This window comes from Flavobacterium sp. (assembly GCF_965657075.1).
Taxonomy (GTDB): domain Bacteria; phylum Bacteroidota; class Bacteroidia; order Flavobacteriales; family Flavobacteriaceae; genus Flavobacterium.
In genome coordinates this window covers 1-57,671 of sequence record NZ_CBFHMV010000008.1, presented here as the reverse complement: position 1 = coordinate 57,671, position 57,671 = coordinate 1, and the positions used below count along the sequence as shown (strand labels likewise).

The 57,671-nt window shown below is 31.1% G+C and carries 44 protein-coding genes, 1 tRNA gene and 1 pseudogene (1 of these 46 running past the window's edge); 27 read left to right on the top strand and 19 right to left on the bottom strand.

What is annotated here, in order from left to right:
* Positions 1–531: the beginning of an aminopeptidase P family protein gene (locus ACTF56_RS06915; protein WP_438966181.1), read on the bottom strand. The gene continues 762 nt to the left of window position 1, outside the view; only the first 531 of its 1,293 coding nucleotides appear in the window; it begins with the start codon at positions 529–531; its stop codon lies off the left edge, out of view.
* Between the two features lie 240 nt (positions 532–771).
* Here ACTF56_RS06915 and ACTF56_RS06910 point away from each other — a divergent pair, with 240 nt between their 5' ends.
* The 6 genes from ACTF56_RS06910 to ACTF56_RS06885 all read left to right on the top strand — a co-directional run bounded on the left by ACTF56_RS06910 (position 772) and on the right by ACTF56_RS06885 (position 9,100).
* Positions 772–3,564, top strand: coding sequence for a VPS10 domain-containing protein (locus ACTF56_RS06910; RefSeq protein ID WP_438966180.1), 2,793 nt, complete (start codon positions 772–774; stop codon positions 3,562–3,564).
* A gap of 4 nt (positions 3,565–3,568) precedes the next feature.
* Entirely contained in the window at positions 3,569–4,420 is an 852-nt protein-coding gene (locus ACTF56_RS06905; protein ID WP_438966179.1) for a ChaN family lipoprotein, read from the top strand.
* Positions 4,421–4,558: 138 nt separating this feature from the next.
* Positions 4,559–5,461: a succinate dehydrogenase cytochrome b subunit gene (locus tag ACTF56_RS06900; RefSeq protein ID WP_438966178.1), complete on the top strand. Its 903-nt coding sequence runs from the start codon at positions 4,559–4,561 to the stop codon at positions 5,459–5,461.
* A gap of 17 nt (positions 5,462–5,478) precedes the next feature.
* On the top strand, positions 5,479–7,488 hold the full coding sequence (locus ACTF56_RS06895; protein WP_438966177.1) for a fumarate reductase/succinate dehydrogenase flavoprotein subunit: 2,010 nt from the start codon (positions 5,479–5,481) through the stop codon (positions 7,486–7,488).
* A 6-nt stretch (positions 7,489–7,494) separates the two neighbouring features.
* Entirely contained in the window at positions 7,495–8,253 is a 759-nt protein-coding gene (locus ACTF56_RS06890; protein WP_438966176.1) for a succinate dehydrogenase/fumarate reductase iron-sulfur subunit, read from the top strand.
* 79 nt (positions 8,254–8,332) lie between these two features.
* Entirely contained in the window at positions 8,333–9,100 is a 768-nt protein-coding gene (locus ACTF56_RS06885; RefSeq protein WP_438966175.1) for an amidohydrolase, read from the top strand.
* 40 nt (positions 9,101–9,140) lie between these two features.
* On the opposite strand, the gene ACTF56_RS06880 is transcribed toward ACTF56_RS06885, so the two are convergent.
* Both ACTF56_RS06880 and ACTF56_RS06875 read right to left on the bottom strand, forming a co-directional pair.
* Positions 9,141–10,757: an Ig-like domain-containing protein gene (locus tag ACTF56_RS06880; RefSeq protein ID WP_438966174.1), complete on the bottom strand. Its 1,617-nt coding sequence runs from the start codon at positions 10,755–10,757 to the stop codon at positions 9,141–9,143.
* A gap of 68 nt (positions 10,758–10,825) precedes the next feature.
* The gene (locus ACTF56_RS06875; RefSeq protein WP_438966173.1) at positions 10,826–11,506 is read right to left on the bottom strand and encodes a ComF family protein; all 681 of its coding nucleotides are present in this window, start codon (positions 11,504–11,506) and stop codon (positions 10,826–10,828) included.
* A 65-nt stretch (positions 11,507–11,571) separates the two neighbouring features.
* Between ACTF56_RS06875 and ACTF56_RS06870 the strand changes: the two genes are divergently transcribed.
* Positions 11,572–13,113, top strand: coding sequence for a glycine--tRNA ligase (locus tag ACTF56_RS06870; protein ID WP_438966172.1), 1,542 nt, complete (start codon positions 11,572–11,574; stop codon positions 13,111–13,113).
* A gap of 397 nt (positions 13,114–13,510) precedes the next feature.
* On the top strand, positions 13,511–14,545 hold the full coding sequence (locus ACTF56_RS06865) for a LytR/AlgR family response regulator transcription factor (RefSeq protein WP_438966171.1): 1,035 nt from the start codon (positions 13,511–13,513) through the stop codon (positions 14,543–14,545).
* Between the two features lie 252 nt (positions 14,546–14,797).
* Here ACTF56_RS06865 and ACTF56_RS06860 read toward each other — a convergent pair whose 3' ends face one another.
* From ACTF56_RS06860 to lepA, 4 genes are all read right to left on the bottom strand, one after another.
* A complete protein-coding gene (locus ACTF56_RS06860) occupies positions 14,798–15,337 on the bottom strand; it encodes a hypothetical protein (protein ID WP_438966170.1) in 540 nt (179 codons plus the stop codon).
* Between the two features lie 47 nt (positions 15,338–15,384).
* Positions 15,385–16,431, bottom strand: a complete 1,047-nt coding sequence (gene thiL / locus ACTF56_RS06855) for a thiamine-phosphate kinase (protein WP_438966169.1) — start codon at positions 16,429–16,431, stop codon at positions 15,385–15,387.
* 196 nt (positions 16,432–16,627) lie between these two features.
* Complete coding sequence (locus ACTF56_RS06850; RefSeq protein WP_438966168.1) at positions 16,628–17,989, bottom strand: TlpA family protein disulfide reductase; 1,362 nt, start codon at positions 17,987–17,989, stop codon at positions 16,628–16,630.
* A 119-nt stretch (positions 17,990–18,108) separates the two neighbouring features.
* Entirely contained in the window at positions 18,109–19,905 is a 1,797-nt protein-coding gene (gene lepA, locus ACTF56_RS06845; RefSeq protein ID WP_438966167.1) for a translation elongation factor 4, read from the bottom strand.
* Between the two features lie 251 nt (positions 19,906–20,156).
* On the opposite strand from lepA, the gene dusB reads away from it, so the two are divergent.
* On the top strand, positions 20,157–21,149 hold the full coding sequence (gene dusB, locus ACTF56_RS06840) for a tRNA dihydrouridine synthase DusB (protein WP_438966166.1): 993 nt from the start codon (positions 20,157–20,159) through the stop codon (positions 21,147–21,149).
* Position 21,150: 1 nt separating this feature from the next.
* On the opposite strand, the gene ACTF56_RS06835 is transcribed toward dusB, so the two are convergent.
* Complete coding sequence (locus ACTF56_RS06835; protein ID WP_438966165.1) at positions 21,151–22,356, bottom strand: FtsX-like permease family protein; 1,206 nt, start codon at positions 22,354–22,356, stop codon at positions 21,151–21,153.
* Position 22,357: 1 nt separating this feature from the next.
* Positions 22,358–22,750, bottom strand: coding sequence for a 30S ribosome-binding factor RbfA (gene rbfA / locus ACTF56_RS06830; RefSeq protein ID WP_438966164.1), 393 nt, complete (start codon positions 22,748–22,750; stop codon positions 22,358–22,360).
* A 111-nt stretch (positions 22,751–22,861) separates the two neighbouring features.
* On the opposite strand from rbfA, the gene mce reads away from it, so the two are divergent.
* Together mce and ACTF56_RS06820 are read left to right on the top strand one after the other, a co-directional pair.
* A complete protein-coding gene (gene mce / locus ACTF56_RS06825) occupies positions 22,862–23,269 on the top strand; it encodes a methylmalonyl-CoA epimerase (protein WP_438966163.1) in 408 nt (135 codons plus the stop codon).
* Between the two features lie 52 nt (positions 23,270–23,321).
* A tRNA-Ile gene (locus ACTF56_RS06820) sits at positions 23,322–23,395 on the top strand.
* A 434-nt stretch (positions 23,396–23,829) separates the two neighbouring features.
* On the opposite strand, the gene ACTF56_RS06815 is transcribed toward ACTF56_RS06820, so the two are convergent.
* On the bottom strand, positions 23,830–24,417 hold the full coding sequence (locus ACTF56_RS06815) for a riboflavin synthase (RefSeq protein ID WP_438966162.1): 588 nt from the start codon (positions 24,415–24,417) through the stop codon (positions 23,830–23,832).
* Positions 24,418–24,474: 57 nt separating this feature from the next.
* On the opposite strand from ACTF56_RS06815, the gene pdxA reads away from it, so the two are divergent.
* The 6 genes from pdxA (at position 24,475) to accC (ending at position 29,468) form a co-directional block, all read left to right on the top strand.
* Positions 24,475–25,518, top strand: coding sequence for a 4-hydroxythreonine-4-phosphate dehydrogenase PdxA (gene pdxA / locus ACTF56_RS06810; protein ID WP_438966161.1), 1,044 nt, complete (start codon positions 24,475–24,477; stop codon positions 25,516–25,518).
* A gap of 88 nt (positions 25,519–25,606) precedes the next feature.
* Positions 25,607–26,143 carry a YceD family protein gene (locus tag ACTF56_RS06805; protein WP_438966160.1) on the top strand — a complete coding sequence of 179 codons (537 nt, stop codon included), beginning with the start codon at positions 25,607–25,609 and terminating at the stop codon, positions 26,141–26,143.
* Between the two features lie 9 nt (positions 26,144–26,152).
* Entirely contained in the window at positions 26,153–26,347 is a 195-nt protein-coding gene (gene rpmF, locus ACTF56_RS06800) for a 50S ribosomal protein L32 (protein WP_026716620.1), read from the top strand.
* A gap of 156 nt (positions 26,348–26,503) precedes the next feature.
* Positions 26,504–27,505 (top strand): beta-ketoacyl-ACP synthase III, encoded by a 1,002-nt coding sequence (locus ACTF56_RS06795; RefSeq protein WP_438966159.1) that lies wholly within the window; start codon positions 26,504–26,506, stop codon positions 27,503–27,505.
* A gap of 27 nt (positions 27,506–27,532) precedes the next feature.
* Entirely contained in the window at positions 27,533–28,015 is a 483-nt protein-coding gene (accB, locus tag ACTF56_RS06790; RefSeq protein WP_438966158.1) for an acetyl-CoA carboxylase biotin carboxyl carrier protein, read from the top strand.
* A 103-nt stretch (positions 28,016–28,118) separates the two neighbouring features.
* Positions 28,119–29,468, top strand: a complete 1,350-nt coding sequence (gene accC / locus ACTF56_RS06785; protein ID WP_438966157.1) for an acetyl-CoA carboxylase biotin carboxylase subunit — start codon at positions 28,119–28,121, stop codon at positions 29,466–29,468.
* Between the two features lie 84 nt (positions 29,469–29,552).
* Here accC and ACTF56_RS06780 read toward each other — a convergent pair.
* Positions 29,553–31,427, bottom strand: a pseudogene (locus ACTF56_RS06780) (S9 family peptidase).
* Positions 31,428–31,511: 84 nt separating this feature from the next.
* Here ACTF56_RS06780 and ACTF56_RS06775 point away from each other — a divergent pair.
* The 5 genes from ACTF56_RS06775 (at position 31,512) to ACTF56_RS06755 (ending at position 36,309) form a co-directional block, all read left to right on the top strand.
* The gene (locus ACTF56_RS06775; RefSeq protein WP_438966156.1) at positions 31,512–32,774 is read left to right on the top strand and encodes a dicarboxylate/amino acid:cation symporter; all 1,263 of its coding nucleotides are present in this window, start codon (positions 31,512–31,514) and stop codon (positions 32,772–32,774) included.
* Between the two features lie 93 nt (positions 32,775–32,867).
* Positions 32,868–33,560 (top strand): DedA family protein, encoded by a 693-nt coding sequence (locus tag ACTF56_RS06770; RefSeq protein ID WP_438966155.1) that lies wholly within the window; start codon positions 32,868–32,870, stop codon positions 33,558–33,560.
* Positions 33,560–34,672, top strand: a complete 1,113-nt coding sequence (locus ACTF56_RS06765; RefSeq protein ID WP_438966154.1) for an NAD(P)/FAD-dependent oxidoreductase — start codon at positions 33,560–33,562, stop codon at positions 34,670–34,672. Before ACTF56_RS06770 ends, ACTF56_RS06765 begins: the two co-directional genes overlap by 1 nt.
* A gap of 3 nt (positions 34,673–34,675) precedes the next feature.
* Entirely contained in the window at positions 34,676–35,407 is a 732-nt protein-coding gene (mtgA, locus tag ACTF56_RS06760; RefSeq protein ID WP_438966153.1) for a monofunctional biosynthetic peptidoglycan transglycosylase, read from the top strand.
* A gap of 104 nt (positions 35,408–35,511) precedes the next feature.
* Positions 35,512–36,309, top strand: a complete 798-nt coding sequence (locus tag ACTF56_RS06755) for a T9SS type A sorting domain-containing protein (protein WP_438966152.1) — start codon at positions 35,512–35,514, stop codon at positions 36,307–36,309.
* 73 nt (positions 36,310–36,382) lie between these two features.
* Here the strand turns inward: ACTF56_RS06755 and ACTF56_RS06750 are convergent, their stop codons facing one another.
* From ACTF56_RS06750 to ACTF56_RS06720, 7 genes are all read right to left on the bottom strand, one after another.
* Positions 36,383–38,503: a prolyl oligopeptidase family serine peptidase gene (locus ACTF56_RS06750; RefSeq protein WP_438966151.1), complete on the bottom strand. Its 2,121-nt coding sequence runs from the start codon at positions 38,501–38,503 to the stop codon at positions 36,383–36,385.
* 53 nt (positions 38,504–38,556) lie between these two features.
* Positions 38,557–40,761, bottom strand: coding sequence for a TonB-dependent receptor (locus ACTF56_RS06745; RefSeq protein WP_438966150.1), 2,205 nt, complete (start codon positions 40,759–40,761; stop codon positions 38,557–38,559).
* Between the two features lie 106 nt (positions 40,762–40,867).
* Positions 40,868–41,167: a hypothetical protein gene (locus ACTF56_RS06740; RefSeq protein WP_438966149.1), complete on the bottom strand. Its 300-nt coding sequence runs from the start codon at positions 41,165–41,167 to the stop codon at positions 40,868–40,870.
* A gap of 155 nt (positions 41,168–41,322) precedes the next feature.
* Positions 41,323–42,312 (bottom strand): aspartate-semialdehyde dehydrogenase, encoded by a 990-nt coding sequence (locus ACTF56_RS06735; protein WP_438966148.1) that lies wholly within the window; start codon positions 42,310–42,312, stop codon positions 41,323–41,325.
* A 183-nt stretch (positions 42,313–42,495) separates the two neighbouring features.
* Complete coding sequence (gene mscL / locus ACTF56_RS06730) at positions 42,496–42,903, bottom strand: large conductance mechanosensitive channel protein MscL (RefSeq protein ID WP_438966147.1); 408 nt, start codon at positions 42,901–42,903, stop codon at positions 42,496–42,498.
* A 70-nt stretch (positions 42,904–42,973) separates the two neighbouring features.
* Complete coding sequence (locus ACTF56_RS06725) at positions 42,974–45,415, bottom strand: bifunctional UDP-N-acetylmuramoyl-tripeptide:D-alanyl-D-alanine ligase/alanine racemase (protein WP_438966146.1); 2,442 nt, start codon at positions 45,413–45,415, stop codon at positions 42,974–42,976.
* A 1-nt stretch (position 45,416) separates the two neighbouring features.
* Positions 45,417–46,010 carry a thymidine kinase gene (locus ACTF56_RS06720; protein WP_438966145.1) on the bottom strand — a complete coding sequence of 198 codons (594 nt, stop codon included), beginning with the start codon at positions 46,008–46,010 and terminating at the stop codon, positions 45,417–45,419.
* Between the two features lie 103 nt (positions 46,011–46,113).
* Here ACTF56_RS06720 and ACTF56_RS06715 point away from each other — a divergent pair, with 103 nt between their 5' ends.
* The 4 genes from ACTF56_RS06715 (at position 46,114) to ACTF56_RS06700 (ending at position 51,319) form a co-directional block, all read left to right on the top strand.
* Complete coding sequence (locus ACTF56_RS06715) at positions 46,114–47,139, top strand: hypothetical protein (RefSeq protein ID WP_438966144.1); 1,026 nt, start codon at positions 46,114–46,116, stop codon at positions 47,137–47,139.
* A gap of 47 nt (positions 47,140–47,186) precedes the next feature.
* Entirely contained in the window at positions 47,187–47,858 is a 672-nt protein-coding gene (gene rsmI, locus ACTF56_RS06710; RefSeq protein WP_438966143.1) for a 16S rRNA (cytidine(1402)-2'-O)-methyltransferase, read from the top strand.
* Positions 47,859–48,310: 452 nt separating this feature from the next.
* Positions 48,311–50,017 carry a single-stranded-DNA-specific exonuclease RecJ gene (recJ, locus tag ACTF56_RS06705; RefSeq protein ID WP_438966142.1) on the top strand — a complete coding sequence of 569 codons (1,707 nt, stop codon included), beginning with the start codon at positions 48,311–48,313 and terminating at the stop codon, positions 50,015–50,017.
* Between the two features lie 33 nt (positions 50,018–50,050).
* On the top strand, positions 50,051–51,319 hold the full coding sequence (locus ACTF56_RS06700; RefSeq protein ID WP_438966141.1) for an MFS transporter: 1,269 nt from the start codon (positions 50,051–50,053) through the stop codon (positions 51,317–51,319).
* On the opposite strand, the gene ACTF56_RS06695 is transcribed toward ACTF56_RS06700, so the two are convergent.
* Positions 51,316–52,062, bottom strand: a complete 747-nt coding sequence (locus ACTF56_RS06695) for a UDP-2,3-diacylglucosamine diphosphatase (protein ID WP_438966140.1) — start codon at positions 52,060–52,062, stop codon at positions 51,316–51,318. The two genes, ACTF56_RS06700 and ACTF56_RS06695, sit on opposite strands and share 4 nt — an antisense overlap.
* A gap of 248 nt (positions 52,063–52,310) precedes the next feature.
* Here ACTF56_RS06695 and ACTF56_RS06690 point away from each other — a divergent pair.
* A partial coding sequence (locus ACTF56_RS06690; RefSeq protein WP_438966139.1) for a choice-of-anchor L domain-containing protein occupies positions 52,311–57,671 on the top strand: 5,361 nt, incomplete at its 3' end.

Below are 57,671 nucleotides of genomic sequence, written 5' to 3'. Positions count from 1 at the left end.
AGAACGAATGCGTTGCAATATAGGATTTGATTTTTCTACTTTATGAGCTGGATAATTTTCTTTCCATTTTTTAATGAATCTTGCTTCACGAGTTTCAGTTTCAATTGTAGCTCTGTAATGTTCATTGGTGTTGATGTACATTGTGTCAGCATAAGTCATTAATTCTTTTAATGTCTTATTAAAATCTTGCAACCAAATCACATTTTTAACTCCAGAAACTTCAAATGCACGCTCTTTAGTCAGTTTTTCACCTTCCCAAACAGCAATATGATCATTCGTTTCTTTTAAAAATAAAATTTCACGTTGATTTTCATAAGGAGCATCAGGAAAAAGCACCAAAATACTTTCTTCTTGATCTACACCACTTAAATAAAAAATATCTCTATGTTGGGCAAAAGGTAAAGTCGAATCAGCAGAAACTGGATAAATGTCGTTTGAATTGAAAACGGCAATTCCGTAAGGTCTCATTTGACTAGTGAACTTTTTACGGTTTTTTATGAATAAATCGCGGTCTATTTGGTGGTATTTCATTTTTTATGGATTATTAGAATGTTAGATTATTGGATTCTTAGATTTTGAAAACAATAATTACAAAATTAATGATTAATTTATTTAATGATGTTGCCAAATCGTGTTTTTTTAAATTAAACAGTTTTAAGAAGGAACACAGATTTAAGAAATTTTAAAAATTATTGAAATTTCTGCAATTTCTTAAATCTGTGCTCCCAAAATCACAAAATAATCCTTACTTTTAGGTCAAAATTTCAAAAAATGAAGAAAATACTATTCCTTTTATTACTTGTTCAAAGTTTTTCTTTTGCACAAACCAACTTATTTGAAGAAGTTAAATTCCAAAGTATTGGTCCAACCATCATGAGTGGAAGAATCGTTGATTTGGCTGTAAATCCAGAAAATCCAACAGAGTTTTACGCTGCTTATGCTTCTGGTGGACTTTGGTATACAAACAATAATGGAACAAGTTTTTCTCCAGTTATGGATTCAGCTTCAACTTTAAATTGTGGATCAGTTACTGTAGATTGGAAATCTGGAACTATTTGGGTGGGAACTGGTGAAGTCAATGCTTCTCGTTCTTCTTATTCAGGAATCGGAATTTTAAAATCTACTGATAGAGGTAAAACATGGGAAAATTTAGGATTGCCAGAGAGTCATCACATCAGTAGAGTTTTAGTTAACCCAAAAAACATAAACGAAATCACGGTTGGAGTAGTAGGTCATTTATATACAAAAAACCAAGAAAGAGGTATTTATAAAACCCTTGATGGTGGAAATACATGGAAAAAAACACTATTCATAAATGATGAAACAGGAATAATTGATGTTGTGGTTAGTCCAACAAATTTCAATATTCAATATGCTGCTGCTTGGCAAAAAGACAGAAAAGCTTGGGACTTTAAAGGAAACGGAGCAGCTTCCGGAATTTATAAAAGTACAGATGCAGGTAATAGTTGGAGCTTGGTTTCAACAGAACTGAGTGGTTTTCCAAATAATGAAGGTGTTGGCCGTATTGGTCTGGCGATTTTTAATGAAAATGTAATTTATGCTGTTTTAGACAATCAAAATAAAAGGCCTTCTTCTGAAAAAAGCAAAAGCAGTTTGCCTATAATGATGAGTTCTCCTGGTGAAGATTTTTCTAATATTTCAAATAAAGAATTGAATAATGCTCTGAAATCTGCTGGATTAAGAGAAAAATATAGAGCAGAAAACATCAAAAACTTTATTGAATCTTCTGAATTAGAACCCAAAGAAGCTTTCAAAGTTATTCAAGATGCCAATGCAGCACTTTTTGAAACTGAAGTCATAGGTTGTGAAGTTTACAAATCAACTGATGGTGGAAAATCATGGATAAAAATGAATCAGAAATTTATTGATGATTTTTATTATACTTATGGTTATTATTTTGCAAATATTAGTGTTGATGCAACTGATGAAAACCGAATTTACATTGGTGCAGTTCCTTTGTTGTTTTCAAATGATGGCGGAAAAACTTTTGAAGTTATCAGTAAAGAAAATGTTCACGCAGATCATCACGTGACTTGGATTAATCCAAAAAATCCAAATCATATAATCAACGGAAATGATGGTGGCGTAAATATTTCATACGATAATGGGGCACATTGGATCAAATGCAACAATCAAGCCGTTGGACAATTTTATGCAGTTCAGGTGGATAATGATAAAAATTACAATGTTTATGGTGGTTTACAAGATAACGGAGTTTGGTTTGGACCCAATTATTATGAACATGATGTTTCGTGGCAACAAGAAGGAAAGTATCCATACCAAAGTATTATGGGTGGCGATGGTATGCAAATTCAGGTAGATAACCGCAATTCAAACATAGTTTATACTGGTTTTCAATTTGGAAATTATTACAGAATTGATAAAAAAACAGAAAATTCAGAATCCATAACTCCAAAATCAGGAAAAGATGAAAAACCATTAAGATTTAATTGGCAAACACCTATTTTATTGTCTTCACATAATCAAGATATTGTTTATTTTGGTTCGCAATATTTACATCGTTCCATGAATCAAGGGAAAGATTGGGAAAAGATTTCGGAAGATGTAACTAAAGGTTTTAAAGAAGGAAATGTGGCTTATGGAACCATTACAACAATTTCAGAAAGTCCTTTTCAGTTTGGCTTGTTATATGTTGGTTCAGACGATGGTTTGATGCACGTTTCAAAAGATGGTGGAGCAAGTTGGACAAAAATTGAAATTCAGGAAAATTCTTCAAAAATGGATGATTTATGGGTTTCACGAGTTGTAGCTTCACAACATAAAAAAGAAAGAGTTTATGTAACTTTAAATGGTTATAGAAATGATGATTTTACCAGCTATGTTTATGTTTCAGATGATTATGGAGCAACTTGGATTAACATTTCAAAAGGATTAACGAATGCTGTAAACGTAATTGTTGAAGATTCAGAGAAAGAAAACATTTTATACGTTGGAACAGATAATGCTTTGTTTATTTCAATGGACAAAGGAAATTCATGGCAAGATTTTTCAGCGGATTTACCAAATGTTGCTGTTCATGATTTGAAAATTCAAGCTAAAGCCAAAGATTTAATTGTGGGAACTCATGGTCGTTCGATTTATAAAGTCAAGTTAGAAAAAGTTCAAGCTTTAACGCAAGAAATCTTAGCTAAAAATTTACATTTGTTTTTTGTAGAAGACATCACAAAGTCGAAACGATGGGGAAGTTCTTGGAGTAATTGGGCGAAAAAAATGGAACCAAAAAAAGAAGTTTGGTTTTATGCAAGTACTTCAAATGAGATGACAATTTCCATCACTAATGAAATGAATCAGGAAATTTTAAACAAAAAAATGATCTCCAACAAAGGATTAAATAAATTTGAATTAGATTACATTCTTTCAGGCGAATCTGTTCAAAAATGGATGAAGAAAAATAAAAAAATGCAATTCCAGAAATCCAATAACGATGTTTATTATTATCCAATTGGGAAATACAAACTTACTCTAACCTCTTCTGAAGATAAAGTTGCGCAAGATTTTGAAGTCTTAGAACCTAAAAAATAACGAAATGAAAAAATACATAATACTTTTTACCATTTTTCTTGGAATTTTAACACAGGCCCAAGACAAACAGTCGTATCAACTTTTTGATAAAAACGGTAAAAAAACAACCTATAAAAAGCTAGTTGCTTCCTCTTTAAAGAATGATGTTGTTTTATTTGGAGAATATCATAATAATTCGGTGGTGCATTGGTTACAGCTAGAATTGACAAAAGATTTAGCTGAAAAAACAGATTTAGTTTTAGGTGCAGAAATGTTGGAAGCCGATAATCAAACACAACTAAATCAATATTTAAAAGATGAAATCACACAAAAAGGATTAGATACTTTAGCAAGGTTGTGGAATAATTACAAAACCGATTACAAACCTTTAGTAGATTTTGCCAAAGAAAAAAAATTCGATTTTATCGCAACAAACGTTCCTAGAAGATATGCAAGTATGGTTTTTAGAAAAGATTTGGTGGCTTTAGATTCGCTTTCAACTGAAGAAAAGTCTTGGATTGCTCCATTACCCATTGAATTCGACGTCAATTTGCCTGGTTATCAAGCTATGATGGGAATGCAAGGTGGTCATGCTGGAGACAAAATGCCAAAAGCACAAGCCATTAAAGATGCAACTATGGCTTATTTCATTCATAAAAATTTAAAAGAAAGCAGCGTTTTTGTGCACTATAATGGTACTTACCACTCTGATAATTTTGAAGGGATCAACTGGTATTTAAAGTTATATAATCCTGAAATAAAAATTGTAACTATTGCTACAGTCGAACAAAAAGAGATTGCAACTTTAGAAAAAGAACATTTAAATAAAGCCGATTTTATTTTAGTTATAGATGAAGATGTAACGAAAACTTATTGAGATATTCATTGACAAATCTTGAACGTTAGTTAAACTCATTTTAAATTATTATAAATTAATTCGAAAAGGTTGTAGTTAATCTATTTTAGCCTTATTTTTGTTTGATTTTTTAAATAAAACTATACAATCAAATAAATTATGGCAAAATCTGCACTTTTAAAGTCATCTATCGTAAAAAAATATTGGATGGCTCTTACGGGTTTATTTTTATGCTTGTTTTTGGCAGGTCACTTAGCAGGAAATCTTCAATTAATTTTTGGTACCAACCAGCAATTTAATGAGTATGCTTTATTCATGACAACCAATCCAGCAGTAAAATTACTTTCCTATTTAACTTACATTTCAATAATTTTCCACGCTATCGATGGTTTTTTATTGACTGTTCAAAACAAAAAAGCTAGGCCAGTAGCTTACGCAAAAAGTAATCCTTCAGCAAACAGTGGCTTTGCATCAAGAAACATGGCGGTTTTAGGAACGATTATTATGTTTTTTATTGTTACTCACATGGTTAATTTTTGGGCAAAAATGCACTTTGATAAAAATATGCCAATTATGACCAAATCGTTCACTACTCCTACTGGTGAAGAAAAAAAATTATATGTTGGTACTGCAAGTGGGCAATATTATGACGTGGATCAAGTAGAAATTCAAGCGGAGAAAAAAGATTCATTAGCCCCAAATATGATGATGCCAAAACAATTTGTAATTAAAAATCGAACAGAATTATATTACAAACAAGTGGATATAAAAGCGGCTGATTTATACAAAGATTTACATAAACTTACTTTTGACTTTTTTAGAAGTAAAGACAAATTATTTGGAGTTATACCAAACGAAGGTTTGTTTTTTACAATAGCTTATGTATTAGCTATGCTGGCTTTAGGTTTTCACTTATGGCATGGTTTTGCAAGTGCTTTTCAATCTTTAGGACTAAACAATCCAAAATTCAATACAGGAATAAAATTCTTTGGAAAAGCATTTGCGGTTATTGTTCCGTTATTATTCGCTATAATTCCACTATACATTCATTTTTCTAAATAAATCAACATCACTATATTATGAAGTTAGATTCTAAAATACCACAAGGTCCTTTATCAGACAAATGGACCAATTATAAAGACCATTTAAAATTAGTTGCACCAAATAATAGACCAAAAATTGATATTATTGTTGTTGGAACTGGTTTAGCAGGAGCTTCGGCAGCTGCTTCCCTTGGAGAAATGGGTTATAATGTAAAAGCATTCTGTTTTCAAGATTCTCCAAGACGTGCACACTCTATTGCAGCTCAAGGAGGAATCAATGCCGCTAAAAATTATCAAAATGACGGTGATAGTATTTACCGTTTATTTTATGATACAATTAAAGGTGGAGATTATCGCTCACGTGAAGCAAACGTACATCGTTTAGCAGAAGTTTCAGGAAATATCATCGACCAATGTGTAGCTCAAGGTGTTCCTTTTGCACGTGAATATGGTGGAATGTTAGATAATCGTTCGTTTGGAGGTGTTCAAGTACAACGTACTTTTTATGCTGCTGGTCAAACCGGACAACAATTATTATTAGGAGCATATTCTGCATTATCAAGACAAATTGGATTAGGACGTGTTAAAATGTTCAGCCGTCATGAAATGTTAGACTTAGTAAAAGTAGATGGAAAGGCTAGAGGTATTATTGCCCGTAACTTAGTTACAGGTGAATTAGAAAGACATTCGGCTCATGCAGTGGTTATTGCTTCTGGAGGATATGGAAATGTTTATTTTCTTTCTACAAATGCAATGGGAAGTAACGTAACTGCTTCATGGAAAGTGCACAAACAAGGTGCTGCTTTTGCTAATCCTTGTTTTGTCCAAATTCACCCAACTTGTATTCCAGTTCATGGTACAAATCAAGCAAAATTAACTTTGATGTCCGAATCATTGCGTAATTCGGGTCGTATTTGGGTTCCTAAAAAGAAAGAAGATGCTGAAGCAATTAGAGCTGGAAAATTAAAACCAACACAAATTGCGGAAGAAGATAGAGATTATTACTTAGAAAGAAGATACCCTGCTTTTGGAAACTTAGTGCCTCGTGATGTGGCATCAAGAGCTGCAAAAGAAGTATGTGATGATGGTCATGGAATTGAAGCTAATGATACCAATGAAGGAGTTTATTTAGATTTCTCTTCGGAAGTAAAAACTAAAGGTAAAGAGGTAGCTTACGCTCAAGGAAATCATAATCCTACCGAAGAAGAAGTTACTACTTTAGGAAAAAAATGGTTGGAACAGAAATACGGAAACTTATTCGAAATGTATGAAAAAATTACAGACGAAAATCCTTATGAAACTCCAATGAAAATTTATCCAGCAGTTCACTACACAATGGGTGGTGTTTGGGTTGATTATAATTTGCAATCAACAATTCCAGGTTGTTTCGTAGCTGGGGAAGCAAATTTCTCAGACCATGGAGCAAACAGACTAGGTGCTTCTGCCTTAATGCAAGGTTTAGCTGATGGATATTTTGTATTACCTTATACAGTTTCAAATTATTTAGCTGATGAAATTAGAACTGGAAAAATCTCAACCGATTCTCCTGAATTTACTCAAGCTGAAAATAATGTAAAAGAAACAATAGAAAAGTTCATTAACAATAACGGAACCAAATCTGTAGACCATTTCCATAAACGTTTAGGTCATGTAATGTGGAATAAAGTTGGAATGGCTCGTAACGAAAAAGGACTAAAAGAAGCTATTGAAGAAATAGGTCAAATTCGCGATGAATTCTACAAAGATGTTTATGTTCCAGGAAGTGCTGATGAATTGAATCCTGAATTAGAAAAAGCATTAAGAGTATCTGATTTACTAGAATTAGGTCAATTAATGGCAATGGATGCTTTACAAAGAAATGAATCTTGTGGAGGTCACTTTAGAGAAGAATATCAAGATGCTGAAGGAGAAACTCTTCGTGATGATGAAAACTTCTCTTTTGTAAGTGCATGGGAATATAAAGGTCAAGATACTACGCAAGCAGTACTTCATAAAGAAGAATTAAAATACGAGTTCATTAAAATTGCAGCTAGAAATTATAAATAAAATACTATGAGTGCAGCTAAAAATATAAATATTACTCTTAAAATTTGGAGACAAAAAAACTCTGAAGCAAAAGGGAATATCGAAACATATAAATTAGATAATGTTTCAACAGCTAGTTCGTTTTTGGAAATGTTAGACCAATTGAACGAACAAATTATCAACGAAAAAGGAAGTCCAGTGGCTTTCGATCACGATTGTCGTGAAGGAATTTGTGGAATGTGTTCGCTTTATATTAATGGTAGAGCCCATGGACCAGAAACAGGAACAACTACTTGTCAGTTACACATGAGAAAATTCAATGATGGTGATACTATCTTCATTGAGCCATGGAGAAGTAAAGCTTTCCCAGTGGTAAAAGATTTAGTGGTTGACAGAAGTGCTTTTGATAGAATTCAACAAGCTGGAGGATTCGTATCTGTAAACACATCTGGAAACACTATTGACGCTAATACTATACCAGTTCCTAAAGATGATGCTGACAAAGCCTTTATGGCAGCAGCTTGTATTGGTTGTGGAGCTTGTGTAGCAAGTTGTAAAAATGGATCAGCTATGTTGTTTGTTGGAGCAAAAGTTTCTCAATATGCTTTGTTACCACAAGGTAAAGTTGAAGCAGCGCAACGTGTTCAAAATATGGTACGTCAAATGGATGAAGAAGGTTTCGGAAATTGTACCAATACTGGAGCGTGTGAAATTGAATGTCCAAAGGGAATTTCATTAGAAAACATTGCTCGTATGAACAGAGAATATTTAAAATCTAGTTTCTAAAAAAAGATTTTACTAATTATAAAAACGCGTTCATTCATTTGGATGCGTTTTTTTGTATTTTTAAATCAAATTAACAAAAATGAAAATAGCCATATTCCAAACCACTTTATCTTGGGAAAATCCAGCATCAAATAGAACATTTATAGAAGAATATTTTATGAGTGAAGAAGAATCATTTGATTTATTTGTACTTCCAGAAATGTTTTCGTCAGGATTTACAATGAATCCTGAAAATGTTGCTGAATCTATGGATGGAATAACGGTTTCTTGGATGAAAGCATTAGCTCTAAAGAATGATTGTGCTGTTTGTGGTAGTTTGGTTATTTCAGAAAACAACAGCTTTTACAATCGTTTTATATTCGTTCATCCTAATGGGAAAATCGATTTTTATGACAAAAGACATTTATTCACATTAGCAGGAGAACATGAGCGTTATTCTAAAGGAAATAAAAAAGTAATAATTGAATACAAAGGCTGGAAAATTTGTCCTCAAATTTGTTATGATTTGCGTTTTCCTGTTTTTTCTCGCAATCAAGAAGGTTATGATTTATTACTTTATGTTGCTAATTGGCCAAAACCTAGAATTAATGCTTGGGATATTTTATTAAAAGCAAGAGCTGTTGAAAATATGTGTTATGTCATTGGCATAAATCGAATTGGTTTAGATGAAAATAGTCATGAATATGTTGGGCATTCTCAAGTCATTGACGAATTGGGCAATAGTATCACTAATGCAGCGAACAATTTAGGAGTTTTTATAACGGTATTAGACCAACAGAAAATGCTTGAAACAAGAAAAAAACTAAAGTTCTTAGATGATAAAGATGATTTTGAACTCATTTTTTAAAATCCAACAAAAAAATATGGTAATTTGAATGAACGTAAATTTAATTTCCTACATCAAATTCTTGATTCACATCCCAATTGGCTCGAACATCAACATCTTCAACCATGTAAATAATTTGTTCGGCAATGGTTTTGCTTAAAAAATCACCAGTATCCCAAATTCCATTCTTATTATCATCGTAGATAATTCTTAAAGTATAAATTAATGGGTTAATCAAATCAAAATCTAAAATAGTTTTATTATTAGTTGTTTGAGATGCCAAAACAACTCCTTTTGAATCTAATAACTCCAAAATAATAGGAAAACGATCTACATTTTTTAAAGTTACTCTCAAATTTCCATAATCACCGTAAGATTTGGTTGCAATTGTTTTTACCAAAGTATCATTGGAATTTTCATACATATCGGTAAATGCTCCTGGTAAAAAGGTCAGTTGGTATTTTTGTTCTTCTTCTTTTTTAAAATCAATAGTAATTTTTTGTTCAAAATCTTCATATTTGGCTTTAAAAGCAACAGCCATTGAATCTTTATTTAAGACAGAAATTTTACTTTCGTCAATTTTTGAAAGAGGCGTAGTTGTGGTTAAATTATAGATTTCTCTAAAATTTAGAATTCCTCTAGTATTTTCACTTACCGATAGTGAATCAGTTTCTTTAATTTCTTTGTGTTTTAGTTTATATGTTTTAGAAAAACCTTTTCTTTCTACTAAAAATGAAAGCGAATCGTTTTCAATTTTATTCGGAATAAATAGCTGAATGGAATCACTTTTTGACGAAGGAAGCTTTGCTAATTTTACAGGAAAATTATTTTGTCCTTGCTGTAGTGTAATTTTCAAATCTTCGACAGCACCTTCAATAGGTAAAAAATATTTATTGGTACTTTGTTGTATTGGTTTTTCAATTTTTGAAGGTGTTTTTTCTTTAAACAGTTCTAGTTCGAAAACAGTTTCTGTCGGAATTTTAATAGGCTCATTCAAAAAACCAATTTTATCGGATTTAGGATCAAACTTATTATTTCCGTTTTTGTCCTTTAATGCAATAATTTGATATTCACCTTCTTTTAAATTCTCTAAAGAAAACAACTTTAAACTATCTAAAGTGTTTGTAACATATAAAGGAGTTTCTTTATAAACAGTAGAATCTGTGTAGGTTTTGGCATCATATAACATTACCGACACAAAATTATCGGCTTTTCTTTCATAAGCATCTTTAATTTTGCCTACAACCGTTAGCGAATCAATATAATTTCCTGTTGAAAAAATATACTTGAATTGCGAATAGGGATTACCTTCATTATTATCAGTAATACTCTGTCCAAAATTGAAACTATAAGTAGTATTTTCCAATAACTCATCTAAAATTTTAATAGAAATGTACTTACTTGCACTACCTTGAGGAACAATAATTGGTTGTTTTTCCATGGGTGGTGAAATAATCAATTGTTTATTGATGTTTTTAACTTTAATTAATTCGTCAAAAACTATTTTTATTTCTTTTCCTTTAAAATTAGTTTTAAAATTTTCGGGCGAACTTCCAATTATTTTGGGAGCAATAGTATCTTTAGCTCCTCCATATATAGTACCTCTTTTCGCACAACTTGTAGTTGCCAATAGAAAACCAAACACTATTAAAAGTGCTGTAATAAATATTTTACGCATACATTTTAAATTCTAAAACAAAATAACAACTATATTTAAAGTAAACATACTATTTTATATAATTTTTATTATTTAGTGTAGGCAATTGAAACAATACTAATTTTAGAGTCATTTACTTCTAACAGTTTTTTACTAATTGCTTCAATAGTTGCACCACTTGTAATTACATCATCTACTATCAAAAAGTGACTATTTACATAGTTTAATTCGTTTTCTAGCATAAAATCTTCTTGATTTAATGAGGCTCTATCTGTTTTGTTTTTTCTAGTTTGAGTTTTTGTATGTTTTTTTCTAAATAATAAATCAGTTGCAATGGGCAAATTTAATTCTTCTGACAAAGCTTCACAAAAAGTAGTAATTTGATTGTAACCTCTTTCAGACCTTCTTTTTTTATGAATTGGTGTTGGAATTATATAGTCTATCGCTTCAAGTTTATTGTTTTTCTTCAGTTCGTTTCCATAAATTGTACCTAATATAGTTCCAATTTCTTGTTGATTTCTATATTTTAAATTGTGAATCATTTCCTGAACGATTCCTTTGTTTTCAAAATAGAGCATAGCACTGGCAAATTCGATGGGAATTATACCGTAAAATTTTTGTGTTATTTCGTTTTTTTCTAATAGATGATGATGCGTAAAAGGAAGTTCGTACCTGCATTTTGTGCAAATACAATGCTCATTCTTCAGTAACAGAACATTACATCCGTTACAAAGTTTTGGAAAAAATAAGTGTATTAAATTTGAAAACATATTTTTTTAAAGATTAAAGATAAAAAATCTTATTTATTATTCTATATAATTTTTACTTTTGCATCATGGCAAAACAAGAAGATTTATTTAAGAACGTAGTTTCGCATGCAAAAGAATACGGATTTATTTTTCCGTCAAGCGAAATATATGATGGTTTGAGCGCAGTTTACGATTATGCTCAAAATGGTGTAGAATTAAAAAAGAATATTAGAGAATATTGGTGGAAAGCCATGGTTCAAATGCATGAAAATATTGTAGGTATTGACGCTTCTATTTTTATGCATCCAACAACATGGAAAGCTTCTGGACATGTTGATGCGTTTTCTGACCCATTAATTGACAACAAAGATTCTAAAAAAAGATATCGTGCCGATGTTTTGATTGAAGATTATGCAGAAAAAATCTACATCAAAGCACAAAAAGAAATTGATAAAGCTAAAGCTCGATTTGGAGATGCTTTTAATGAAGAAGAATTTGTTACCACTAATGAAAGAGTAAAAGGATATTTAGAACAAAAAAATCAAATTTTGCAACGCATGGCTCGCTCTCTTGAAAATGAAGATTTGGCTGATGTAAAAGCTTTGATTGAAGAATTAGGCATTGCTTGTCCAGATTCAGGTTCTAAAAATTGGACCGATGTTCGTCAGTTTAATTTGATGTTTGCTACAAAATTAGGAGCTTCTGCTGACACTGCAATGGATTTATATTTACGTCCAGAAACGGCTCAAGGTATTTTTGTGAATTTCCTAAATGTCCAAAAAACAGGTCGAATGAAAATTCCTTTTGGAATTGCTCAAACGGGAAAAGCTTTCAGAAATGAAATTGTTGCAAGGCAGTTTATTTTCAGAATGCGTGAATTTGAACAAATGGAAATGCAATTTTTTATAAAACCAGGCGAAGAAATGCAGTATTATGACTATTGGAAAGAAACACGTTTAAAATGGCACTTGTCTTTAGGCTTAGGAAAAGAAAATTATCGTTTTCATGACCATGAAAAATTAGCACATTATGCAAATGCTGCAGCTGATATTGAGTTTAACTTTCCATTTGGATTCAAAGAATTAGAAGGAATTCACTCAAGAACTGATTTTGATTTGAAAGCTCATGAAGAATTTTCAGGAAAAAAATTACAGTTTTTTGATAATGAAACCAATTCTAGTTATGTGCCTTATGTAGTTGAAACATCTGTTGGTTTAGATAGAATGTTTTTAGCTGTTTTTTCAAAAGCACTTCAAGAGGAAACATTGGAAGATGGTTCAACCAGAACAGTTTTGCGTTTACCTTCTGTATTAGCTCCAACAAAAGCAGCTGTTTTACCTTTAATTAAAAGAGATGGTTTGCCAGAAATTGCTAAAGAAATCATAGAGGACTTAAAATGGGATTTCAACGTGACTTATGATGAAAAAGATGCTGTTGGAAGACGTTATCGTCGTCAAGATGCACTTGGTACACCATTTTGTATTACTGTTGATCATCAAACCTTAGAAGATAAAACAGTAACAATTCGTCATAGAGATACCATGAAACAAGAACGAGTTACCATTGCTGATTTAAGGAAAATTATTGCAGATGAAGTTTCAATGCGCAATTGGTTAATGAAAATGTAACTTTTTTTGAACATAAAATTAGATAAGACTCGCTATTTTGCGAGTCTTTTTTTTATTTATTAACAAATGGTTTAGTCAAAAGGATTTTTATTTCAAAATCAGTCAATTGCTACTTTATAATTATATGTTTTAATTGAATTTAAACTCTTTCTATAAAAAACGTGCATTAATTTTTATTTTTTAATTTGAATTCTGCAAGCATTTAACAGGGTTATTGTTTGTTTTAACGGTATATAAACATATTATAATGGTTGTTAACAAAAGAGTGTTTATAATTACAAACAAGGCTATCTTTAAATAAATAAAAATTATGAGTAATATTGTTACTCGTAAAACCCCAAATTTTACCACTTATACTGCTCATTCTAGGTTAATCGAAAGATTATAGATTAAGCAAATGACATATAAATATATAATAATTGACAATGACAGTCAAAGCAGCATGATGCTACAATCATATATAGCTACTTTGTCTGAATTCCAGTTTTCTGCTTACGCAAGTAATCGGGAAGAGGGAATTAATTGTATTCTCGAAAATAATCCAGAAATAATATTTCTGGGAACTAATACATCTGAATCTAAAGTTGAAATTGATTTGACTTTGATTAATGAATTGTATAAGTACATGGTTGTTTTACCAAAAATCGTTGTAATATCTAGCTCCAAAGAATTGGCTTATGATGTTATGAAATATGACATCTACGATTTTATCTTAAAACCTTTTCAAAAAATAGATGTTTTAAAAACATTAATGAAATTTAGAAAAGAAAAAAGTTATTTAAATACTATTGATCTCACAAGATTAACAAGTATCAAAGAAGCTAAAACCAAAGTAGATCCTGTTCAAAATGACGATGCGTTATTGGAGCCCATTTCAAATGAAGTTAATAATACATCTTATTACAATAACGGTTTAGATTTTGGTTCTTCTAATGGAAGTCAAAAACAAACAGTTGAAGTAGATTACAATTTAGATACACAAAAAATACAAGAGCAATTGGTTGAAATAGTCAAGCAATCTTTAGAATCGAATAGAAAATCCAATTTGGCAGGTGTTAATGAAAATGAAGAAACTCCAGAACGCAAAAGTATTTTATGTATTAAATCTTATGGCGATTACAGATTTATTGAATTTGATGATGTAGTTTATTTAAAAGCGGATAATAATTCAACAGATATTATTTTAAGTAACGGAGACAGTATTACAGCTTTTAAAACTTTAAAGCATTTTGAAGAATCTTTACCAGATGAATTTATGAGAATTCATAACAGTCATATTATTAACATTAAGTATGTGTCTAGAATTCATTTAGGAAATACAGATTGTTATTTGCAAAAAGGAAAAATTAAACTTCCTTTTTCTAAATCATACAAAGAAAATATAAATTCAATTATTGAATTATTTACAGCAAATAATATTAACGAAGATTAAGAAATTGTCTTTGACTTCTTTTTATGCAATCATTTACCATTAATTGTATGTATTGTACAATTAATGGATTTGTTTTTTGTGTAAATGTTTAATCTTTTTATAATTTTACTATGTTCTGAAAGCAAAAGTATTATTTATAAATATTCTTTTGTAAAGAGCTACGTTCTTACCTATTAATTTTTATTAATATTTATATATGTCTTATAAAAAGGCTATCTGTATTCAGGTAGCCTTTTTATTGTTTATAGTGTATTAAAATCTATATCCAATATTAAAATCACCTCTGAAAAATGCGTCAGGAGCTAGGTCAGAATTACCTAAAGTTCTACCAACACCTCCAAGGATTTCAAAGACAAATCCTGATGAATTAATCCATTTTTTTCCCAATGATAATCCAATTGCACCAGCACTATAATTTTTGTTGACAAAATTAAAATTTGTATCGTCATAAACATCTGTTGCACCTGTAGAATATTTTGCAAAACCTTCAACAAAAAAACCTTGAGCTCCATACTCTTTAGATTCTTGAAAATAGAAACGAGCAAATGGAGTGATAGAAAAATCTTCATTCCAACCATTATCTTCTTGAAGATTTATCAATATGGAAGCACCATAGGTAAAATCTTTAGAATGAATATACTCATAAGTTCCCTCTAATACTGGTCCAGCTAACATTTTTATAGCTCCAATTTTTACCTCATGTTTACGGTCAAAAATGGATGATTTTTCTGCTTTCTGTGCGAAAGAGACAGCAGTTGATAACAGAACGGCTAATGCAATAATTTTTTTCATGTTTATTTTTTTAATAAAAGTAAATTTTTTTCTGAATACTACAAAAATTATTCCTTTAAAGAATCCCAGCCTCTTGCTTTTAAAGCTATTTTGGTATTGGCTCTTGTGATTAGATGTTTGCCTTCATTTTCATGAACGATATGACCAATTACAGTAAAATTAGGATTGGCTTTTATTTTATCAAAATCCTCCAATTTAATGGTAAATAATAATTCATAATCTTCACCGCCACTCAGTGCAATTGTTGTACTATCAATATTAAATTCTTCACAAACATTAATTAATTGTGGGTCTAAAGGCAGTTTTTCTTCAAATAAATTGCAACCTACTTTACTGTTTTTACAAATGTGCATGATTTCAGAAGAAAGTCCATCCGAAATATCAATCATTGAAGTTGGTTTTACATCCAAAGAGGCTAACAGATCTTTAATGTCTTTTCTCGCTTCAGGTTTTAGTTGGCGTTCAATTAAATATGTATAAGCATCTAAATCAGGTTGGTTGTTTGGATTGACTTTAAAAACCTGTTTTTCACGTTCCAAAACTTGCAAACCCATGTAAGCTGAGCCAATATCACCGGTAACTACCAATAAGTCATTTTCTTGAGCACCACTTCTGTAAACTAATTCTTCTTCATTAGCTTCTCCAATAGCAGTAATAGAAATAATTAATCCCTTTTGAGAAGAGGTAGTATCGCCACCAATAACGTCAACATTATATATTTTGGCAGCTAATGCAATTCCGTCAAACAATTCTTCCAATGCTTCTAGCGGAAAACGATTAGAAACCGCAATAGAAACCGTTATTTGTGTTGCTTTAGCATTCATTGCATAAATGTCAGAAAGATTCACTACAACCGCTTTATAGCCCAAATGCTTTAAAGGCATATATCCTAAATCAAAATGAACACCTTCTACTAGCAAATCGGTTGAAATTACAGTTTTTTTGTTGCCAAAATCTAAAACAGCTGCATCATCACCAATACTTTTTAGTGTTGATTTTTGTTTCACATCAAATTGTTTGGTTAAATGGTCTATTAATCCAAATTCACCTAATTGCGATACATCTGTTCTTTGTGGGTTTTTGTCTTCTATCATTTTGCAAAGGTAAGAAAGATTAACGATTGCTGAATAACGATTTTTGATTTTTGATTTTGTGATATTTTCAAAAGAAAAGAAATGATTTTAGCCACAGATTCACAGATTTTAAACTTTAAATTTTCTGAATGATTAATAGGTAAAAAGAAATTTTATTTTTTACTACAAAGACATTAAGGAACAAAGATTTTATTAATTATAAATTTTCTAAATTATTAAGTATTCTTGAAACTTTTCCTATTGAAGGTCTTGGTGCATCGATTTCAACTAAAATTCCTTCACTATCAATAATTATAAACCTTGGAATGGATTCAACAGTATATTCTTTCACAATTTTTGATTGCCAAGCGTTTTCAACGATTAAATGTGTTCCTCCTAATTCTTTTTTAATGATAAAATTTTTCCATTTTTCAAGGTCTTTTTGACTGTCTAATGAAATGCTTAAAAACACTATATTTTTATCTTTAAATTTTTCTTCTAATTTTTTTAAATCTGGAATTTCTGCAATACAAGGCTTACACCAAGTAGCCCAAAAATCGATGTAAATATTTTTCCCTTTAAAATCTGAAAGGCTTACTTTATTGCCGTTTTGATCATTCAATTCAAAATAAGGAGCTGGTGAACCATTTACAAATTTTTCTTCATTTTCAATTTTAGAAATTATTTTTTGTTTAAAATCTTCATCTTTAGTTATTGAAATTATTGCATTTAAAATATAATTTTCATTGTCATCATAAAACTTAGTTTGATTTGCTAAATTTTTTAAAACATAATCTTCTATAACAGGATTGTTAATTTTTTGCATTTCTTCGGTTAATAATTGTTTGGCTGAAGCTTGGTTTTTTTTAAATTTTGGACGAAATGAACCATTAAACTTGCCATATTCAAAACCTCTAAAAACAGAACTAAATTCAAAATCTTCAAAATCGAATTTTATAGTATCTCTTTTAATAACTCTAGATTCACAAATTTTAGCTTTTGAAACATTTGATTTTGTATAATATGAATAAGAATATTTATAGCTAGAATAATAATTTTGATTACTGAAGATTATATTTTTTTCCTCAAGTTTTTTAAAATCATTGTCTAAAGATGTATTATTTCTTAGAAGTTCTAAATTAGAAGCTATTAATTGGTCTATTGCTTTAACAAATTCTTCCTCTTTTAGAGTGTAAATTTTATTTGGGTTTAAATTTTCATCAGTAATTATTTTGAATTTTTTAAATAAATAAGAACACTCATTTGCTACATTTCCTTTAAATAATATGGTTTCATAAAGATTATTTTGGTCAAAAGAAATATTAAGATTTGCCTCTTTTTTTAAGTAAATTTCCCATCTATAGCCATTAGCATAAAAAGAATATAATCCTGCGTGATTTACAGATATTGCTTTGGAAAAATTACCTTCTTCATCTAAAGGAATTGTCAAATCAAAATTAAGTCCAGAAATTAGAATTTCTTTTTCAGTTGAATTAAGAATTTTCCCTTCAATTAGTGCTGTTTTATTTGCAAACGTTAATTGGAAAGCTAACAATAAAAATAAGTACTTTAATTTCATTTTTTTACATTTAATTCAAGATAAAACGAGAAACTTTCAAATTTATTTTAACAAAAAACCCAACAACTTTCGTAATCGGGCTTAGTCTTAATACTTAATACTATAATCTTAATACTTTTCTAGTCATTCAACTTCAAAACAGCCATAAACGCTTCTTGAGGAATTTCAACATTTCCTACTTGACGCATTCGTTTTTTACCTTTTTTCTGTTTTTCTAGAAGTTTACGCTTACGCGAAATATCACCACCATAACATTTGGCTGTTACGTCTTTTCTCAAAGCTTTTATCGTTTCACGAGCTATAACTTTGGCTCCAATTGCCGCTTGGATTGGAATGTCAAATTGTTGTCTTGGGATTAATTCTTTCAGTTTTTCACACATTTTCTTACCAATATAGTAAGCATTACTTTCGTGAATTAACGCAGAAAGTGCATCAACGGATTGTGCATTTAATAAAACATCCAATTTCACCAATTTTGATTCTCTCATTCCAATTGGCGAGTAGTCAAATGAAGCATATCCTTTAGAAACAGTTTTTAATCTATCGTAAAAATCAAATACAATTTCCGCTAAAGGCATGTCAAAATTTAATTCAACACGTTCTGTAGTTAAATAGGTTTGGTTGGTAATTACACCACGTTTTTCAATACAAAGACTCATAACATTTCCAACGAAATCAGACTTTGTAATAATAGTTGCCTTGATGTATGGTTCTTCAACTCGGTCTAATTTAGAAGGTTCAGGTAAATCAGAAGGGTTGTTTACGATTAAAATTGTATCAGGTTCTTTTTTAGTGTAAGCATGATAAGAAACGTTGGGAACTGTTGTAATTACAGTCATGTCAAATTCACGTTCTAAACGTTCTTGAATAATTTCCATGTGCAACATTCCTAAGAATCCACAACGGAAACCAAAACCTAACGCTGCTGAGCTTTCAGCTGTAAATACTAATGAAGCATCATTCAACTGTAATTTTTCCATCGAAGCACGTAAATCTTCAAAATCTTCAGTATCTACTGGATAAATCCCAGCAAATACCATAGGTTTTACGTCTTCAAAACCTGTAATCATATTGGTTGTTGGTGTTTTTGCGTCTGTTACAGTGTCACCAACTTTTACTTCTTTAGCTTCTTTAATTCCAGAAATTAAATACCCAACATCACCAGTAGAAATTTTGTCTTTTGGTACTTGATTTAGTTTTAATGTACCCACTTCATCGGCAAAATATTCATTGCCAGTTGCCATGAACTTGATTTTTTGTCCTTTTTTAATTTCACCGTTTTTTACACGAAAAATTACTTCAATTCCTCGAAAAGGATTATAATGTGAATCGAAAATTAAGGCTTGCAATGGTTCTTCCGGATTTCCTTTTGGAGCAGGAACTTTATTAATAATAGCTTCCAAAATTTTATCCACTCCAAAACCTGTTTTCCCTGAAGCATGAATAATATCTTCTAATTTACAACCTAGTAAATCAATAATATCATCACTAACTTCTTCAGGATTGGCACTTGGTAAATCTACTTTGTTTAAAACGGGAATAATTTCCAAGTCATTTTCTAATGCCAAATATAAATTAGAAATGGTTTGTGCTTGAATACTTTGTGCTGCATCTACAATCAACAAAGCACCTTCACATGCAGCAATAGAACGAGAAACTTCATAAGAAAAATCAACGTGTCCTGGTGTGTCAATTAAATTTAAAATATAATCTTCACCATTGTGTTTGTAATTCATTTGAATAGCGTGACTTTTTATGGTAATTCCGCGTTCACGCTCCAAATCCATATTGTCTAATAACTGTGCTTTTTCTTCACGAGCTGTTACGGTTTGAGTAGCACCTAATAATCTATCAGCCAACGTACTTTTTCCGTGATCAATATGAGCTATTATACAAAAATTTCTAATGTTTTTCATTTTCAATATCAATTTCAATGTCAAAAATCAATCTCAAAAACTTGTGTTCATAACAAATTAGCAAAAGATTTTTTACTTAATAATCTGCAAATATAATTCAAAGTTTTGGATTGTTGTTCTAAGATTAACGTTTGTTGAATATATATACCTTGTTTTTATTGTAATTTTTTAAAACACATTTGTGTAAATTTGGGAAATTAGTGTCAAAATAAAAATCTTATCGTAAATTTGTAAAAAATTTTAGTTTAAAAATGCCAAAAATCGGAAACATAGTATTACCAGAATTTCCTTTGCTTCTTGCTCCTATGGAAGATGTGAGTGATCCACCATTTCGTAGATTGTGTAAATTGCATGGTGCAGATTTAATGTATTCTGAATTTATTTCGTCAGAAGGATTGATTAGAGATGCTATGAAAAGTATGAAGAAATTGGACATTTTTGATTATGAAAGACCCGTTGGAATCCAAATTTTTGGTGGTGATGAAGAAGCTATGTCGGAAAGTGCTAGAATTGTAGAAACGGTTCAGCCTGATTTAGTTGATATTAATTTTGGTTGTCCAGTAAAAAAAGTGGTAACAAAAGGAGCAGGAGCAGGAGTTTTGAAAGATGTAGATTTGATGATTCGATTGACTAAAGCAGTTATTAGAGGAACTTCATTGCCAGTTACAGTTAAAACACGTTTGGGTTGGGATGATGCATCTATAAATATTGATGAGGTTGCCGAAAGATTGCAAGATATCGGTGTTCAAGCATTGTCAATTCATGCAAGAACTCGTGCTCAAATGTATAAAGGACATTCCGATTGGAGTCATATTGCTCGAGTGAAAAATAATCCAAGAATTACAATGCCCGTTTTTGGAAATGGAGATATTGATTCACCTGAAAAAGCTTTAGAATATAAAAATGAATATGGTATAGATGGCATCATGATTGGAAGAGCTGCAATTGGTAATCCTTGGATTTTTAATGAAATTAAACATTTCATGAAAACGGGTGAGCATTTAGCACAACCAACATTGAATGACAGAATTGAAGCGGCAAAAAATCACTTGATTTGGTCTATGGAATGGAAAGGAGAGCATTTAGGAATTATCGAAATGCGTCGTCATTATACCAATTATTTCAAGGGAATTCATTCTTTTAAAGAATATAAGCAACGTTTGGTAACAACGGATGATGCCAACGGTTTAATGAAAGTCTTTGAAGAAATTAGTCAAGTTTATGCTAATTATCAAATGGTGTAATTTATTCTTCTAAAAGTTTTTTTGATACGGTGTTGCTAGCTATCCAAGAGGCAATCAATCCCAGAATAAAGATTGTAAAACACACAATAATTATATTAAAAACTTCAAATTTGATTGGATAAGCAAGATTTTCGGTAATCATTATCAATTGAAATTTTTGTTGAATTAAAACAATAATTATTCCTAAAAAAAGACCTAAAATTCCACCCAGAAAGGTAATTAAACCTCCTTGTAAAAAGAAGATAGTTCTAATTTTTTTAACATCAACTCCTAAGCTAAAAAGTGTTTTTAAATTATTCTTTTTGTCAATAATCATCATAATTAATGCTCCTGCTAATGTAAAAAGCGTTAAAATAATTACTAGAGTAAAAATGGAGTAAACAGCAATGTTTTCTGTATTAAGCATTTTGTAAAGAGAATCATTTAATTGAGCTCTGTTTTTAATTTTTACTTTATTTTTAAAAATGGTATTTAATTCTGAAACAGCTTCTTCTTCAGTAACATTGGGCTTTAATTTTAATTCTATATTAGTAAATTGATTGGCTTTAAAATCCATAAGTTGTTGTGCAATTTCTATATCACAAAACACATATTTATTATCAATTTCTTCGTTTTCGGTGTAGTAAATTCCTACAGGTAATAAAAATGTTTTTCTAAATGCATCTTCTTCAGAATTAATAGTTCCTTTGCCTGGTTTAGGAACAAACACTTGTAATTGGTTGTTAAAATCCAACAATCCAGCAGAAAGTTTTCTTGAAATACCTGTAGCCATTACGGCACCATTTGTTTCAGATTCAAACCAATTTCCGGAATATATTTCTTTTTTAAACGTTGTTACATCGTTAAATAAACTATCCACACCTTTTAAGTAAGCCACATGTTCTTTTTCGTCATATAAAAAAAATACCCGCTCTTCTATAACTTTAGAAAAGGATAAAATTTTATCTGAACTTTTTAGTTGTGTTTCTTGTTCTTTTGAAAGCAGTAATGATTTTCCTGCTATAGCCTCGATTTTTAAATCAGGATCTACAGAGTTTGCAAAACTTAAACTAAATTCTTTTAATCCACTAAAAACCGACATCACCACAAATAAAGCCATCGCACCAGCAATTATTCCAACGGAAGCTATTGCAGTAATGAAGTTTATGGCAGTGCTTTTTGTTTTGGTAAATGCGTATCTTTTAGCTATGTAAAGAGAAATATTCAAATTATGATTTTTTTCTTTTTTCTAATAAATCAGGGTTTGTGATGGGATTTTCGTTGCCTTTTAGTGCGTTATCAATACTTTCAATATAATCTAAACTGTCGTCAATATAAAAAGTTAGATTTGGTACTTTTCTTAATTGATTTTTCACTCTTTGAGCTAAATCGTGCTTAATAAGTGGTGTATTGGTTTTGATAGCAGCTAAAATTTCTGGAGCTTTCTCCGTTGGAAAAACACTTAAATGAACTTTCGCAATAGATAAATCTGTTGTTACATTAACCTTTGAAATTGAAATGATTAAGTTTAAAATTCCATTTTTTCTAATTTCTCCTTGAAGAATATCTACCAAGTCATTTTGCAACAAGGCACCTATTTTTTTTTGTCTATTTGTTTCCATTGGGCAAAAATACAATAAGATTTCCGATTGAAGATTAATGAATTTCGATTTTTGAAGTTTAATAATGTTTTTTAATCTATTTTATTTTATAATTTTACTAAAAATACAATTATGAGAAAAATTGAACATATTGGTATTGCTGTCAAAGATTTGAAAACGTCAAATATTTTATTTGAAAAATTATTTGGTATTCCTCCTTACAAAGAAGAGGAAGTGGTTTCAGAAGGAGTGAAAACCTCTTTTTTTATGAATGGTCCCAATAAGATTGAGTTGTTGGAAGCTACGAATGAAAACAGTCCAATTGCAAAATTTTTAGAAAAGAAAGGAGAAGGAATACACCATATTGCCTTTGATGTAGAAAATATAGAAGAAGAAATCATAAGATTGCAAAAAGAAGATTTTGTTTTAATTAACGAAAAACCAAAAAAAGGTGCTGATAATAAGTTAGTTGTTTTTTTACATCCTAAAAGTACCAATGGAGTTTTGATTGAACTTTGTCAGGAAATAAAAGAAAAGTAATATAACATTTGCAAGCAATCAAAAATAATAGTAATATTGCACTCTCAAAACTGGTCCTATAGCTCAGTTGGTTAGAGCACCTGACTCATAATCAGGTGGTCCCTGGTTCGAGCCCAGGTGGGACCACAACCACAAACTTAATTGTTTGTGGTTTTTTTATTCCGTTTATCTATAATAAAAGCTTTTAATCGATTTTTTCCACTTAACAATTATATAATACAATGTTTTAACATGAAAACTATTGTAATCATTGATAATATTTTTATGTTCGCATCGTTATTAAAATAAAATAGTGTACTGTATTTCATATATCAATCTTAAAATAATTTTTTTTAGCCCCAAATAATAAATGAAATTATTAAATAAAATACTAATATTAGTATTAATTTTTATATTTAAATACCATTAGTGCTGGACCAGTAAATCCACCTCCTCCTACTTTGCCCCCGCCCCCGCCTGGATTGGGTTTGGATGGTGGTTTGATTTATTTTTTTATGCTTAGCATTGTTTTTGTATTTTTTTTTTTAAAAAATAATTCTACAAGAAATTGTTAAAAAATTTTATTTCAATTCCATTAATCTTTTTACATATTTACCAATAACATCAAATTCTAAGTTTACTATAGTTCCTACTTTTAGTTTTGAAAAATTTGTGTTTTCATACGTGTAAGGTATAATTGCCACGCTGAACTCATTAATCTTCGAATTTACTACAGTTAAACTTGTACCATTTATAGTAATAGATCCTTTTTCAATAGTAACATTGTTTAGTGATTTGTCATATTGGAACGTAAACACCCAGCTGCCATTTTCTTCTTTAATTGAAATACACTCTGCTATTTGATCTACATGGCCTTGAACTATATGTCCATCTAACCTTGCACCTAAAATCATTGCTCTTTCAAGATTTACCAAAGTGTTTTCTTCCCATTTGTCAATGCTTGTTTTGTCGATAGTCTCTTTAATTGCAGTTACAGTGTATGATTTATCATCAATAGCTACAACTGTTAAACAGATGCCATTATGAGCAACACTTTGATCTATTTTTAATTCATTTGTAATGTTTGATTCTATTGTTAAATGAATATTTTCTTGTTCTTTTCTGATTTCTCTTATTAATCCGAGAGTTTCTATGATTCCTGTAAACATTAGTCGTTTTATTTTATTAAATTTGCAGTTCAAAAATAGCATAAATAACTCTTTATAATGGTTAAAAAATCAGAAAATATAATAGTAGGAATATCTATAGGCGATTTAAATGGTATAGGAAGTGAGGTTGTAATGAAAACTTTGGAAGATAATCGTATGCTAGAATTGTGCACACCTGTTATTTTTGCTAATGTTAAGATTATGACTTTTTTAAAAAAGACGTATAATTTAACTTTAAATTTTCATGGGATTGACAATCTTAATCAACTTGTTATTGGTAAAATTAATGTGCTTAATGTTTGGAAAGAATCTGTCAACATTCAATTTGGAGTAAATGACAATGTTGTTGGTGAGTTTGCTATAAAATCCTTTATTGCTGCCACTAAAGCTTTAAAAGATAATCTTATTGATGTTTTGGTGACGGCTCCAATTAATAAATATAGCATCCAATCTGAAGATTTTAAATTCCCAGGACATACCGATTATTTAGCGAAACAATTTAATGAAAGAGCATTAATGTTTATGATAAATAATGATTTAAGAGTGGGTTTATTAACGGATCATGTTCCTGTAAATGATGTTGCTAAACATTTAACTGAAGATTTGATTGTTTCAAAAGTAAATCTAATTAATCAGTCTTTAAAACAAGATTTTGGTATTTCTAAACCTAAAATAGCGGTATTAGGATTAAATCCACATTGCGGTGATAATGGTGTTATTGGAAAAGAAGACGATCAGGTTTTAAAACCAGCTCTATTAAAGATATTTGAAAAAGGAACTTTAGTTTTTGGTCCTTTTTCAGCAGATAGTTTTTTTGGTAGCAAACAATACATGCAATATGATGCAATTTTAGCAACTTACCACGATCAAGGTTTAATTCCATTTAAAACGCTGTCATTTGGTAATGGTGTTAATTTTACAGCAGGAATTAGTAAAGTAAGAACATCTCCAGATCACGGAACGGCTTTTGACATTGCAGGTAAGGGAATTGCAAATGAAGAGTCGTTTAGAGAAGCTTTGTATCAAGCAATTGATATTTATAATAACAGAATAATGTACGGGGAATTAACAAATAATCCTTTAATAGTGTCAAAAAGATAAGTTATAAACAAAAAAAAGTTCACAACTATTTTTAAATCCCAAAAAAAGTATATCTTTGCACACCTTAAAAAAGGGTAAAACTGCTGTAATGAACAATTTAAAAGAATATTTAATTCAATTTGTTGGGTTAAAATTAGGGAAGCATCAGTTTGATTATCAGATAGATAATTCGTTCTTTGAACACTTTGACTACAGTGATTTTAATGCTGTAGCTATCAAAGTAGATGTTGTTTTAGAAAAGAAAAGCACAATGCTTGAATTGATTTTTAAGTATAAAGGAACTGTTAATGTGCCTTGTGATTTAACAAATGAAGATTTTGACTTGCCAATAAAAGGTACTTTTAAGTTAATTGTTAAATTTGGCGATTCTTTTAATAATGATAATGAAGAATTGTTAATTTTGCCTCATGGTGAATTTCAAATAGATGTTTCACAGTACATTTATGAGTCAATTATTCTTTCAGTTCCACTAAAAAGAGTCCATCCAGGTGTAAAAGACGGAACTTTAAAGTCTAAAGCAATTGAAACATTGAACAATCTATCTCCAAAAGAGAGTAAAGAAGAAGAAAATAAAGATATCGATCCTAGATGGAACGATTTAAAAAAACTATTAACGGATAAATAATATAGTAAAATGGCACATCCAAAGAGAAAAATCTCCAAAACTAGAAGAGATAAGAGAAGAACACATTACAAAGCAACTCCAGCTCAAATCGCTACTTGTCCAATTACAGGTGAAGCACATTTATACCACAGAGCTTACTGGCATGAAGGTAAAATGTACTACAGAGGACAAGTTGTAATTGATAAATCTGAAGCAGTAGCTTAATTTTTTTATTATATAGAGAAAAACTCTCACGTTGTGAGAGTTTTTTTTTACAACAAGACTTAGACAATTTAATAAACTATTTTATTAAGTTTAATTTTTTTTTTGTAATTTTCAACACTATTCAAATTTCAATATTTGAAAAGAAAAATTATTTTTATGAATAAAATAACTGCAGCAATTACAGCTACTGGTTCTTATGTTCCTGATTTTGTGTTGTCTAACAAAGTGTTAGAAACTTTAGTTGATACAAATGATGAATGGATAACATCAAGAACAGGAATTAAAGAAAGAAGAATTCTTAAAGAAGAAGGTCAAGGAACTTCTTACCTTGCCATACAAGCAGCAAAAAATTTAATTGAAAAAGCTAATATCGATCCAAAAGAAATCGATATGGTGATTTTATGTACTGCAACACCAGATATGTTAGTTGCATCAACAGGAGTATATGTTGCCTCTCAAATTGGTGCAACAAATGCTTTTGCATATGATTTACAAGCCGCATGCTCAAGTTTTCTTTTTGGTATGTCTACAGCATCAGCTTATGTTGAATCTGGAAAATATAAAAAAGTGTTACTAATTGGAGCTGATAAAATGTCATCCATAATTGATTATACAGATAGATCAACATGTATTATTTTTGGTGATGGTGCTGGAGCAGTTTTGTTTGAACCCAATCACGAAGGCTTAGGTTTACAAGATGAATTTTTAAGAAGTGATGGAGTAGGGAGAGAGTTTCTTAAAATTGATGCAGGTGGATCTATATTGCCATCTTCAGAAGAAACAGTTAAAAATAAGCAGCATTTTGTACATCAAGACGGGAAAACGGTATTTAAATACGCTGTTTCTGGAATGGCAGATGTTAGCGAGAAAATAATGGAGCGTAATAACTTAGTTAAAGAAGATATAAATTGGTTAGTAGCACATCAAGCTAATAGAAGAATTATTGATGCTACTGCAAACAGAATTGGTCTTGAAGAAGATAAAGTCTTGATCAATATTGAAAAATATGGCAATACAACTTCTGCAACTTTACCATTATTGCTAGGAGATTTCGAAAGCAAATTAAAAAAAGGAGATAATATTATCTTTGCAGCATTCGGTGGCGGTTTCACTTGGGGTGCTATCTATTTAAAGTGGGCTTATAATTCAAATAAATAAACTAAACTAAAAACAAATTTTAATAGTATGGATATTAGAGAAATTCAAAATTTAATCAAATTTGTATCAAAATCAGGTGCAACGGAAGTGAAATTAGAAATGGATGATTTTAAAATCACTATAAAAACTACTCCAGAAGGTGCAGAATCAACAACAACTTATGTTCAGCAAATGCCTGTATCTCAAGCATTGCCACAAGCACCAGCAGCTCAACCACAAGAACCAACAGCTCCTTCAACACCAGCTGAACTTGTAAATGATGATGCAAAATACATCACTATAAAATCGCCAATTATTGGTACTTTATACAGAAAACCAGCACCAGATAAAGCTGTTTTTGTGGAAGTTGGAAGTACCATATCAAAAGGCGATGTAGTTTGTGTAATTGAAGCAATGAAATTATTTAACGAAATTGAATCTGAAGTTTCTGGTAAAATTGTAAAAATTTTAGTAGACGATTCATCTCCAGTTGAATTCGACCAACCTTTATTTTTAGTTGATCCATCTTAATAAAGTTAGAAGTTGGAAGTTTGAAATTAGAAGTATTCAGTTTTCTGAATTCTAAATTCTAAATTCTAAATTCAGAAATGTCTAATTATCTAATTAAAAAAACATGTTTAAAAAAATATTAATTGCCAATAGAGGTGAAATTGCACTTCGTGTAATTAGAACTTGTAAAGAAATGGGCATCAAAACAGTAGCGGTTTATTCTACTGCTGATGCTGAAAGTTTACACGTAAGATTTGCAGATGAAGCAGTATGTATTGGACCTCCTCCAAGTAATCTTTCTTACTTAAAAATGTCTAATATTATAGCTGCTGCTGAAATTACTAATGCTGATGCTATCCATCCAGGTTATGGATTCTTGTCTGAAAATGCTAAATTTTCTAAAATTTGTCAAGAACACGGAATCAAGTTCATTGGAGCTTCTCCAGAAATGATAGATAGAATGGGCGACAAGGCTAATGCTAAATCAACTATGATTGAAGCTGGTGTTCCTTGTGTTCCTGGTAGTGAAGGAATTATTGCTTCTTATGAGGAATGTGAAAAAGTAGCAAAAGCGACAGGTTATCCTGTTATGTTAAAAGCTTCAGCTGGTGGTGGTGGAAAAGGTATGCGTGCTATTTGGAAAAAAGAAGATCTTAAAAATGCTTGGGAATCTGCTAGACAAGAAAGTAAAGCTGCATTCGGGAATGACGATATGTACATGGAAAAATTAATTGAAGAACCAAGGCATATTGAAATTCAAGTAGTTGGAGATTCGTTTGGAAAAGCATGTCATTTATCTGAAAGAGATTGTTCTGTACAAAGACGTCATCAAAAATTAACAGAAGAAACACCTTCGCCATTTATGACTGACGAATTGCGAAATGCAATGGGAGCAGCAGCTGTTAAAGCAGCAGAGTATATTAAATATGAAGGTGCAGGAACTGTTGAATTTTTAGTAGATAAGCATAGAAATTTTTATTTCATGGAAATGAATACTCGTATTCAAGTAGAACATCCAATTACTGAACAAGTAATTGATTTCGACCTAATTCGTGAACAAATCATGGTAGCTGCTGGAATTCCAATTTCAGGTAAAAATTATTTCCCATTATTACATTCCATTGAATGTCGTATCAATGCTGAAGATCCTTATAATGATTTTAGACCTTCTCCAGGAAAGATTACTACATTGCACACTCCAGGAGGACATGGCGTTCGATTAGATACGCACGTTTATGCAGGATATACAATACCGCCAAATTACGATTCGATGATTGCTAAATTGATTACAACGGCTCAATCAAGAGAAGAAGCAATCAGTAAAATGAAGCGCGCTTTGGATGAGTTTGTAATTGAAGGAATAAAAACTACAATTCCTTTCCATAGACAGTTAATGGACGAACCAGATTATGTAGCTGGAAATTACACTACAAAATTTATGGAATCCTTTGTAATGAAAGAAAAAGTAGATTAAGATATAAATGCAAAAACGCTCAATTTTTTTAGATTGAGCGTTTTTTTATTTTTTTTATTAATTTTAAGATTCAATAATTACAAATTACAACGTTTCTTTCAACCATCTAAAAAATTCGCGTTGCCAAACTAAGCCGTTTTGTGGTTTTAAAATCCAATGATTTTCTTCAGGAAAGACCATAAACTTACTTTTAATTCCTTTTAATTGAGCTGCTTGAAAAGCTTCTTGGCTTTGTCCAATCGGAACACGATAATCAATTCCTCCTTGAATAATAAAAATAGGAGTATTCCAATTATTAACTAGAGTAATTGGATTGAAATCCTTAAAAGTTTTTTGTGCAATTTTATTTTCATTTTCCCAATAAGCACCACCAGAATCCCAGTTTGTAAAGAAAACTTCTTCCGTAGTTCCATACATGCTTTGTGTGTTGAAAATTCCAGCATGCGAAATAAACGTTTTGAATCTGTTGTTGTGAATTCCAGCTAAATAAAATACAGAATAACCACCATAACTTGCTCCAATTGCACCTAAACGCTCTGTATCAACGTAACTTTCTTTTGCTACATCATCAATAGCTGATAAGTAATCATCCATCACTTGTCCGCCCCAATAACCACTAATTTTTTCATTCCATTCTACACCATGTCCAGGCATTCCTCTTCGGTTTGGAGCAACAATAATATAACCTTGAGAAGCCATGACTTGAAAATTCCATCTAAAAGAATAAAATTGTGTTAAAGCACTTTGTGGACCACCTTGACAATATAAAAGTGTTGGATATTTTTTAGTAGCATCAAAATTTGGAGGCAAAATAACCCAAACCAACATTTTTTTACCATCAGTTGTAGTTACATATCTTTTTTCTGTTTTGCATTGTGCGATTTTACTATAGACTTCATCATTTACTTTCGTGATTTGATTCCATTCAGAACTTTTTAAATCATACGAATAAATCTCACTAGCATGATTCATATCACCACGAGTAACAATTATTTTTGAATCATCAAAACCAACAATTCCGTTAACATCAAAATCTCCTGTTGTGATTTGATTCACTAGAATCATGATTTTGGTTAAACCTGGAAAATTGACTTCGAATAATTGTTTTGTTCCTTCAACTGCAGCAATAAAATAGACTTTTTTACCGTCTTTACTCCAAGTAAAACTATCTACAGTTCCATCCCAATTGCTAGTTAAATTAATATCTAATCCTTTATGACGAACTATAATATCATTTTTATTAGCTTCATAACCATCCCGTTTCATTTGCAACCAAGATAAATCACCGTTTGGTGAAAACTGTGGTGCAACATCATAACCAAAATTCTTTTCGGTAAGATTTTTAGTTTTTTTTGTTTCTAAATCGTATTCGTATAAATAGGTATTGGTGCTTGTAGCGTAGGCAGTCCCTTCTTTTTTCTTACAAACATAAATTGCTTTTTTCCCATCAGGTGAAAAAATATAATCTTCATCACCACCAAAAGGTTTTTGAGGACAATCATAAGGTTCATTTTCCATGATATCAACATCATTCACAAAAACATGATTGTGTTTTCCTTCATTCCAAGTATCCCAATGGCGGTAATCCAAACCTTCGTAAATTTGAACATTAGATTTTTCTAATTCAGGATAAAAATCTTTACCTAATACTTTGTCTATTTTGACTTCCTTGTTTGAAATCGATTTTCCATTCACAGCATTTTTATCATACAAAAACGATTTGTAATCTTCAATTGCAATTGCTTTTCCACCATTTATAGGAATAGAATAAAAAGTTGAATTCAATTTATTTTCAACCATATTAGGTTTGGAAACTTTGTAAATAATTGATTTTCAGTCTTTTGAAATTCCTAAAGCAGTAACTCTACCTAATTCCCATAATTTTTCAGGAGTCATAATATTTTGAGCAATTGTAGAAGATGCGATCATACTTAAAATTATTAAAGCTATTTTTTTCATTTTTAAACAATTTTTATAGGTTAAAATTACTAATTTTTTAAAAAATATAAGTATTTTCACAACTTAAAAGCAAAAAAGAATTTAATGAGAAAATTAGCATTGCATTGGCAAATTTTATTGGGAATGGTTTTAGGAGTAGTATTTGCTTTTTTACTAGTTCAAATGGATTGGGGAAAACAATTTATTGTAGATTGGATAAAACCTTTCGGTAATATATTTATAAACCTTTTAAAACTAATTGCAGTTCCTTTAATTTTAGGTTCCCTTATCAAAGGTGTTTCGGATTTGAAAGATATTTCTAAACTTTCAAAAATGGGCGGAAGAACTATTGGTTTGTACATCATGACAACGGTGCTTGCCGTTTCCATTGGATTAGCCATTGTAAATATTATTAAGCCAGGAAGTTTTATTTCAGAAGAAACGAGAACAGAGTTGTTAGCTAATTTTGCAGGTGAAGCTAATTCAAAAATTGAAGCAGCCAACAAACAAAATGAAGCAGGACCTTTACAGGCTCTAGAAGATATTGTGCCAAGCAATATTTTTAAATCCGCTACAGATAATGGAAGTATGTTGCAAGTCATTTTCTTTGCTTTGTTTTTCGGAATTTCTATGATTTTAATTCCAGAAGAAACTTCTAGACCAGTTAAGGCATTTTTTGATGGTTTCAATGAAGTAATTCTCAAAATGATTGATTTAATAATGCTAGCTGCTCCTGTTGGAGTTTTTGCTCTATTAGCTTCTTTAGTGGCTGAATCTCCAAGTGCGGATTTATTCAAAGCTTTAGGAATGTATGGAATTTCTGTTTTATTTGGATTAGCTCTTATGATTGGAGTTTATCTTTTGATTGTAAAAGTGTTTGCTAAAAAGAGTCCAACATTCTTTTTAAACGGAATTGCACCAGCTCAGTTATTGGCTTTTTCAACAAGTTCTTCTGCAGCAACTTTACCAGTTACTATGGAAAGAGTAGTAGATAATTTAGGAGTTGATGATGAAGTGGCCAGTTTTGTTTTGCCTATCGGTGCCACAATAAATATGGACGGAACGAGTTTATATCAGGCAGTGGCAGCCGTTTTTATTGCTCAAGCTTTTGGTATGGATTTAACCCTTGGAGCTCAACTAGGAATAATTGTTACTGCAACATTAGCTTCAATAGGGAGTGCAGCTGTTCCTGGTGCAGGAATGGTTATGTTGGTAATCGTTTTGGCACAAGCTGGAATTCCAGAAGCTGGTTTGGCTTTAATATTTGCCATTGACCGACCTTTAGATATGTGCAGAACTACCGTTAATGTAACTGGTGACGCAGCAGTGGCGATGGTTGTAGCAAAATCAGTAGATAGGTTAGAATAATTTTAAGTATTAAGTATTAAGACAAAACCGAACAGTTTTCAAAACAAAATAACCTTGTGCCTTAGTGCCTTTGTGGCAAAAAATATATAATAAATGAACGATTTTCATTGGACCAAACTCTTTAATCCCGAATTCTATATTACTATGGAAGTAGGAGGTATACCTATTGGAATTTACATGGTTTTGTTCATTGTTTTTGCTGAAACAGGTTTGTTTGCGGGCTTCTTTTTGCCAGGGGATAGTTTGTTGTTTTTATCAGGAATTTATAGCAGAGAATTAGTGGAAACGTTCTTTTATATTCCTAGTGATTTTTCAAATGTTACTGTTTTAGCTTTATTAATTGCAGCAGCTGCAACTGTAGGAAATATATTTGGTTATTGGTTTGGTTCTAGAAGCGGTCAGTTTTTATATGCTAAAGAAGATAGTTTCTTCTTTAAGAAAAAATATTTATACCAATCACAAGAATTTTTTGAAAAACATGGTGGAAAAGCAATCATTTTTGCAAGATTTTTACCTATTGTCAGAACTTTTGTTCCTATAATAGCTGGAATTGTTCACATGGAAAAAGGTAGATTTATGTTTTATAATGTGTTGAGTTCACTACTTTGGTCTTTTACTTTAGTTTTTGCAGGACATTATTTATATGACTTATTTTTATCAGAATTTGACATAGATTTAAAAAAACATATTGAAAAAATTATTTTAATATTGATAGCTGTTACCACATTTCCATTAGTAATGAAAGCTATAAAATCTAGAAAGGTGAATTCTAATACTCCTGAATAATGCAACTAAGTTATTGGGAATTAAAAAACTGGTTCTCTAATGTAGATTTCACTATAGTTGGAAGTGGAATCGTAGGCTTGCATTGTGCTTTAGAATTGAGAGTAAAATTTCCAAAAAGTAAAATTTTAGTACTCGAAAAAGGAATTTTACCACAAGGAGCCAGTACAAAAAATGCTGGTTTTGCTTGTTTTGGAAGTATTTCTGAAATCATAGACGATTTAAAAACCCATTCCGAAGAAGAAGTTATTCAACTGGTTCAAAAAAGAGTGAATGGTTTACAATTACTACGTAAACGCTTAGGCGATGAAGTTTTGGATTACAAACCTTTTGGAGGTTATGAATTATTCTTAAAAAAAGATGAAGCGTTTTATAATGAATGTGTTTCGAAAATTCCATTTATCAACGATATTTTAAAACCTGTTTTTAAAGCAGATGTTTTTGCTAAAGAAGTAGATCGATTTAATTTCAAAGAGATTTTTGAATATCTAATTTTCAATCCTTTTGAAGGACAAATTGATACTGGAAATATGATGCAAGCTTTGTTGAAAGAAGCAATTTCCAACGATATTCTAATTTTAAACCAACAAAATGTGACTTCATTTACAGATAATAATTCATTTGTAGAAGTAGTTACTAATGAAATTTCCTTTAAAATAAACAAACTACTTTTTGCAACCAATGGATTTGCCTCTAAACTTACAAATAATCAAGTCAAACCCGCAAGAGCTCAAGTTTTAATTACAAAACCTATCGAAAATTTAGCTATAAAAGGTACTTTTCATTTAGACAAAGGCTATTATTATTTCAGAAATATTGAAAACAGAATTCTTTTTGGTGGTGGAAGAAATTTAGATTTTGAAGGTGAAACCACAACCGAATTATATCAAACAGAAATTATTCAAAATAAGTTGGAGCAATTACTAAAAGATGTAATTTTACCCAATCAAAATTTTGAAATTGAACAGCGTTGGAGTGGGATAATGGGTATAGGAAATCACAAAAATCCAATTGTAGAACAACTTTCAAGTAATGTTTATTGTGGTGTTCGTTTAGGAGGAATGGGTGTAGCAATGGGTAGTTTAATTGGTAAAGAATTAGCGGATTTAATATAATATATGGCAACAAAAATAACTTCAAGCAAAAAGGCAGTTTCCAATAGTAAACGTACTAGAGGTCAAATTGTAATTCGATTCCTTTGGAAAGCTTTCCTGTGGTTCAATATCATAAGTTTATTTTTGGTGTTGCTTTTCAAATTTGTTCCTGTTCCATTTACACCATTAATGGTCATCAGATCTATTGAACAAAAAATGGATGGTAAAGAAATAATATACAGTCACGATTGGGTGCCAATTGAAGAAATTTCTCCAAATCTTCAAAAAGCTGTTATTGCTAGTGAAGACGGAAATTTTTTATCACACAACGGTTTTGATTTAAAAGCCATTGAAAAAGCCATTGAAAACAACGAAAAAGGAAAAAAAATAAAAGGAGGAAGTACTATCAGTCAGCAAACGGCTAAAAACGTATTTCTTTGGCAAGGAAGAAGTTATTTACGAAAAGGTTTAGAGGCTTATTATACAGTATTAATTGAATTGTTTTGGAGTAAGGAACGCATCATGGAAGTCTATTTAAATAGTATTGAAATGGGTAATGGAGTATATGGTGCTCAAGCCGCATCAAAGCATTGGTATAGTAAGGATGCCAAAAATTTAAGTAAATCGGAAGCTGCAGGAATTGCTGTAATATTACCTAGTCCTAGAAAGTACAAAGCATCAAATTCATCTGCATACATAAAAAAAAGAAAAGCAAAAATATCAAAATACATAGATTATATAAAATTAGAATACTAGTTATTAAACGATTTATTATGCTGTTAAGCAGATTATTAGGGTTTTGCTAAATTTTCAAAAAAATTAATTATATATTTGTTATCTAAAGACAAAAATTAAATATTATGAAAAAAATAACCTTTTTTTTAATGTTATTTGCTGTTCAATTTTCTGTAGGGCAACAGTTAATTGACTTAACGCTAAAATACAATGCAGCTTCAACAAGATATGAAGTTTATGCAAAACCAAATTTCACTCAAAACAATTTTACTTGGGGTCCTTCTCAAATTTCAGTTGTTGTTCCAAATTCATTTCCAGATCAAGCTTTATTATTAACGTCACATGCTGCAGGTTCGTGGGGCGATAATTCAAAAATATATGCACCTCAAGCAAACACAGACTTTGATTTTCACGGTATAGATTCTGCTGGTGCTTTAATTAATTTTGTAGCCAATCAAGAAAAATTGATATTTTCATTTTTATCTCCAACCGGTACTTGTGAAGCTGGATTAAGATTATTTATAAACGGTTCAGATCCAAGTTCAAGTGCGCCTGGAATGTTAGGTGGTGATTTTAGCAATACAATATCAGGTGGAAATAATGAGGATTCTTATGGGACAAATTATGATAATGGTGGTATAGTTTGTGCACCCTTAACAGATGATGTAAATGTTGTTGTTGAGATAAATGTTGTTTTATATCCAAACCCAGTGGTTGATATCATAACTATTTCTAATTTAATTACAGAAGAAAATACAATAGATGTTTATAATTATAACGGTAAATTATTAAGAACCTACAAAACCAATGAATCTGAAACACAAATTGATTTTACTAAATATGCTGATGCTGTTTATTTGTTGAAAATTCAAAATGCAGATAGAAATTATACCATTAAGAGAATTGTGAAAAATCCTTATTAATGTAGTTTTAAAATATAAAAAATCCCGTTTAGTAATTAGCTAAACGGGATTTTTATTTTAAAATATATTGTAATTATTTCAGCTCTCTAACACCCATATTGTATAAAGTAAACGCTTGAACATCTACTTGCTCATTTATAATAGCTTCAGTCGATTTTCCTGCACCGTGACCAGCATTTACATCAATTCGAATTAAGGTTGGATTTGGGCCTGTTTGTTTGGTTTGCAACTCAGCAGCAAATTTAAAACTGTGAGCAGGAACAACTCGGTCATCATGATCACCAGTTGTAATCAAAGTTGCTGGATAAGCTGTTCCTGCTTTTACATTATGAACAGGAGAGTATCCTTTGATATAATCAAACATTTCTTTTGAATCTTCAGATGTTCCATAATCATAAGCCCATCCAGCACCAGCTGTAAAGGTATGATAACGCAACATGTCCATAACTCCAACTGCTGGTAAAGCTACTTTCATTAAATCTGGTCTTTGAGTCATTGTAGCACCAACTAATAAACCACCATTAGAACCCCCTTTAATTGCTAAATAATCAGATGAAGTATATTTTTCTTGGATTAAATATTCGGCTGCCGCAATAAAATCGTCAAAGACATTTTGTTTTTTCATTTGAGTTCCTGCGTCATGCCATTTTTTACCGTATTCACCACCACCACGTAAATTTGCAACAGCATAAACACCACCATTTTCCATCCAAACTGCATTAGCAATACTGAAACTTGGTGTCAGACTGATGTTAAATCCACCATAAGCGTATAAGATGGTTGGGTTTTTACCATTCAATTCAGTTCCTTTTTTATAAGTAATAATCATTGGAATTTTAGTGCCATCTTTAGAAGTATAAAAAACTTGTTTAGACTCGTAATCTTCCGATTTGAAATCTACTTTTGGTTTTTCATATACTTTAGAAGTTCCTGTTTTTGGGTCATAAGAATAAATAGTTCCAGGAGTTGTGTAATTTGTGAAAGAATAATATAAGGTTGTTTCTTCTTTTTTTCCACCAAAACCACCTGCAGAACCAATGCCAGGTAATTTGATATCACGAACTAATTTTCCATCATAGTCATATTGCTTGATGAATGAAACAGCATCTTTAATATAATCTGCAAAAATAGAACCACCACCAGTGGAAACTGAAAGAACATTCTCCGTTTCAGGAATAAAATCTACCCAATTTTCCATTTTCGGATTCGCTAAATCAAACGTAACTACTCTCTTGTTTGGAGCATTAAAATCAGTTGATAAATAGAATTTTGTTCCAACATTATCAATAAAATCATTGTTGTAATCAAAGGTGTTTACAATTTTTACAATTGGACCGTTTTTACTTAAGTCTTTGATGTATAATTCATTTCCATTGGTTGCAACAGCTGCAGAAATTATCAAATAATTTTCGTCATCAGTTACGCCACCGCCAACATATCTTCTTTTTTCGTTTAAACCAAAAACTACTTTATCTTCTTTTTGAGAAGTATTTAGCTTATGAAAATATAATTTGTGTTGATCTGTTTTGGCAGAAAGTTCGCTTCCTTTTGGTTTATCATAACTTGAATAATAAAACCCTTCATTTTTGAACCAAGAAATACCACTGAATTTTACATCAACAATGGTATCTCCAATAATTTCTTTGGAAACAGCATTCATTACAATTACTTTTCTCCAGTCACTTCCACCTTCAGAAATAGCATAAGCCACTAGCGAACCATCTTTTGAAAAGTTAAGTCCGCCTAAAGAAGTTGTTCCATCTTTTGAAAAGGTATTTGGATCTAAAAACACTTCTTGCTTTCCAGTTGCATCTTTTCTGTATAGAACAGACTGATTTTGCAAACCATCATTTTTGTAAAAATAAGTATAACTTCCTTCTTTAAATGGTGCTGAAATCTTTTCATAATTCCATAACTTTTCCATTCTTTCTTTGATTTGTTTTCTGAATGGAATTTTATCTAAATAACCAAAAGTAACTTCGTTTTGAGCTTTTACCCAAGCTTTGGTTTCTTCACTATTATCATCTTCTAACCATCTGTAAGGATCAGCAATCGAATCGCCAAAATAAACGTCAACAGTATCAACTTTTTTAGTTTCGGGATAATTTACAGTCATGTCTAATTCAGTTTTTTGTTCTTGTTTGCACGAAAAAATGGTTAGTGAAACCAGAGCCATTGGTATAATTTTTTTCATATGTAATAATTTAGTTCTCTTACAAATTTAACAAATTGATTATTAAAGCTTTGTTAAATTTTGAAATTCATTCCAAGAATAACATTTCTACCCATATTTGGAATGCCATCAGTTTTTAATCTGGATAAATGGTTGATGTAGGTTTTGTCTAAAAGGTTGTTGGCATTTAAAGTAAGGTCAATTGACGATTTTCCAAGTTTTACTGTTCCGCCAAAGCTAAGATTTATTAAAGTATAATCGTTAGTTTTGGTTTCAAATGCACTAAAATTATTTTGTGCTAAAGTATGATTTACTTGTAATGATGCAAAGCCTTTTGTAAGCCAATTTTTGATGTTAAATTCGCCACGAATATTGTTTTTCCATTGGTTTGCAGGAATTAAAGGTAAATATTCCTCATTACTTTGTTTACCTGTAACCGACTCAAAACTACTAGTCAAATGCAGCCAATCAAATGGATGTGGATGAAAGTGAATTCCGGCTTCTCCTCCAAATAAATAGGCATTACTTTGTACGTAATCAAACACAAAATTATCTTGAATCATTGTTCCAGTTGGTGAAATAAAAATGTAATTATTGATGTGATTGTAAAAACCATTGGTAAACACTTCAAAATGTTCGCTTTTGTATTCCAAATTCAAATCGACTTGAAAATTTTGTTCGTTTTTTAAATTAGAATTTCCAATTTCGTAACGATTGCTTCCTTCGTGTACACCATTTGAAGTCAATTCAGATAAATTTGGTGCTCTAAATCCAGAAGCTACATTAATTCTTGAGGTAAATTTTGAAGTCCAAGTTGTTTTATATCCTAAAGCAGCATTGAAACTTTGGAATTTTTTGTTGATGGCTTCAAAATAGCCTTCTTCTCCAGCTTCTCCATGAGTTTCTGTTTCTATTTTTCTGTTGTCAAAACGAATTCCAGCAATTAAAGCATGTTGATTTTTTTCGTAATTAAATGTAGCAAAAGCACCCATATCATTTGTAACTGCATTTGGAATTAACAATTCTTCTCCAAAATTCTCATTGATTTGATGCATGCCTTGAACCCCAACAATAGTTTCTATGTTTTTTATTTTAGGCAAATAATATTTTACATTGTAATTAGCCGTTTTCAACTTCATGTAAAGCGCAATTTCATCAGGAGCTTCTAATTCCTTTCTGTTGTTGTAACTATACCCTAAATCAGCTTCTAATTTCGAATCTTTGAAATAGACTTTTTGGTTTAAACTCAAAATATGATTGTCAATTTCTTGTTTTGGAAACAAAGGATTTCTGTTGCCTTCATTAACTAAATCTTCTTCGGGTAAACCCAAATTTAAATTATTGTAATTGTATCGAAAATCTGTTGAAAAATCAGAGTTAGAATAACCAATTCCTGTTTTAAAATCTTTTTCAATGGAACGTGTGTTGATTACTTTATCTCCAGAAGAAATTTTATAATCTTCATGCGAAGTGTAATTTCCTCTTGCTAAAAATTTCCAGTTACTTGGAGAAGACTTAACTCCAAATGAGGTTGAAGTTCCGTTTGTATTAGAATAAAATTGTTGAGTAATATTTGTTTTTGTTTCTCCAATTGGAGCAAATTTTTCTGGATTAAAATAGATAACTCCACCAATTGCATCTGAACCATATAATAAGGAAGCTGGTCCTTTGATTACTTCTACACTTTCGATTCCGTTGGCATTTAGACCTAAACCATGTTCTTCTCCAAATTGCTGGTTTTCTAATCGGACACCTTGAGTGTAAACCAAAACGCGACTGCTACTTAAACCACGAATAACTGGTTTCCCAATAGAGTTTCCTGTAGATAAATTAGAAATTCCAGGAATAGTGGTTAAACCATCAACTAAAGAAGAAGCTCCATTTCGTTGCATTTCTTCAGTAGTTTTATGTTCTACTTTCATTACGGTTTGCGATTGTGTTTTGTTGAAAATAGCAGAAACTACAATAGCTTCTAAATGTTGTTCTTTTTCTTTTAAAATAACATTTATTAATTTTTCTTTTTCTGTGTTAGTTAATGAAATTGTTTTTTGTTCGTAACCGATCAAGTAAAAAGCTAAATCAATTTTTCCATTTGGAACATCTTTTAATTCAAAATCTCCGTTTTTGTCAGATTGTGTGTATAAATTGGTTCCAATAATTTGAATAGTTACGTTTTCTAAATTGGTTTGATCTTCAGCTTTGATGTTTCCTTTTATATGATTTTGGCTGAATGCTATTGTTGATACAAATGCAAATAATAAGATATATAATTGTTTCATTATAAATGTTTTAAATAATAAATAGAAGTTTTGCTTTGCAATTATGAATTACAAGCATAAAAAAATGGAATGATTAACATTTAATCATTCGTAAATAACCTATGTATTAAATAAAATTGGGTGGACCTCTTAAAGAATAAAGACTTCCGCTAAACGCAATTACATTTTCAGGAATTGAAAATAGATAAGTAACGTTTTGGTAAAATGGAGTAAATTTAAAAGTAAAAACCTCTGGAGAAAGGAAAGCTGCAAATTTGAAATCACAAACAGGACAATCTTTTTTTTCAGAAATTTTATAAACTAAATTTTTATTAGATTTCGAATGATTATGTTCAAAATCTTCATTTAACTGATGAGAAAAAGCATGCAAAGATTGATAGCATACAGCAAGTAATACTGCTAGCATCAAACTTAAGTTAATAAATTGCAATTTTTTCTTCATCGATGCAAAAATACTTTTTTTGAATATGAAAAATAAAAAGAAACCACAAATTAACTATTTTTTAGGCTTTCCCAATAAGTTAATTTGTGGTTTTAGTATGTAAGATTGATTTTTTAGTTTTAAACTAATTTATTAGCCACTAAATATTCAGCAATTTGAATGGTGTTAGTTGCAGCACCTTTACGTAAATTATCAGCGACAATCCACATGTTTAATGTGTTTGGTTGGCTTTCGTCTCTACGAATTCTACCCACAAAAACATCATTCTTTCCTTGAGCATACAAAGGCATTGGATACGTAAAAGTATCTATGTTATCTTGAACTGTTACGCCACTTGTGTTGTGTAAAATTTGACGAATTTCATTAACTTCAAAATCATTTTCAAATTCAACATTTACAGCTTCACTATGTCCACCAACAATTGGCACACGAACAGCGGTTGCCGTAACTGCAATAGTTTTATCGTTTAATATTTTTTGAGTTTCACGAACCAGTTTCATTTCTTCCTTGGTGTAACCATTTTCTTCAAAAACATCACATTGAGGAATAGCATTACGGTGGATTTGGTATTTGTAAGCCATTTCACCTTTTGTACCAGCATATTCATTTTCTAATTGTTGAACCGCTTTTACACCAGTTCCAGTGATAGATTGGTATGTAGAAACAATGATTCTCTTAATTTTATATTTATCGTGCAGAGGAGCTAATGCTAAAACCATTTGAATTGTTGAACAATTAGGATTTGCAATAATTTTATCTTCTTTAGTTAAACTTGAAGCATTGATTTCTGGAACTACCAATTTTTTAGTTTGATCCATTCTCCATGCAGAAGAATTGTCTATTACAGTTGTTCCAACTTCAGCAAACTTTGGAGCCCAAATTAATGAAGTTTCTCCACCAGCTGAAAATAAAGCAATATCTGGTCTCATTTCAACTGCAGTTTGTAAACCAACTACGGAATAGTTTTTACCTTTGTAATCAATTTGTTTTCCAACAGATTTTTCAGAGGCTACAGGAATTAATTCCGCTACTGGAAAATTTCTTTCCGCTAAAACTTGTAACATTACTTCACCAACCATTCCGGTGGCACCAACAACTGCTATTTTCATAGTTTTTTAAATTTATTAGTGCAAAAGTAGTTAATAAAACAATTTGTTATATTTCTTTTTTAAAATTTCACAAAACTTTATAAAACGCTATTTTTTATAAAAAAAAGAACCCTGAAGTTATTTCAGGGTTTAGTACTGAAATGAATTCAGTATAAATTAGAATATATAATGTAGCGGTATTGATTATTTTTTTAATAAGTCTCTAATTTCTGCTAATAATTCTTCTTGTGTTGGTCCAGCAGGAGCAGGAGCTTCAGCAACAACAGGCTTTTTCATTTTATTGTACCCTTTAATCAATAAAAACATGATAAAGCCAACAATAATTAAGTTTACAATTGTGTTCACCCAAGCACCATAACGAATAGCAACTTCAATAACTTCAGTTACTCCTTCACTAGCAGCAACAGCTTCAGTCAAAATGATTTTTTTATCAGCAAAGTCAACACCTCCTGAAAAATAACCAACAATTGGCATTACTATATCGTCTACAAATCCTTTCACAACTCCATTTACAGCACCAGCCATAATCACAGCAACAGCAAACTCAATAACGTTTCCTGTCATGATAAAATTTTTAAATTCTTTCAACATAATTTTTGATTTTAAATTTGTTTTGTTTTTTTATTTCAGAACGAATTTAAAAAAAAAATTAACATTTGTTTTAATTTTTATAAAAAATACGTTTTACTCGTTGTGAAATTCCGACAAAAACCTCATAAGGAATGGTTAATGTAACGTTAGCAATTTCTTTTACATGTGGTTTTTCTCCAAAAATAATCACTTCATCTCCAGCTTTGCACTTAATTTCTGAAACATCAACCATTAACATGTCCATGCAAATATTTCCTAAAATAGTAGCTTTTTGATTGTTGATTAGCACGTAGCCTTTTTCATTTCCCCAAGCTCTTCGAATTCCGTCAGCATATCCAATCGGAATAGTTGCTACTTGCATGTTATCCTTCACCATAAATTTTCGACTGTAGCCAATACTTTCATTTGCTTCTACTGTTCTAATTTGTGAAATAATACTTTTTAAAGTACTTACATTTAACAATTGCTTGTTTTCTTCTTCTGAATTTCCAACACCATATAAACCAATTCCTAAACGAACCATTTCCATTTGAAATTCAGCATAATTAAAAATACCAGAAGTATTTAAAATATGTCGAAAAGGTTTATGATTTAAAGAAGAACTAATATTGTCATAAAACTCGGTATACAAATGTATTTGATTTAAAGTAAAATATTTGAAAGTCAAATCATCACTAGCAGCTAAATGAGAAAATATACTTTTTATAAAAATAAAATTATTGTTTTTAAGAATTTCTGATAATACCTCTAAATCGTTTTTTTGAAATCCCAAACGATGCATTCCTGTATCCATTTTCAAATGAATAGGATAGGAAGAAATATTGCGTTGTTGAGCTACTTTTAAAAAAGCTTTTAATCCTGTTATCGAATAAATTTCGGGTTCTAAATCATAAGCAATCATCGCATTAAAACTACTGTTTTCTGGATTTAAGACCATAATTGGTATAGTGATTCCTGCTTTTCTTAATTCGATACCTTCATCGGCAAAAGCAACTCCTAAGTAATCTACTTTGTGATGTTCTAAAAGTTTAGCAATTTCATAACCACCATTGCCATAGCCAAAAGCCTTAACCATAACCATAACTTTGGTTTCAGGTTTCAATTTGGATTTATAAAAGTTGAGGTTATAACTGATAGCATCTAAATTTATTTCAAGAACGGTTTCATGATTTTTCTCCTCTAAAATCACTACAATTTCTTCAAAATCGAAACTTCTTGCTCCTTTTATTAAAATAGTTTCATTTTCAAAAGAATTTAGATTGAATTGCTGTAAAAATTCTTGTGTTGAAGAAAATGAAATGATATTTGGAATGTCTTTCAAATAAGTGCCAATAGTATCTCCAATCGTAATAAAGCGATTGATATTATTGTTTTTAATCAAGCTTTTAACTTTTTCATACAATTCTTGCAAAGGCAAACCGCTTTGAAAAATATCAGAAAGAATTAAAGTCTTTTTTTGATGTAATTTTTGTTGCTCTAAAAAATCTAATGCCATTTTTAGTGACTGATAATCGGATGAATATGAATCATCTATCAAAGAGCAATTATTGATTCCTTTTTTGACTTGTAAGCGAAGTTCAACAGGATATAAATTTTTAATTCTTTCGGCAATTACATTCGTATCATATTTTAGATATAATAAAGTACAAATACAAGTCATTGCATTGGACAAAGAAGCTTCATCCTGAAACGGAATTTCAACTTGAAATGAATTGTTATTGTAAGTTATTGTAAGAGTAGTAAAACTATTTTTCTTGCTTTTTTTCTCACCAAAAACTATTGCATTTTTATCACTAAAACTCCAAGTTATGGTTTCAGAAGTAAGTAGTTTTTCAATAGCATCTTCTTTTTCAAGAATTACAATTTCACAATCTTTAAAAAGTTTTATTTTTTCTTCAATTTTTTCTGTTAAAGAAGAAAATCCTTCATTGTGAGCATTACCTAAATGGGTAAAAATTCCAATTTTAGGTTGGATGATTTTTTGAAGGTTTTCCATTTCATTGGAAGTCGAAATTCCAGCTTCAAAAATTCCTAAATTGTGATTTTCATTACTTCCAAAAATAGATAACGGAACACCAACTTGCGAATTATAACTTTTTGGACTTCTAACAATAGTAAAATCTGGACTTAATAAGAAATTCAACCATTCTTTTACGATGGTTTTTCCGTTGCTTCCAGTAATTCCGATAGTTGGAAAACTAAATAAATTTCGATAAAAAACTGCTGTTTGCTGCAACGCTTTTAAAGTGTTTTTTACAACAACAAAATGAGCATTATCTTTTAAATGTTCGGGAATATATTCCACGACAAAAAACCGAACTCCTTTTTCAATTAAATTTTCAAGGTATTGATGGGCATCATGGTTATGACCTTTTAAGGCAAAAAAAAGGGTTCCTTGATTATTTTGAAGGGAACGACTGTCTATGGAAATGTTTTCAATACTAAATTCAGGTACATTTTCATCTGATTTTGCATCGATAACCGGAATAATATTTTGGAGTGTAAAAGTCAAATTATTGATTTTCTTTGTTTTCCTTCATGGCTTTGTAAAAAGCAGCTCTGCTCAAAGGTTCGTATTCTTCGGTTTCTCCAAGCATGACTAATTTGTCGTTTTCAGATTTTCTAAAACTGTAATTAGCTAAGTTTCCTGTTCGTGTGCAAACTGCGTGAACTTTTGTTACATATTCAGCTGTTGCCATCAAAGCAGGCATAGGTCCAAAAGGATTTCCCTTAAAATCCATATCCAAACCAGCTACAATTACACGAATGCCCGAATTGGCCAAATCATTACAAATAGCAATAATTTCGTCATCAAAAAATTGGGCTTCATCAATACCAACCACATCACAACCTTGAGCCAAAATTCTTATGTTTTCGGCAGCAGGAACAGGTGTAGAACGAATTTCGTTAGCATCATGAGAAACAACCATTTCTTCATGATAACGCGTGTCTACAGCAGGTTTAAAAATTTCAACTTTTTGTTTGGCAAACTGAGCTCTTTTTAGACGTCTAATTAATTCTTCGGTTTTACCCGAAAACATAGAGCCACAAATTACTTCAATCCAGCCAAATTGTTCTTGTTGATTTACGGTGTTTTCAAGAAACATTTTGTATATTTCGGACGATTAATACTAAATTCTTTTATTTTTGTAATCAGAAACAAATTTATCAAAAAAATCATCTATAAACTCTATTCTATTCTATAAAGTTATGAAGAAAAAGCTAGAAGGCGAATTAATAAGCATTGCACACCGAGTTTTAAAACTAAAAAATCGTTCGGAAACAGTTCTTTTACAGAGAGAAGCAAAAAAATTATACGAACAATTAACGGTTTTGCGTTTTTATGAAGAAAATTTCGAAACTTTAAAAAACGATATTTCTCAAGAACAATTAGAAGAAAAGTTAGAGCAAATGGCTAATATTGCTGCTGTTGAAGCAACTGATTTAGAAGATAAAGTAGCAGATGTAGCTGAACCAATTGCTGAAGTTGAAGAAATTGTACAGCCTATTGAAGTTATAGAAGAACAAGAAAAAATTGTGGCAGAAACTATTGCTCCAACTGAAATTATAGAAGAAAAAATTATAGAAGAAGTTATTGCTGAGGTTGTTCCTGAAAAAGCGGAAACACCTAAAGAAGAAGTTTATGCCACTGCTGAAGATATTAATAGAATTGTTGCTGAAATGTCTAATAAAAAGAATGTTTCAGACGAAATTCCTTCAAAAAATGATAGTTTTGAAGTTTCAAAACCCAATGCTCCTCAACAAATTTCATTTGAAGATTTGTTAGGTGAATCTTATAAAGAACCAGAATTTGTTCGTGTAGAAGATACTCCAAAAGAAGTAGCAAATGCGGCAGATGTAGTTTTTGATAAGAAAGAAGAAATAGAACAAGTTGCTGAAATCATTCCTGAAAAAGTTGTGGAAACTAAAAAGGAAGAATTTAGCTATAAGTCTAAAACAGTTGAAAAACAAGAGCCTAAAACGATATCTCTGAACGATCGATTAAACAATGGAATTTCTTTTGGGTTGAATGACAGAATTGCTTTTGAAAAAAAATTATTTGGCGGAAGTGCGGATGATTTCAATCGTGTAATTTCACAACTAAATACTTTTGATTCTTTTGACGAAGCCAGTTCATTCATCACTGATTTTGTAAAACCAGATTACAATAATTGGGCAGGACAAGAAGAATATGAAACAAGATTTTTAGAAATTGTAGAAAAGAAATTTAATTAACACAATTTGTCATTCTGAACTTGATTCAGAATCTATTTCCAAAATTTATGGGAAAATTATTTCTAGTTCCAACACCAATTGGTAATCTTGATGATATGACTTTTAGAGCGATTAAAGTTTTAAAAGAAGTCGATTTAATTTTAGCCGAAGACACGCGCAATAGTGGCAAATTGATGAAACATTTTGAGATTTCCACACACATGCACAGTCATCACATGCACAACGAACACAAAACCGTTGAAAATATCATCAAACGATTAGAAGCTGGAGAAAATATTGCTTTAATCAGCGATGCAGGAACACCAGCGATTTCTGATCCAGGATTTTTGTTGACAAGAGCTTGTGTGGAAAACAATATTCCAGTAGAATGTTTACCTGGTGCAACTGCTTTTGTGCCAGCGTTGGTCAATAGTGGTTTGCCAAACGATAAATTTGTTTTTGAAGGATTTTTGCCCGATAAAAAAGGAAGACAAACACGTTTTTTAGCCTTAGAAAACGAAACACGAACCATGATTTTCTATGTTTCTCCTCATAAATTAAACAAAACATTAACTGAATTTATCCAATATTTTGGAGCAGAGAGACCTGTTTCTGTTTCACGGGAATTATCAAAATTACATGAAGAAACCGTTAGAGGAACAGCAGAAGAAGTTTTAAAACATTTTGAAGCCAAACCTGCAAAAGGGGAAATTGTTGTTGTGGTTGGTGGAAAAAAATAGTGTTCAGTGTTCAGTTTTTTAGTAATCAGAAATAGGAATGAAGAACTCTAAAATCATAACATTTTTTGTATTTTCTGTTATAGCAATTAATATTTTTATTTATTTTGTGATTCTTAATTATATTCAAAAATCAGTAAATAGCCATACAGCTAATGCGGATTATTCTGCTATTGCATTGCTTTTGCTAGCTGTGTTTCTTTGTTTAATTTCTTTAATATCATTTTTAAAGAAAAAACGAAATGCAGTAATTTATTTCTTGTTTTTATTTGGAGTAAACATAATTTTATGGTTGCCAAAAATATTTAGCATTCAATGTAAAGGATGTTCAATGGGTGGATAATAATTTTTAGAAATTAAAATATTTTAAAAAAACTTTATACATTTGCATTTCAATTATATACGCCATAACAACTGAATTCAAATTCAGAATTCTAACTTCTAAATTTTTCAAAATGAGATGGAATTTAAAATCTAAGCCAGAAAAACAAAAAGTTCAACACCTACAAAATGAACTTCAAGTCGATGAAATTATTGCGACTTTATTAGTACAGCGAGGCATCGAAACCTTTGAACAAGCCAAAACTTTTTTCAGACCCACTTTAGAAGATTTACACAATCCTTATTTAATGAAAGATATGGATTTGGCCGTAAATCGAATCGAAAATGCCATTAAAAATGAAGAAAACATCTTGGTTTTTGGTGATTATGATGTTGATGGGACAACAGCGGTTTCTTTAGTTTCAAGTTATTTAAAAACAATTTATCCCAATATCGATACTTACATTCCAGACAGATATGATGAAGGTTACGGAATTTCTTTTAAAGGAATAGATTACGCAGAAGACAACGGAATTTCACTAATTATTGCTTTAGATTGTGGAATAAAATCCATTGATCATATTGATTATGCTAACAATAAAGGAATTGATTTTATTATTTGCGATCATCACAGACCAGGAACCATTTTACCAAAAGCCATTGCAGTTTTAGATCCAAAACGGGAAGATTGTTTGTATCCTTACGACGAATTATGCGGTTGTGGTGTTGGGTTTAAGTTGATTCAAGCTTTAGGTCAAAATCGCAATCAAACCATTGAACATTTTTTACCTTATTTGGATTTAGTAGCTACAGCAATTGCAGCAGATATTGTTCCAATGACTGGAGAAAATCGTGTTTTAGCGAAGTTTGGAATGGAAGTTATAAATTCAAATCCAAGACCAGGAATCCAGGCTTTAACTCAGAATATTAAAAAGAAAACGCTTACCATTACTGATGTTGTTTTCATTGTGGCTCCAAGAATAAACGCAGCAGGAAGAATCAAACACGGAAATTACGCGGTTCAATTGTTAACAGAATTCAACTTAGAACAAGCCACAGAATTTGCTTCAGATATTGAAGAATTCAACACCGATAGAAGAGGTTTAGACCAACAAATCACCAAAGAAGCTTTACTTCAAATTGAAAAAAATCAAGAAGAAAAGCGATTTTCATCGGTTGTTTATCAAGAAGATTGGCATAAAGGTGTAATTGGAATTGTAGCTTCTAGATTAATTGAAAAATATTATCGCCCAACTATAGTTTTTACGAAAAGTGGAGATAAGTTAGCAGCTTCAGCACGTTCTGTTAAAGATTTTGACGTGTATAATGCTTTGGAAGCTTGTGCCGAATATTTAGAGCAATTTGGCGGTCACATGTATGCTGCAGGAATGACTTTGAAAGAGGAAAACTACCAAAACTTCAAGAATGCTTTCGAAAAAACAGTACAAGAAACCATTCATCCCGATTTGTTAATCCCTGAAATTTCTATCGATGCTGAGCTTGATTTCTCAAATATTAATCCGAAATTTGTAAGGCTTTTGGAACAATTTGAACCTTTTGGTCCACAAAACATGCATCCAATTTTCTTAACAAAAAATGTTATCGATACAGGTCATGGAAAACCAATGGGAAAAGAGGATGAGCATTTACGTTTGTTTTTAAAACAACAAAACTCAGAAGGAATTGGAGCAATTGGTTTTGGAATTGGAAATAAATTAGAACTAACCAAAAACTTCAATTCATTTGATGTGGTGTATTCTATTGAAGAAAATGAATGGAACGGCAATGTGAGTTTGCAATTACGATTACGAGATTTAGAATCAAAGTTGCTTAGTAACTAAGCATCTTAGTCGCTCAGCAATTTTATACAAAATATGGCAAAAAAAGATCCCTACGCAGCTTTACGTTATAAAGAATTTAATTTTTTTCTTTTCATGCGATTTGCCATGGTATTTGCCTGGTCGATGCAATTTGTAATTATTGAATGGGAAGTTTACAGTTTGACTAAAGACCCTTTGTCACTAGGAATTATAGGTTTAATGGAAATTATTCCTGCAGTTTCAATGGCTTTGTTTGCAGGACATATAGTAGATCAAAGCGAAAAGAAAAAATTATTAATCAAATGTATTTTAGGTTTTTCTGTAGTAAGTCTAGGTTTGTTTTTAATAACGGTTCCTGAGTTTACAAAAGAGTTGTCCTTGAAAACAATTCTTTATACGGTTTATGCTTTGGTGTTTTTTGGAGGTTTAGTTCGTTCTTTTATTAGTCCAACTATTTTCTCTTTATTATCCTTAATTGTTCCAAAAAAGGTTTATCCAAATGCAGCAACTTGGAGTAGTTCTACTTGGCAATTGGCTTCTATGTTTGGTCCAGCTTTGGCAGGTGTTTCAATTAGTTTTATGGGAGTTCATTGGTCTTTGTGTTTGGTTTTTGCTTGTTCTATTTTAGCTTTAATCACCTTAACTAAAATTGAGAAAAAACCAATATTGAATCCAAAAATTGGAGAACCCATATTCAAAAGTTTAAAAGAAGGTTTGAATTTTGTCTTTACGAATAAAACGATTTTAGGAGCTATTTCATTAGATATGATTGCCGTTTTATTTGGTGGAGCTGTAGCTTTATTACCTATTTTTGCTCAAGATATTTTAAAAGTAGGTTCAGAAGGTTTTGGAGTTTTGAGAGCTGCACCAGCTTTAGGTTCTTTTTTAATGATGCTATTTTCGGCTTACATTTCTTTAAATAGAAAAGCTGGTATAAAGTTACTAGGAGCCATTTTCATGTTTGGAGTTTGTATTATCGTTTTTGGAGTTTCAGAAATTTTCTGGATTTCTGTTTTAGCGATGTTTTTGAGTGGCGTTTTTGATGGAGTTTCGGTTGTTATTCGAAATACAATTCTCCAATTGCATACACCAGATCACATGAGAGGAAGAGTTGCTTCTGTAAATTCTATTTTCGTAGGTTCTTCAAATGAATTGGGAGCTTTTGAAAGTGGTTTAACAGCAAAATTAATGGGTGTTGTAAATGCTGTTGTTTTTGGAGGTGTCATGACATTGCTTACAGTTTCTTTTACAAGTTTTGCTTTACCAAAGTTTATAAAATTGGACTTAGAAAAAGATGTTGAGGATTTGGAAAATGAAAATTAATTTTCAAATTTTTTTAACTCAAAAGTTGCTCCATCGAAAACACCATAAGTAAAATAACCAATCCAATCTCCAAGATTTGCATATTTGGAATTTTCTCCAACATCAATAATCATTGGAAGATGTCTATGTCCAAAAATGAAATAGTTATAATGTTTCGTTTCTAATTTTCTTTTAGCATATAGCACCAACCACTCATTTTCTTCTCCTAAAAATTTAACGTCTTCTGCACCAGAAATTAATTTGTTTTTAACAGATAAATATTGAGCTAACTTAACTCCAATGTCTGGATGAAGCCAACGGAATAAACTTTTAAAAAATGGGCTCGTAAAAACACGTTTCATGCGTTTGTATCCTTTGTCTCCAGGACCTTTTCCATCACCATGACCTATTAAGAAGGTTTTGTTGTTAAAGATGAATTCTTTATTATCGTGATAAACAGGAATGTTTAATTCTTTTTCAAAATAATCATGCATCCACAAATCATGATTGCCTACAAAAAAATAAATAGGAATGCCAGAATCTCTAATTTCAGCCAATTTTCCTAAAACACGAATAAAACCTTTTGGCACCACTGTTTTGTATTCGAACCAAAAATCAAATAAATCTCCTAATAAAAAAATAGCTTCGGCATCTTTTTTTACTTCATCTAACCAAGCCACAAATTTTTGTTCTCTTGGAAAGCTTTCTTCGGGAGTTGGAGCACCAAAATGTTGGTCTGAGGCAAAATATATTTTTTTAAACACTTAAAAATTATTTATAAAATTCAAATATATAAAAAAGGAAAGGAATTCAGACTAAAGTTTTAAATTTCATGAGTTGTATCGAGTCGATACTATTTTTAATTTAGAGGAACTAATAAAAGGCAATTAAAATTCATTCACATTTAAAATCATAACAAATACATTCAAATTTGTTGCATTTACCATTTCTTTCGGATTTTAACTTTTCTTTTGCATATATTTGAAACACAATCACACAAACTATATCACAAATGAAAAAAATTACATTAATTTTATTGATGACTCTTTCTTCTTTAGTTGGTTTTTCTCAAATCGTTTTACAAGAAGGTTTTGAAGGAACAAACTTACCTGAAGCATCAGGAAACTGGACACTTGGTTCAGGAAATTGGAGGGTTTTTGATAATGGTGTTGGATTAAATGAAACATGGAATGTTGTCGAAAATCCAAACCCAGCAGTTTATGCAGGCTCACGTTCTGCTTATCTAAATCGTGAAAATGTAACTAATGGAACTTTTGCTTCCGATTGGTTAGTAACACCACAAATAACAGTACCTGCGAACGGTCAACTTCGTTTTTTTGCAAGACAAGTTACAGGAGGAAATGCAGGAAGCGTTTATACTGTGAGAGTATCAACATCAAGTAATCCTCAAGCCAATTTAGTAGCAGGAGATTTTACAACGGTTCAAACATATTCTGAAACAGGTGTTGGAAATCCTGCAATCAATACAGTTAATGGTGTTTATGAGGAACAATTAGTTTCTTTGGCAGCTTATCCTGCTGGAACACAAGTTTACATCGCATTTGAAATGACTAATGACTTTGGAGATCGTTTTTTATTAGACGATGTAAAAGTTGTTTCTCAATGTTTAGACCCAACGTTATTAACAGCTACAAATATCGGTTTAAACTCGGCTACTCTTGGTTGGACTAATAATTCAACAGCAACTAATTTTGAAGTTGAAGTTTTTGATACATTAACTGGACTTTCATTAGGTATTGTACCTGCTACAGGAACTTCAGTAGTTTATCCTGGATTAATGCCTTCAACAGCTTATCAATTTTATGTAAGAGCTTTATGTGCTGATGGTATTACCAGTGAATGGGTTGGCCCTTTTAATTTTACCTCTTCATCACCAGGTCAAACTTGTGATGCTCCAATAACGGTAGCTAGTATTCCTTATCAAGTTTCAGGTTCTACACTTGGTTTTGGAGATGATTATAGTGGAAGTCCAGGAACAGGTTGTAGTACAACCGCTGGTTATTTAAATGGAGATGATGTTTTCTACACTTTTGTTGCGGACAGTAATGATCCAATAAAAATTACAAATCAAACCAACACCAACTGGTCTGGTTTATTTGTTTACACAGGATGTTCTAATGTTGGAGTAAGCTGTGTGGCTGGAAGTACCGCAGGAAATGGAAACACAACGGCAGATCAAGTTATTTTCACACCAGTTGCTGGTCAAACGTATTATGTAGTAATTTCAACTTTTGCAGGTACAAATGGAACAAATCAAAGTTGTGATTATACTCTAACAATAGTAAAAAATACTTGTACTAACCTTAGTGCAACTTTTAATGTAGTTTCAAACTGTTCAAGTGGTACAGATACATTTTTTGTAACAGCAAATGTATCAAATATGGGATCTGCAACGTCAATAGTTGGAGTTACAAGTCCAGTTTCTACAACGGAAACTCTTTTAGCACCAGGATTAATACAATTTGGGCCATTTGATAATAATACAAATGTTATAATTAATTTGCAAAATACTACAGATAACAACTGTTTTAAAAACAGTCCTGTTTTAACACAAACTTTTTGTCCAGCACCTAATAATTTATGTGCAGATGCAATCGATATAACATGTAACAGTACATTTTCAGATACAACTGAAGGAGCAACATCAGTTGGAGCTCCAACAATTGCCTGTGGAACTGGTCCGGGATCAGGTGGATTATGGTATAAATATACAGGAACTGGAGATATAGTAACATTTTCATTATGTGGATCAACTTACGATACAAAACTTCAAGTTTATACAGGTGCATGTGGTAATTTTACTTGTGTAACTGGAAATGATAATTTTGCAGGATGTGGTAATCAATCTCAAGTACAAATAGCTACTGCACTTGGACAAGAATATTTTGTTTACGTATATGGTGCAGGAACTTCACAAGGAACTTTTACACTAAATACAACATGTATAACACCACCACCACCTCCAGCTAATGACGATTGTACTGCTGCAATAAATGTTCCCGTAAACACGGATGGAACATGTACTTTAATTACAACAGGGACAGTTGTTGGAGCTACTCAGTCTCAGCAATTAAGTACATGTGCTGGATCTCCTGATGATGATGTTTGGTATTCTTTTGTCGCCACTCAAACATCTCATACTCTAACATTAGATAACATTCAAGGTTCAGATTTAGATTTGAATCATGCCGTTTATTCTTCTTTAAATGCAACAACTCCTTGTGATGCACTTACTCAAGTTTTATGTAATACAACTTCAAACTTTTCATTAATTACTGGTTTGACAGTTAATCAGACTTATTTTGTTAGAATTTATACAGCAACAACTGATTTATTACAAACAACTACATTTGATTTGTGTATAAGTGTTCCACCACCACCACCATCAAATGACGATTGTGCAACACCTTTAACAGTAGTGCCAAATCCAAGTAATACATGTACAAACTTTACTTCGGGAACTATCTCAAGTGCTACTGCTTCTCCTGAGACAAATGCTTGTGGAGGTTCAGATGATGATGATGTTTGGTTTCAATTTACTGCTACTAATTCTTCACATATAATATCATTATTAAATATTAATGGAACTGTAACCGATTTGAATTTTGTAGTTTATTCTGGAAGTTGTGGAGCTTTAACTCAGTTATTATGTAGTCTTCCGGATTCTGGCTCAATAACAAATTTAACACCTGGGGCAACTTATTTAGTTCGAGTATATTCTGCAACAGCAACAACTGGACAGTTTGCTAACTTTGATGTTTGTGTAACTTCACCTCCAATATCTGTGAATAATACTCAATATACAGTTCAAGAATTAATTACAGATGTTTTAGTGAACTCTCCATGTGCTCAAATTTCAAATATTACTTGGAAAACAGGTAATACTAATAATTTTGGTTCAACAAATGGAATTGCTTATTTCCAAGAAAATGCGCCAGGAACTCTACCTTTTGGTAACGGTATTGTTATGACGACAGGAGATGCTCTAAAAATTTCAGGACCAAATAATGCTATTTTAAGTGATGGAAATACAGCTTGGACAGGTGATGCAGATCTAGAAGCAATCATACTTGCTGCAACAGGACAGGCAATGAATTCAAGAAATGCAACGGTTATAGAATTTGATTTTGTACCATTAGTAGATCAAATCAGTTTTGATTTTATGTTTGCATCGGATGAATACGGTACTTTCCAATGCTCTTTTTCTGATTCGTTCGCGTTTTTGTTAACTAATACTATAACTAATACTACTTCAAATTTAGCTTTAGTTCCAAATACTACAACACCAATATCTGTTGTAACGGTTAGAGATGCAGCTTATAATGCTGGTTGTGCATCGGTCAATCCAACTTACTTTGATGTTTTTAATGGTGCACCTAACACTGCCACAGCAGCAACAAATTTTAACGGTCAAACAGTTCAGTTTACAGCTGCTTCACAAGTAACTCCTTTAATTCAATATCATATTAAAATGGTAATTGCAGACCGATCGGATAATGCTTACGATTCTGGTGTGTTTTTGAAAGCTAACAGTTTTAATATTGGAACTATTGAATTAGGAGATGACTTTTTAGAGGCAAATGGGAATGCAATTTGTGCTGGTGAATCTTATACTATTGTAAGTGGTTTAGATCCTAATGATTATACCTTTTTCTGGACAAACAATGCAGGTGTAATTCCTGGCGAGACTGGACCTAATTTAACAGTAACAGACGAATCAACATACACCATTAATGCGACCTATATTGGTTCAACATGTGCAGCAACGGATAGTTTAACTATCGAATTTTATCCAGATTTAACAGCTTCAGAACCTAATAATTTGATAGCTTGTAACGCTACTGGTTTTGCTACTTTTGATTTAACTGAAAATAATGCTGTTATTTTAAATGGCTTAAATCCATCAGATTACACAATATCGTATCACAATTCTTCGGTAGACGCTGAGGATGGATTAAATCCTATCAACCCTGATACGGCTTACACAAATGTGATTCAAGGTTTAGAAACGATTTATGTTAGAATTATAAATACAGCTTCAGGTTGTCAAAAAGTTTTCGATTTTGATTTAATCATTCAGGATTTAACACCTCAATTCACAGTAACTCCTGATTTTAGTTTATGTGATGGATCTTCAGGAAATATAACAGTTACACCAATTAATTTTGTTGATGCTGATGTTACATATACTTGGACTTTAGGAACAAATACTTTACCTGATACTGGAAATACTATCAGTGTATCACAAGCTGGAACTTATACAGTTGTTGTAAATAATTCGGGATGTACTGCTACTCAAAGTACAACAGTTACTATTACTCCAATTCCAACGCCAGATATGTTATCAGACGTTACTTTTTGTGATAGTTATACTTTGCAAGGATTGAATCCAAATAATAATTATTACACGGGTCCAGCGGCTACAGGTACAATGTTAAATGCAGGTGATGTAATCTCATCTACCCAAACACTTTATATTTATGCTGATTCTGGAACAAATCCAAACTGTTTTGCAGAAAGTAGTTTTTTAATAACTATAAATTCAATTTCAGCTGATGTTAAAAACAATGTTTCTGAATGTGATTCATATGTTTTAGAATCATTAAGTTCTAATAATAATTATTATACTGGGCCAGGAGCTACAGGTACTATGTTGAATGCAGGTGATGTAATTTCATCTTCGCAAACAATATATATTTATGCTCAAACAGGAACAACACCTAATTGTACTAATGAATCAAGTTTTGAAGTTACAATTAACACTGCTCCACTTCTTGACCCACTAGCTAATACATCAGTTACTGCATGTAATAGTTTTGTATTACCGTCTTTAATTTCAGGTAATTCTTATTATACGGGTAGTAATGGTTCTGGTTCTATGTTAGCTGCTGGTTCTACGGTTACAACGAGTCAGACTTTATATATTTTAGCTTCGAGTGGTACTACTCCTGATTGTACTTCTGAGGGTACTTACGCTATTACCATTACAAATTCTCCTGAGATTGTTAGTATTGAGGGTGATTGTATTGATAATGTTTATACCTTAACAGCTACAGTAAGTGGAGCGGGTACTCAAGCGGTTACTTATGAGTGGAGAAATTCTTCTAATGATGTTGTGGGTACTAACAGTGCTACATATGTTCCTACTTCAGATGGTGAGTTTACTTGTACAGTTTCTGTTACATTGGCTAATAATACTTTATGTTCATCGAGTGCTACTGCCTTTATGGTTAATAGTATTTTATGTACGATTCAAAAAGGTATTTCACCAAATGGAGATGGTTTGAATGAGAATTTTGATTTAACGGGCTTAAATGTTAAAAAGTTAAGCATATTTAACCGTTATGGAAAA

Excerpts from the sequence above, each read along its gene's own strand:
- ACTF56_RS06735 (WP_438966148.1), bottom strand. The coding sequence starts at position 42,312 with ATGAAAATAGCAGTTGTTGGTGCCACCGGAATGGTTGGTGAAGTAATG.
- ACTF56_RS06900 (WP_438966178.1), top strand. The coding sequence starts at position 4,559 with ATGGCAAAATCTGCACTTTTAAAGTCATCTATCGTAAAAAAATATTGG.
- ACTF56_RS06750 (WP_438966151.1), bottom strand. The coding sequence starts at position 38,503 with ATGAAAAAAATTATACCAATGGCTCTGGTTTCACTAACCATTTTTTCG.
- ACTF56_RS06865 (WP_438966171.1), top strand. The coding sequence starts at position 13,511 with ATGACATATAAATATATAATAATTGACAATGACAGTCAAAGCAGCATG.
- ACTF56_RS06910 (WP_438966180.1), top strand. The coding sequence starts at position 772 with ATGAAGAAAATACTATTCCTTTTATTACTTGTTCAAAGTTTTTCTTTT.
- ACTF56_RS06720 (WP_438966145.1), bottom strand. The coding sequence starts at position 46,010 with ATGTTTCTTGAAAACACCGTAAATCAACAAGAACAATTTGGCTGGATT.
- rpmF (WP_026716620.1), top strand. The coding sequence starts at position 26,153 with ATGGCACATCCAAAGAGAAAAATCTCCAAAACTAGAAGAGATAAGAGA.
- rsmI (WP_438966143.1), top strand. The coding sequence starts at position 47,187 with ATGGGAAAATTATTTCTAGTTCCAACACCAATTGGTAATCTTGATGAT.
- accC (WP_438966157.1), top strand. The coding sequence starts at position 28,119 with ATGTTTAAAAAAATATTAATTGCCAATAGAGGTGAAATTGCACTTCGT.
- rbfA (WP_438966164.1), bottom strand. The coding sequence starts at position 22,750 with ATGGAAACAAATAGACAAAAAAAAATAGGTGCCTTGTTGCAAAATGAC.
- ACTF56_RS06740 (WP_438966149.1), bottom strand. The coding sequence starts at position 41,167 with ATGCTAGCAGTATTACTTGCTGTATGCTATCAATCTTTGCATGCTTTT.
- ACTF56_RS06770 (WP_438966155.1), top strand. The coding sequence starts at position 32,868 with ATGAACGATTTTCATTGGACCAAACTCTTTAATCCCGAATTCTATATT.
- ACTF56_RS06815 (WP_438966162.1), bottom strand. The coding sequence starts at position 24,417 with ATGTTTACAGGAATCATAGAAACTCTCGGATTAATAAGAGAAATCAGA.
- ACTF56_RS06795 (WP_438966159.1), top strand. The coding sequence starts at position 26,504 with ATGAATAAAATAACTGCAGCAATTACAGCTACTGGTTCTTATGTTCCT.
- accB (WP_438966158.1), top strand. The coding sequence starts at position 27,533 with ATGGATATTAGAGAAATTCAAAATTTAATCAAATTTGTATCAAAATCA.
- ACTF56_RS06905 (WP_438966179.1), top strand. The coding sequence starts at position 3,569 with ATGAAAAAATACATAATACTTTTTACCATTTTTCTTGGAATTTTAACA.
- mce (WP_438966163.1), top strand. The coding sequence starts at position 22,862 with ATGAGAAAAATTGAACATATTGGTATTGCTGTCAAAGATTTGAAAACG.
- mscL (WP_438966147.1), bottom strand. The coding sequence starts at position 42,903 with ATGTTGAAAGAATTTAAAAATTTTATCATGACAGGAAACGTTATTGAG.
- ACTF56_RS06765 (WP_438966154.1), top strand. The coding sequence starts at position 33,560 with ATGCAACTAAGTTATTGGGAATTAAAAAACTGGTTCTCTAATGTAGAT.
- pdxA (WP_438966161.1), top strand. The coding sequence starts at position 24,475 with ATGGTTAAAAAATCAGAAAATATAATAGTAGGAATATCTATAGGCGAT.
- ACTF56_RS06755 (WP_438966152.1), top strand. The coding sequence starts at position 35,512 with ATGAAAAAAATAACCTTTTTTTTAATGTTATTTGCTGTTCAATTTTCT.
- ACTF56_RS06850 (WP_438966168.1), bottom strand. The coding sequence starts at position 17,989 with ATGAAATTAAAGTACTTATTTTTATTGTTAGCTTTCCAATTAACGTTT.
- lepA (WP_438966167.1), bottom strand. The coding sequence starts at position 19,905 with ATGAAAAACATTAGAAATTTTTGTATAATAGCTCATATTGATCACGGA.
- dusB (WP_438966166.1), top strand. The coding sequence starts at position 20,157 with ATGCCAAAAATCGGAAACATAGTATTACCAGAATTTCCTTTGCTTCTT.
- ACTF56_RS06715 (WP_438966144.1), top strand. The coding sequence starts at position 46,114 with ATGAAGAAAAAGCTAGAAGGCGAATTAATAAGCATTGCACACCGAGTT.
- ACTF56_RS06805 (WP_438966160.1), top strand. The coding sequence starts at position 25,607 with ATGAACAATTTAAAAGAATATTTAATTCAATTTGTTGGGTTAAAATTA.
- ACTF56_RS06895 (WP_438966177.1), top strand. The coding sequence starts at position 5,479 with ATGAAGTTAGATTCTAAAATACCACAAGGTCCTTTATCAGACAAATGG.
- ACTF56_RS06870 (WP_438966172.1), top strand. The coding sequence starts at position 11,572 with ATGGCAAAACAAGAAGATTTATTTAAGAACGTAGTTTCGCATGCAAAA.
- recJ (WP_438966142.1), top strand. The coding sequence starts at position 48,311 with ATGAGATGGAATTTAAAATCTAAGCCAGAAAAACAAAAAGTTCAACAC.
- ACTF56_RS06860 (WP_438966170.1), bottom strand. The coding sequence starts at position 15,337 with ATGAAAAAAATTATTGCATTAGCCGTTCTGTTATCAACTGCTGTCTCT.
- mtgA (WP_438966153.1), top strand. The coding sequence starts at position 34,676 with ATGGCAACAAAAATAACTTCAAGCAAAAAGGCAGTTTCCAATAGTAAA.
- ACTF56_RS06745 (WP_438966150.1), bottom strand. The coding sequence starts at position 40,761 with ATGAAACAATTATATATCTTATTATTTGCATTTGTATCAACAATAGCA.
- ACTF56_RS06875 (WP_438966173.1), bottom strand. The coding sequence starts at position 11,506 with ATGTTTTCAAATTTAATACACTTATTTTTTCCAAAACTTTGTAACGGA.
- ACTF56_RS06775 (WP_438966156.1), top strand. The coding sequence starts at position 31,512 with ATGAGAAAATTAGCATTGCATTGGCAAATTTTATTGGGAATGGTTTTA.
- thiL (WP_438966169.1), bottom strand. The coding sequence starts at position 16,431 with ATGATAGAAGACAAAAACCCACAAAGAACAGATGTATCGCAATTAGGT.
- ACTF56_RS06890 (WP_438966176.1), top strand. The coding sequence starts at position 7,495 with ATGAGTGCAGCTAAAAATATAAATATTACTCTTAAAATTTGGAGACAA.
- ACTF56_RS06700 (WP_438966141.1), top strand. The coding sequence starts at position 50,051 with ATGGCAAAAAAAGATCCCTACGCAGCTTTACGTTATAAAGAATTTAAT.
- ACTF56_RS06880 (WP_438966174.1), bottom strand. The coding sequence starts at position 10,757 with ATGCGTAAAATATTTATTACAGCACTTTTAATAGTGTTTGGTTTTCTA.
- ACTF56_RS06885 (WP_438966175.1), top strand. The coding sequence starts at position 8,333 with ATGAAAATAGCCATATTCCAAACCACTTTATCTTGGGAAAATCCAGCA.